The 53,761-nt window shown below is 59.3% G+C and carries 62 protein-coding genes, 5 tRNA genes, 1 other RNA gene, 2 pseudogenes and 1 riboswitch (1 of these 71 cut by a window edge); of the genes and pseudogenes, 38 read left to right on the plus strand and 32 right to left on the minus strand.

From position 1 onward, the window contains the following. A pseudogene (locus U8U01_RS05050) lies at positions 1-100 on the plus strand (IS5/IS1182 family transposase); the annotation flags it as partial. On the opposite strand, the gene U8U01_RS05055 reads toward U8U01_RS05050, so the two are convergent. The 16 genes and pseudogenes from U8U01_RS05055 to U8U01_RS05130 all read right to left on the minus strand — a co-directional run bounded on the left by U8U01_RS05055 (position 97) and on the right by U8U01_RS05130 (position 11,626). Continuing rightward, positions 97-366, minus strand: coding sequence for a helix-turn-helix domain-containing protein (locus U8U01_RS05055; RefSeq protein ID WP_322171232.1), 270 nt, complete (start codon positions 364-366; stop codon positions 97-99). The pseudogene U8U01_RS05050 and the gene U8U01_RS05055 overlap by 4 nt on opposite strands. Continuing rightward, positions 353-685 (minus strand): hypothetical protein, encoded by a 333-nt coding sequence (locus tag U8U01_RS05060; protein ID WP_322171234.1) that lies wholly within the window; start codon positions 683-685, stop codon positions 353-355. Before U8U01_RS05060 ends, U8U01_RS05055 begins: the two co-directional genes overlap by 14 nt. A gap of 465 nt (positions 686-1,150) precedes the next feature. Further along, positions 1,151-1,690 (minus strand): annotated as a pseudogene (locus U8U01_RS05065) (type IV secretory system conjugative DNA transfer family protein); the annotation flags it as partial. A 93-nt stretch (positions 1,691-1,783) separates the two neighbouring features. After that, a complete protein-coding gene (locus tag U8U01_RS05070) occupies positions 1,784-2,113 on the minus strand; it encodes a hypothetical protein (protein WP_322171236.1) in 330 nt (109 codons plus the stop codon). A gap of 49 nt (positions 2,114-2,162) precedes the next feature. Continuing rightward, on the minus strand, positions 2,163-3,323 hold the full coding sequence (locus U8U01_RS05075; RefSeq protein ID WP_322171238.1) for a reverse transcriptase domain-containing protein: 1,161 nt from the start codon (positions 3,321-3,323) through the stop codon (positions 2,163-2,165). 1 nt (position 3,324) lies between these two features. After that, positions 3,325-4,455: a hypothetical protein gene (locus tag U8U01_RS05080; RefSeq protein WP_322171240.1), complete on the minus strand. Its 1,131-nt coding sequence runs from the start codon at positions 4,453-4,455 to the stop codon at positions 3,325-3,327. A 285-nt stretch (positions 4,456-4,740) separates the two neighbouring features. Next, positions 4,741-4,815, minus strand: a tRNA-Gln gene (locus U8U01_RS05085). A gap of 52 nt (positions 4,816-4,867) precedes the next feature. Then, positions 4,868-4,944, minus strand: a tRNA-His gene (locus tag U8U01_RS05090). An 87-nt stretch (positions 4,945-5,031) separates the two neighbouring features. Further along, positions 5,032-5,108: transfer RNA gene (locus U8U01_RS05095), tRNA-Arg, on the minus strand. 53 nt (positions 5,109-5,161) lie between these two features. Further along, positions 5,162-5,235: transfer RNA gene (locus tag U8U01_RS05100), tRNA-Gly, on the minus strand. Positions 5,236-5,365: 130 nt separating this feature from the next. Next, on the minus strand, positions 5,366-6,064 hold the full coding sequence (trhA, locus tag U8U01_RS05105; RefSeq protein ID WP_322171242.1) for a PAQR family membrane homeostasis protein TrhA: 699 nt from the start codon (positions 6,062-6,064) through the stop codon (positions 5,366-5,368). A gap of 197 nt (positions 6,065-6,261) precedes the next feature. Then, entirely contained in the window at positions 6,262-8,031 is a 1,770-nt protein-coding gene (locus U8U01_RS05110; protein ID WP_322171244.1) for an ABC transporter ATP-binding protein, read from the minus strand. Beyond that, positions 8,032-9,804, minus strand: a complete 1,773-nt coding sequence (locus tag U8U01_RS05115; RefSeq protein ID WP_322171247.1) for an ABC transporter ATP-binding protein — start codon at positions 9,802-9,804, stop codon at positions 8,032-8,034. It lies immediately after the preceding gene. A gap of 254 nt (positions 9,805-10,058) precedes the next feature. Next, entirely contained in the window at positions 10,059-10,313 is a 255-nt protein-coding gene (locus tag U8U01_RS05120) for a helix-turn-helix domain-containing protein (protein WP_322171250.1), read from the minus strand. Between the two features lie 9 nt (positions 10,314-10,322). Then, positions 10,323-10,892, minus strand: coding sequence for a DUF2975 domain-containing protein (locus U8U01_RS05125; RefSeq protein ID WP_322171253.1), 570 nt, complete (start codon positions 10,890-10,892; stop codon positions 10,323-10,325). A 68-nt stretch (positions 10,893-10,960) separates the two neighbouring features. Next, positions 10,961-11,626 (minus strand): HAD family hydrolase, encoded by a 666-nt coding sequence (locus tag U8U01_RS05130; RefSeq protein WP_322171256.1) that lies wholly within the window; start codon positions 11,624-11,626, stop codon positions 10,961-10,963. A 470-nt stretch (positions 11,627-12,096) separates the two neighbouring features. Here U8U01_RS05130 and U8U01_RS05135 point away from each other — a divergent pair, with 470 nt between their 5' ends. The 3 genes from U8U01_RS05135 to U8U01_RS05145 are packed head-to-tail and all read left to right on the plus strand — an operon-like array spanning position 12,097 to position 14,186. Beyond that, positions 12,097-13,293 (plus strand): NAD(P)-dependent malic enzyme, encoded by a 1,197-nt coding sequence (locus tag U8U01_RS05135; RefSeq protein ID WP_322171258.1) that lies wholly within the window; start codon positions 12,097-12,099, stop codon positions 13,291-13,293. Then, on the plus strand, positions 13,274-13,585 hold the full coding sequence (locus U8U01_RS05140; protein ID WP_322171261.1) for a nucleoside triphosphate pyrophosphohydrolase: 312 nt from the start codon (positions 13,274-13,276) through the stop codon (positions 13,583-13,585). The genes U8U01_RS05135 and U8U01_RS05140 overlap by 20 nt, the downstream gene beginning before the upstream one ends. A 31-nt stretch (positions 13,586-13,616) precedes the next feature. Further along, complete coding sequence (locus U8U01_RS05145) at positions 13,617-14,186, plus strand: ECF transporter S component (RefSeq protein ID WP_322171264.1); 570 nt, start codon at positions 13,617-13,619, stop codon at positions 14,184-14,186. A 166-nt stretch (positions 14,187-14,352) separates the two neighbouring features. On the opposite strand, the gene thrS is transcribed toward U8U01_RS05145, so the two are convergent. After that, positions 14,353-16,257 (minus strand): threonine--tRNA ligase, encoded by a 1,905-nt coding sequence (gene thrS, locus U8U01_RS05150; RefSeq protein WP_322171267.1) that lies wholly within the window; start codon positions 16,255-16,257, stop codon positions 14,353-14,355. Between the two features lie 1,043 nt (positions 16,258-17,300). Here thrS and U8U01_RS05155 point away from each other — a divergent pair. From U8U01_RS05155 to U8U01_RS05170, 4 genes are all read left to right on the plus strand, one after another. Continuing rightward, positions 17,301-17,570 (plus strand): putative signal transducing protein, encoded by a 270-nt coding sequence (locus U8U01_RS05155; RefSeq protein ID WP_322171270.1) that lies wholly within the window; start codon positions 17,301-17,303, stop codon positions 17,568-17,570. Positions 17,571-17,815: 245 nt separating this feature from the next. Beyond that, the gene (locus U8U01_RS05160; protein ID WP_322171272.1) at positions 17,816-18,085 is read left to right on the plus strand and encodes a type II toxin-antitoxin system RelB/DinJ family antitoxin; all 270 of its coding nucleotides are present in this window, start codon (positions 17,816-17,818) and stop codon (positions 18,083-18,085) included. Then, on the plus strand, positions 18,082-19,584 hold the full coding sequence (locus tag U8U01_RS05165; RefSeq protein WP_322171275.1) for a type II toxin-antitoxin system mRNA interferase toxin, RelE/StbE family: 1,503 nt from the start codon (positions 18,082-18,084) through the stop codon (positions 19,582-19,584). Before U8U01_RS05160 ends, U8U01_RS05165 begins: the two co-directional genes overlap by 4 nt. A 95-nt stretch (positions 19,585-19,679) precedes the next feature. Continuing rightward, the gene (locus U8U01_RS05170; RefSeq protein WP_322171279.1) at positions 19,680-20,372 is read left to right on the plus strand and encodes an ABC transporter ATP-binding protein; all 693 of its coding nucleotides are present in this window, start codon (positions 19,680-19,682) and stop codon (positions 20,370-20,372) included. Positions 20,373-20,787: 415 nt separating this feature from the next. On the opposite strand, the gene cobK is transcribed toward U8U01_RS05170, so the two are convergent. The 9 genes from cobK to U8U01_RS05215 are packed head-to-tail and all read right to left on the minus strand — an operon-like array spanning position 20,788 to position 29,022. Beyond that, positions 20,788-21,555: a precorrin-6A reductase gene (gene cobK / locus U8U01_RS05175; protein WP_322171282.1), complete on the minus strand. Its 768-nt coding sequence runs from the start codon at positions 21,553-21,555 to the stop codon at positions 20,788-20,790. Next, positions 21,548-22,279, minus strand: a complete 732-nt coding sequence (gene cobJ, locus U8U01_RS05180) for a precorrin-3B C(17)-methyltransferase (protein ID WP_322171284.1) — start codon at positions 22,277-22,279, stop codon at positions 21,548-21,550. Before cobJ ends, cobK begins: the two co-directional genes overlap by 8 nt. Next, positions 22,276-23,307, minus strand: coding sequence for a cobalt-precorrin 5A hydrolase (locus tag U8U01_RS05185; RefSeq protein WP_322171287.1), 1,032 nt, complete (start codon positions 23,305-23,307; stop codon positions 22,276-22,278). The genes cobJ and U8U01_RS05185 overlap by 4 nt, the downstream gene beginning before the upstream one ends. Next, a complete protein-coding gene (gene cobM / locus U8U01_RS05190; RefSeq protein WP_322171290.1) occupies positions 23,304-24,059 on the minus strand; it encodes a precorrin-4 C(11)-methyltransferase in 756 nt (251 codons plus the stop codon). The genes U8U01_RS05185 and cobM overlap by 4 nt, the downstream gene beginning before the upstream one ends. Further along, positions 24,056-25,192 carry a cobalt-precorrin-5B (C(1))-methyltransferase CbiD gene (cbiD, locus tag U8U01_RS05195; protein ID WP_322171293.1) on the minus strand — a complete coding sequence of 379 codons (1,137 nt, stop codon included), beginning with the start codon at positions 25,190-25,192 and terminating at the stop codon, positions 24,056-24,058. The genes cobM and cbiD overlap by 4 nt, the downstream gene beginning before the upstream one ends. Before the next feature lie 21 nt (positions 25,193-25,213). Then, the gene (locus tag U8U01_RS05200; RefSeq protein WP_322171296.1) at positions 25,214-26,029 is read right to left on the minus strand and encodes a sirohydrochlorin cobaltochelatase; all 816 of its coding nucleotides are present in this window, start codon (positions 26,027-26,029) and stop codon (positions 25,214-25,216) included. A gap of 19 nt (positions 26,030-26,048) precedes the next feature. Next, positions 26,049-26,846 (minus strand): ABC transporter ATP-binding protein, encoded by a 798-nt coding sequence (locus tag U8U01_RS05205; protein ID WP_322171299.1) that lies wholly within the window; start codon positions 26,844-26,846, stop codon positions 26,049-26,051. Then, positions 26,846-27,865 (minus strand): FecCD family ABC transporter permease, encoded by a 1,020-nt coding sequence (locus tag U8U01_RS05210; protein WP_322171302.1) that lies wholly within the window; start codon positions 27,863-27,865, stop codon positions 26,846-26,848. The genes U8U01_RS05205 and U8U01_RS05210 overlap by 1 nt, the downstream gene beginning before the upstream one ends. Next, the gene (locus U8U01_RS05215; RefSeq protein ID WP_322171305.1) at positions 27,862-29,022 is read right to left on the minus strand and encodes an ABC transporter substrate-binding protein; all 1,161 of its coding nucleotides are present in this window, start codon (positions 29,020-29,022) and stop codon (positions 27,862-27,864) included. The genes U8U01_RS05210 and U8U01_RS05215 overlap by 4 nt, the downstream gene beginning before the upstream one ends. Positions 29,023-29,193: 171 nt before the next feature. Beyond that, a riboswitch (cobalamin riboswitch) is annotated at positions 29,194-29,415 on the minus strand. 326 nt (positions 29,416-29,741) lie between these two features. Here U8U01_RS05215 and ffs point away from each other — a divergent pair. From ffs to smpB, 5 genes are all read left to right on the plus strand, one after another. After that, positions 29,742-29,839: signal recognition particle sRNA small type (ffs, locus tag U8U01_RS05220), an RNA gene on the plus strand. Between the two features lie 173 nt (positions 29,840-30,012). After that, on the plus strand, positions 30,013-31,740 hold the full coding sequence (gene dnaX / locus U8U01_RS05225; protein ID WP_322171308.1) for a DNA polymerase III subunit gamma/tau: 1,728 nt from the start codon (positions 30,013-30,015) through the stop codon (positions 31,738-31,740). Positions 31,741-31,839: 99 nt separating this feature from the next. Continuing rightward, positions 31,840-32,190: a YbaB/EbfC family nucleoid-associated protein gene (locus tag U8U01_RS05230; RefSeq protein WP_322171311.1), complete on the plus strand. Its 351-nt coding sequence runs from the start codon at positions 31,840-31,842 to the stop codon at positions 32,188-32,190. After that, positions 32,190-32,789 (plus strand): recombination mediator RecR, encoded by a 600-nt coding sequence (recR, locus tag U8U01_RS05235; protein WP_322171314.1) that lies wholly within the window; start codon positions 32,190-32,192, stop codon positions 32,787-32,789. The genes U8U01_RS05230 and recR overlap by 1 nt, the downstream gene beginning before the upstream one ends. Positions 32,790-32,864: 75 nt before the next feature. Then, the gene (gene smpB, locus U8U01_RS05240) at positions 32,865-33,332 is read left to right on the plus strand and encodes an SsrA-binding protein SmpB (RefSeq protein WP_322171317.1); all 468 of its coding nucleotides are present in this window, start codon (positions 32,865-32,867) and stop codon (positions 33,330-33,332) included. Positions 33,333-33,602: 270 nt separating this feature from the next. On the opposite strand, the gene U8U01_RS05245 is transcribed toward smpB, so the two are convergent. The 4 genes from U8U01_RS05245 to U8U01_RS05260 all read right to left on the minus strand — a co-directional run bounded on the left by U8U01_RS05245 (position 33,603) and on the right by U8U01_RS05260 (position 35,914). Continuing rightward, positions 33,603-33,872: a helix-turn-helix domain-containing protein gene (locus tag U8U01_RS05245; protein WP_322172293.1), complete on the minus strand. Its 270-nt coding sequence runs from the start codon at positions 33,870-33,872 to the stop codon at positions 33,603-33,605. Between the two features lie 346 nt (positions 33,873-34,218). Beyond that, the gene (locus U8U01_RS05250) at positions 34,219-34,350 is read right to left on the minus strand and encodes a hypothetical protein (RefSeq protein WP_322172295.1); all 132 of its coding nucleotides are present in this window, start codon (positions 34,348-34,350) and stop codon (positions 34,219-34,221) included. Positions 34,351-34,352: 2 nt separating this feature from the next. Beyond that, complete coding sequence (locus tag U8U01_RS05255) at positions 34,353-35,507, minus strand: M56 family metallopeptidase (protein ID WP_322172297.1); 1,155 nt, start codon at positions 35,505-35,507, stop codon at positions 34,353-34,355. Beyond that, positions 35,504-35,914 carry a BlaI/MecI/CopY family transcriptional regulator gene (locus U8U01_RS05260; protein ID WP_322172299.1) on the minus strand — a complete coding sequence of 137 codons (411 nt, stop codon included), beginning with the start codon at positions 35,912-35,914 and terminating at the stop codon, positions 35,504-35,506. The genes U8U01_RS05255 and U8U01_RS05260 overlap by 4 nt, the downstream gene beginning before the upstream one ends. A gap of 305 nt (positions 35,915-36,219) precedes the next feature. Here U8U01_RS05260 and U8U01_RS05265 point away from each other — a divergent pair, with 305 nt between their 5' ends. Together U8U01_RS05265 and U8U01_RS05270 are read left to right on the plus strand one after the other, a co-directional pair. Continuing rightward, positions 36,220-36,486, plus strand: coding sequence for a helix-turn-helix transcriptional regulator (locus U8U01_RS05265; RefSeq protein ID WP_322172301.1), 267 nt, complete (start codon positions 36,220-36,222; stop codon positions 36,484-36,486). Positions 36,487-36,488: 2 nt separating this feature from the next. Further along, positions 36,489-36,776 carry a hypothetical protein gene (locus U8U01_RS05270; RefSeq protein ID WP_322172303.1) on the plus strand — a complete coding sequence of 96 codons (288 nt, stop codon included), beginning with the start codon at positions 36,489-36,491 and terminating at the stop codon, positions 36,774-36,776. 262 nt (positions 36,777-37,038) lie between these two features. On the opposite strand, the gene U8U01_RS05275 is transcribed toward U8U01_RS05270, so the two are convergent. Continuing rightward, positions 37,039-37,115 (minus strand) — tRNA-Val (locus tag U8U01_RS05275). A gap of 148 nt (positions 37,116-37,263) precedes the next feature. On the opposite strand from U8U01_RS05275, the gene U8U01_RS05280 reads away from it, so the two are divergent. The 15 genes from U8U01_RS05280 to U8U01_RS05350 all read left to right on the plus strand — a co-directional run bounded on the left by U8U01_RS05280 (position 37,264) and on the right by U8U01_RS05350 (position 47,349). Continuing rightward, positions 37,264-37,509, plus strand: a complete 246-nt coding sequence (locus U8U01_RS05280) for a helix-turn-helix domain-containing protein (RefSeq protein WP_160580065.1) — start codon at positions 37,264-37,266, stop codon at positions 37,507-37,509. Positions 37,510-37,647: 138 nt separating this feature from the next. After that, positions 37,648-37,971: a hypothetical protein gene (locus U8U01_RS05285; protein WP_322172305.1), complete on the plus strand. Its 324-nt coding sequence runs from the start codon at positions 37,648-37,650 to the stop codon at positions 37,969-37,971. A 187-nt stretch (positions 37,972-38,158) separates the two neighbouring features. Next, positions 38,159-38,692, plus strand: a complete 534-nt coding sequence (locus tag U8U01_RS05290; RefSeq protein ID WP_322172307.1) for a hypothetical protein — start codon at positions 38,159-38,161, stop codon at positions 38,690-38,692. Positions 38,693-38,755: 63 nt separating this feature from the next. Next, complete coding sequence (locus tag U8U01_RS05295; RefSeq protein WP_322172308.1) at positions 38,756-39,172, plus strand: hypothetical protein; 417 nt, start codon at positions 38,756-38,758, stop codon at positions 39,170-39,172. A gap of 119 nt (positions 39,173-39,291) precedes the next feature. Then, on the plus strand, positions 39,292-39,669 hold the full coding sequence (locus tag U8U01_RS05300) for a hypothetical protein (RefSeq protein ID WP_322172310.1): 378 nt from the start codon (positions 39,292-39,294) through the stop codon (positions 39,667-39,669). A gap of 257 nt (positions 39,670-39,926) precedes the next feature. Then, positions 39,927-40,307 carry a phage tail fiber protein gene (locus tag U8U01_RS05305; RefSeq protein WP_161473101.1) on the plus strand — a complete coding sequence of 127 codons (381 nt, stop codon included), beginning with the start codon at positions 39,927-39,929 and terminating at the stop codon, positions 40,305-40,307. A gap of 12 nt (positions 40,308-40,319) precedes the next feature. Next, the gene (locus U8U01_RS05310) at positions 40,320-40,841 is read left to right on the plus strand and encodes a phage distal tail protein (RefSeq protein ID WP_322172312.1); all 522 of its coding nucleotides are present in this window, start codon (positions 40,320-40,322) and stop codon (positions 40,839-40,841) included. A gap of 29 nt (positions 40,842-40,870) precedes the next feature. Continuing rightward, on the plus strand, positions 40,871-42,841 hold the full coding sequence (locus tag U8U01_RS05315; RefSeq protein ID WP_331678409.1) for a phage tail protein: 1,971 nt from the start codon (positions 40,871-40,873) through the stop codon (positions 42,839-42,841). 12 nt (positions 42,842-42,853) lie between these two features. Continuing rightward, a complete protein-coding gene (locus U8U01_RS05320) occupies positions 42,854-43,834 on the plus strand; it encodes a hypothetical protein (protein WP_322172316.1) in 981 nt (326 codons plus the stop codon). Positions 43,835-43,837: 3 nt separating this feature from the next. Further along, entirely contained in the window at positions 43,838-45,070 is a 1,233-nt protein-coding gene (locus U8U01_RS05325; RefSeq protein WP_322172318.1) for a DUF6273 domain-containing protein, read from the plus strand. 65 nt (positions 45,071-45,135) lie between these two features. Then, positions 45,136-45,501: a hypothetical protein gene (locus U8U01_RS05330; protein WP_322172319.1), complete on the plus strand. Its 366-nt coding sequence runs from the start codon at positions 45,136-45,138 to the stop codon at positions 45,499-45,501. Then, a complete protein-coding gene (locus tag U8U01_RS05335) occupies positions 45,498-45,911 on the plus strand; it encodes a carbohydrate-binding protein (RefSeq protein ID WP_322172320.1) in 414 nt (137 codons plus the stop codon). Before U8U01_RS05330 ends, U8U01_RS05335 begins: the two co-directional genes overlap by 4 nt. Next, entirely contained in the window at positions 45,908-46,123 is a 216-nt protein-coding gene (locus U8U01_RS05340) for a hypothetical protein (RefSeq protein WP_322172321.1), read from the plus strand. The genes U8U01_RS05335 and U8U01_RS05340 overlap by 4 nt, the downstream gene beginning before the upstream one ends. A gap of 15 nt (positions 46,124-46,138) precedes the next feature. Then, the gene (locus U8U01_RS05345) at positions 46,139-46,588 is read left to right on the plus strand and encodes a phage holin family protein (RefSeq protein WP_161473112.1); all 450 of its coding nucleotides are present in this window, start codon (positions 46,139-46,141) and stop codon (positions 46,586-46,588) included. Positions 46,589-46,605: 17 nt separating this feature from the next. Beyond that, positions 46,606-47,349: an N-acetylmuramoyl-L-alanine amidase gene (locus tag U8U01_RS05350; RefSeq protein ID WP_295759288.1), complete on the plus strand. Its 744-nt coding sequence runs from the start codon at positions 46,606-46,608 to the stop codon at positions 47,347-47,349. Positions 47,350-47,662: 313 nt separating this feature from the next. Here U8U01_RS05350 and U8U01_RS05355 read toward each other — a convergent pair whose 3' ends face one another. After that, positions 47,663-48,043, minus strand: a complete 381-nt coding sequence (locus U8U01_RS05355; RefSeq protein ID WP_322172324.1) for a hypothetical protein — start codon at positions 48,041-48,043, stop codon at positions 47,663-47,665. 119 nt (positions 48,044-48,162) lie between these two features. Here U8U01_RS05355 and U8U01_RS05360 point away from each other — a divergent pair, with 119 nt between their 5' ends. From U8U01_RS05360 to U8U01_RS05395, 8 genes are all read left to right on the plus strand, one after another. Next, positions 48,163-48,405, plus strand: a complete 243-nt coding sequence (locus U8U01_RS05360) for a helix-turn-helix domain-containing protein (RefSeq protein WP_217959536.1) — start codon at positions 48,163-48,165, stop codon at positions 48,403-48,405. 121 nt (positions 48,406-48,526) lie between these two features. Continuing rightward, on the plus strand, positions 48,527-48,718 hold the full coding sequence (locus U8U01_RS05365) for a RepB family protein (RefSeq protein ID WP_322172327.1): 192 nt from the start codon (positions 48,527-48,529) through the stop codon (positions 48,716-48,718). A gap of 63 nt (positions 48,719-48,781) precedes the next feature. Beyond that, the gene (locus U8U01_RS05370) at positions 48,782-49,873 is read left to right on the plus strand and encodes an IS30 family transposase (protein ID WP_295759297.1); all 1,092 of its coding nucleotides are present in this window, start codon (positions 48,782-48,784) and stop codon (positions 49,871-49,873) included. Between the two features lie 191 nt (positions 49,874-50,064). Next, the gene (locus U8U01_RS05375) at positions 50,065-50,958 is read left to right on the plus strand and encodes a sugar phosphate isomerase/epimerase family protein (RefSeq protein ID WP_322172330.1); all 894 of its coding nucleotides are present in this window, start codon (positions 50,065-50,067) and stop codon (positions 50,956-50,958) included. Then, positions 50,955-51,968: a Gfo/Idh/MocA family protein gene (locus U8U01_RS05380; RefSeq protein ID WP_322172332.1), complete on the plus strand. Its 1,014-nt coding sequence runs from the start codon at positions 50,955-50,957 to the stop codon at positions 51,966-51,968. The genes U8U01_RS05375 and U8U01_RS05380 overlap by 4 nt, the downstream gene beginning before the upstream one ends. Positions 51,969-52,231: 263 nt before the next feature. Further along, positions 52,232-52,633 (plus strand): DUF2089 domain-containing protein, encoded by a 402-nt coding sequence (locus tag U8U01_RS05385; RefSeq protein WP_322172334.1) that lies wholly within the window; start codon positions 52,232-52,234, stop codon positions 52,631-52,633. Positions 52,634-52,635: 2 nt separating this feature from the next. Then, entirely contained in the window at positions 52,636-52,788 is a 153-nt protein-coding gene (locus U8U01_RS05390) for a hypothetical protein (RefSeq protein WP_322172336.1), read from the plus strand. Then, positions 52,781-53,761, plus strand: partial view of a DUF4097 family beta strand repeat-containing protein gene (locus U8U01_RS05395; protein WP_322172338.1) — the 5' end (the start) only. Its footprint extends 1,053 nt past the window's final position; only the first 981 of its 2,034 coding nucleotides appear in the window; its start codon is at positions 52,781-52,783; its stop codon lies beyond the right edge, outside the window. The genes U8U01_RS05390 and U8U01_RS05395 overlap by 8 nt, the downstream gene beginning before the upstream one ends.

A 53,761-nucleotide genomic window follows, 5' to 3' on the forward strand; every position in this document is an offset into this window, starting at 1 on the left:
TTGGAGAGGTATTGCTACTCGTTATGCCAAAACCTCGGATGCTTTTATCGCCGCGGTACACGTCCGTTGTATCGCCATTTGGGCTGCTATCCGCACTTAATTCGTGTAGACACTATCTAGGCGAAAAAGCAAACTGCTTTTGCCGCCCTTGGTTCGGTAGCGCTGCTCCGTTTCCAGCAGTTCTGCTTTCCTCAAATCTTGCAAGGCCCTTCGCACTGTAGACTGGGACAGCTTTAACTCCCTGGCAATAGTAGGAATGGCAGGCCAACACTCACCATCTCTGTTCGCCCGGTCTGCCAGATAGATATAAACTGCCACGGCCCGGTGCTGCAAATCCATCTTGTAGAGAAAATCAAACCGGCCCATCCTGCACTACCTCTGATTCACGGTTGTGGGGAGCAACTTCTTTTAATGGTCTATTTTGCCTGTTGGCGGGGCCTTTATGCTTTGAGGAGCGCTTGCGCTGTTTTTGCGAGGGAGCGTCCTGACTCTGTCCACCAGCGGGCGTATCCTCTGGCGGTGTATCATCCTCCTTCAGCCAATCAGGATGGTACTTCAGCACAATGGCCTGGAGTAGTTCGTTTTTCTCTGCGTAAGCTACCTTACGATTGCCGTTCTCCGGGACAGCGTATTGCTCATCAAACTGGATACCCCAATCGAAATACAGCTTGAGTCTGACCTTCATGGGGTAGAAGCCGGTTTTCATCACGATACGGTGGGCTTTCCCGCGTATCGTGGGGAGGATACGGGCTTACCACGTTCCGCATAATTGATAAAACGGCAACTTAGGCTCCGCCTCTCCGCCGACAGTCTTGTGTCCGTGTATCCCCACTCGAAAAGAGAATATCCGACTGCGCACCATTTTGGTTCAGGCCAGTCAGCAGCTTTGGCCTGTTCAGCGTAACGACGTTTATCAGCGGTTCACATTTGTTAGCCATATTGCCAAGACCAGCTCCCAAACCGTATTGTGCTAACAGCTTCGCCGTCCCCTCACGGTTCCAGCTTCTCCCTTTCGGGTGGGCTACCTTGTCCTATCCGCTCCCTCATAGCACTTGCGCGCCACTTCGGGGATAGTAGGTCTTGCTAACGGAATAGCAAGTTCAATCACCTTCCGGCGTTGCACAATCAATTATGCGACGACGTGTCGCACCTCGAGTTCGCTGTCGAGGAATGAATTGAGACGAGACAGCGCCGTGCCCATCACACTTGCCATGGATTCCTTGGAGGTGTTCAGCGCGGCTCCTGCAAACCACTTTGCCTTGTGATCATTGGGCAGCATTGCCATGAGCTGCTGGAACTGGTTCTGCCCCTTCTGCTGAGAGGGTGCCAGCAACTCTTGGATGATTTTGAACACCGACACGATGTGACGTTTTTGTGGTTCGCAGAATTCTGCCACCAGCAAAATTGTTGCCGTCAGCAGACCTTCAGCGGCATCGTAGAAGTAGGCATTGTCCCCAAAGGACGCGCCGTCCATGCCGGACATGATAATGGTCTTTGCGATGATTTTTGCGTACTTTTCAGCCTTTGCCTTGTATGCCAGCTGGTCGGGGTATTCGAGATAGGCATCCATATATTTGTTTACCAGGTGGAGCAGGTTGTTACCGTGGGAGCGGGTGGGATTGCGCAGGTCGATTACCGAAACATGGTAGCCGTATCTTTCTGCAATGGCGCCATAATTTCGTGCCAGGTTTTGCGATAGGTAATCCTTTGAAATAATCTCCGGATTTTCCCCCGCTTAGCACCGTGCGCGACAGTTTCCCATCACACGGCGCCCCATCAAACATTACCTATATTCGATTTTACAGTTGCCAACCAATGAGCGAAATTTATTCAGCTTGGCAAAATTCAGTTTCACGTCTTTCAACTTGTCCAGGTGTTTTTGTATGGTGTTAGGGTCAGTAGCGTGAATGAGCTTATGTACATCACCGGTTACCAGCGCCAGGTTTGAATAATTATCCAACCCTTTATTGGCCTTTGGAACTTGGTGATGTACCTCCATATCTCCTAACCTTAGTGGCTCTTTAGAAATTGCGCATTTCCCACGCTGGGAAACGTACAGAGAGATACGGTTATCGTTCAATTCCGCGCTCTGCCCTTGGATGGGATTTTCCATTATCTGCTGCAAAATATACGGACTGACCGCTTTTTGCAATTCATGGATTTTAGCCCTTCCGATTTCTGTATAGCTGCTTTATTTCTTGAGAAAAGCATATGGGCGGTGTCGTAGATATTTTACGAACCGGAAACAGCGCGATTCCCGCCACATTGATAACCTTTCCTTTGAAACTACCATAATATTCCTGAAATGCCTGTCCGCGAAAGCCGTTGTCACTTCGGTATCTTTTCGTTCTGCATAATAGCCGTTTTCTGACACCGAAGGCGATTCGGTCAAAGTCAAGATTGACATTTGTAGCAACCTTATAATACTGGTGCAGGCCGAGCACCGTGGCGTTGAACCGCATAGCGCTTTGCTGGTCTGGCTTTTTGCCCAACAAATCAATCGCGCCACGGATTTTTGCCCTGCATTTTTCCTGTGCCTTGTCTGTCATGTGGGATTTTATGACCCATCCTCCGCTCTTTGGGCGGAGCTTTAGCTTGAAACCCAAGAACTCAGAATACTGCTTTTTGAGATTTACGATTTTTGACTTTTCAGGACTGATTTCCAATCCCAGTCGTTCTTTCATCCATAACCGAGTACCCTCAAACAACCGAACCGCCTCGTTTCTCGTTTTACAAAACAGTTTGAAGTCGTCTGCATACCGTACAATGAATACGTGCTTTAAGCTGCTTGTACGGTTCAGGGTACTATAGCGGCTTTCATCACTTTTGTATGGCCTGTGTGTGGGCTGTGTTTCCCACTGGCTTGCGACCCACCAACCGCTGCCCACGTCGATATACTCGTCGCACTCGCCGTCGTCAAGCTGGCCCACCAGGGGGCAGTAGAACGTCAGCTTGACCGGCCCGGCGGCCTGGGTCATCTCACGGATGTCATCGAACAACATTTCTTTTGTCAGGTACTGGTTGTGGACGATATTCTGCTCCAGCTCAGTGAGAATTTCTTCTCTGGCGGTGCTGACAGCAAAGGCCACAGTGTTGGCGTCGGCAAGGGTGTCGTTCTTGCTGAACACTCGCAACAGGCGGCTGCCGATCTCGCTGTCGGAGGACAGCTTGACCTCCACATCCTTATCCTCGTGGAGCAGGATATTCTTGGGAGGCTTGCTGATGCCTGCCTCGCGCATATCGTGGTAGAGCTGATGAATGCCGGTGGGCAGCTCCCGCACAAGTGCTGCCCCGGCTTTATTGGTAATTTTGACTTTTATCATGCTAAATCCCCCTCATTGCAAGGTCCAGGTCATCGTCCAAAATCATTTCCAGCGAACAGCCGCTGTCCATGCACACGAAGCCGCCCTCAACAAACTGCCCCTCACGATCTTCGCTGATCTGGTTACCCAGAGCGTCAAAGTCGATATAGTCTGCCAACTCCGGCGAAGCGCTGTACTCGCTGTGGTGATCCACAAAATGTTGGCCTACATCCTCATCCGTCTCCGCGCCCTTGATGAACACAATATCGTCCAGATGCCGGGCTATTCTCATGACCTCTCCGCTACTGGAAACGTCGGCATACTCCGCGACCGCCGCCAGTTTTTCAAAGCCCTCTGTGGTTCTCGGAAACGCGTCAGCCAGTTCATTTGCCACCCCGAGCCCATGATCCCGCAGCATGGTTTCCAGGTGCTGTATCCAGGTTGGATCGTCCAGCATAAAATCCGTGAAAGTGAATTTACACATATCCGGACTTGACGCTTTCAGCCGCCTGGCCGCTTTGATGATGGCAAGTTCATCTTCCGGCAGGTACAGGTACTCGGTTTTGGGGCCGTACTCCATCTTTGCGACGGCAATAATGTCCCGGCGGGGCTCGCAGTAGGGGAAAGTGGCACCGTGGTAGACTTCCCGGTATGGTGTGCCCTTGCTCATGAAGAGCAGGCCGTAGGTGGTGGGAGTCCCATTCCCGCTGGTCAGCAGGTCACGGCCTGCCTGCTCGAAGTCGAGTTTGTCGATTTCGGAAGCGGGCAGAGCGCCCATCTTATTGAGCAGATATTTCCTGCCCACAGCAGCTAGGTCCGTGACGTTTTGCACCAGCGTGTACCTTTCCATGTTGAAGGACAGGTTGATGAGGGCTTTGAGGTCTGACGGCTGCCCCACCTGCACCGCTGCAAAAAATTGGTCTTGCTCGTATGGGGTGAACCGCTCGAGGTTTTTGGCGAGGAAGTTCAGTTCGTCCAGATCGATCTCCTTCCCATTCAGCATGGCCAGCGTCTCTGGAGATAGCTCGTCGGCGGTGACTTTGAAGGGTGCGGTGCGGAACGCCTTGACAAGCGCCTTTTGAATTTCTGCTTCACGCAGGGGGAGGGTCAGCGTGGTCCGCATGGGGCCGTGCCAGATTTTTAGGGTTATCATAGGTTCAGCTCCTTCCTGAAATAAAAAAAGCCGGTCGCTTGTTTTTGGGAGTTAGCTCCCAGCGACCGGCTATGTATTTCTGTGGCGAGAGGGCCAGCATTTTTTCTTCTGCTGGCCCTCTCGTTTTCTTTATTCTGTTGTTGTGAGAGTTCGGTTCCTGCCGCAAAGCTAAAAAGCCGTTTTACCATCCACGTTTTCGCACTTTCGATATCCAGCCCTTTGAGATGCAAAAAACCGCGCCATGGCGCGGTTTTTTGCCCAAATATCTTTTTGGTTTTCCTAGGATGGCTGGGCTGGCGAGATTCGAACTCACGGGTGACGGAGTCAAAGTCCGTTGCCTTACCGCTTGGCGACAGCCCAATATGACAGGTACGGAGCCTAATCACAAGAATTAAACTCCGTACCTTTTGTGTGGGGTGGAAGATGGGACTCGAACCCACGGTCTCCAGAGCCACAATCTGGCGCTTTAACCAACTAAGCTACATCCACCATACCATAACAGGTTACGTTCTCAACATTTGAAAGGGAAAGCCGACCCTCGCGGGCAAAACAGGCCTGCCCGCAAAGGCGCTCCACTGGCGCGCCAAAAGGGACTCGAACCCCTGGCCTACTGCTTAGAAGGCAGTTGCTCTATCCAACTGAGCTATTGGCGCACATAGGGGGACGGTTTCCGACCGCCTGTGTTTCGGCCTTCCGGCCCCAAAGATGGAGCGGGTGATGGGAATCGAACCCACACGACCAGCTTGGAAGGCTGGGGTTCTACCACTGAACTACACCCGCACAAGGCAACATCCACCACTGTAAAAACCGCCAACAACTACTGGCACTTTTTACACGGCCCGCTTTTTGCCGATGTTTCCCGTTTACCCGACTATTATAGCACAACCCCGCGGGTTCGTCAAGCATAATTTCACTTAACTACCTGATAAATGCAAACCGTGTGCAAAACGCTGCCTGCCAGTACAAACAGGTGGAAAACCGCGTGCATATACGGCAGCTTTTTCCCCAAGCCGTACAGCACCGCGCCTATGGTGTACAGGACGCCCCCCAGCAGCAGGCACCAAAACCCTGTTTCACTGATGTTCTGCCGCAGCGTCCGCATACCCAGCACTACCACCCAGCCCATGCACAGGTAGCAGGCCATGGAAAATACTTTGAACCGCTCCACACTGACCGCGTTGAGGATGACCCCGACCACCGCCGCGGCCCATACCACCCCAAACATGGCCCAGCCCCCGGCGCCACCCATGCCCACCAGGGTGATGGGTGTGTAGGTGCCCGCTATCAGCAGGAAAATCGTGCAATGGTCCAGGGAGCGGAATACCTTTTTGGCGCGGTTCAGCCCCAGGCCGTGGTAAATGGCGGAGATGGTATAGAGCAATCCCATGGTGCTTCCATAAATAGACACCGCACTGACCGTAAGGGGCGTATGGTCGCAAAATACCAACAGCAGCACCAGCGCCCCCACTGCCAAAAGTGCCGAAACCCCGTGGGAAACCGAGGAGAATATCTCCTCCCCCAATGAGTACCGGGGTAGGCCCATCGCCGCGCAGCGGTCACGGCGGGCCTCTGCCTTACACAGGTTTTTGATCTTTACGGTGTTCTCCATGCCATTTACCTCCTTTGGCTCTTGCAATGATTATACATAGTTTTAAAAACCGTCTGTATTTGTATTATACACCGAACTTTTCAAAAAATCAACCCCTATATCAGTTTTTTAAAAAAGCAGCTCCCCCACCCGGCAGGTAAGGGAGCCTTTTCCTTATAGAATATGCACGTTCCGGGCGCGGCCAGGGGCTGCCGCCTTTAGTCCTCCAGTTGGGCGGTATACAGGTGGTAGTACTTACCCTTTTGGGCCAGCAACTCCTTATGGGTGCCCATTTCGGCAATTCCCTTATCCGATATATAGAGGATCCGGTCGCAGTTCTTGATGGTAGAGAGCCGGTGGGCGATAATGAACGAGGTGCGCCCCTTCAGCAGCGCTTGCAGGCCCTGCTGCACAAGCTTTTCCGTTTTGGCATCAATGGAGGAGGTGGCCTCGTCCAGCACCAGGATCTTCGGGTCGCTGAGCAGGGTGCGGGCAAAGGCCACCAACTGCCGCTGGCCCTGGGAGAGCCGGGAGCCCCGCTCGTTTACCTGGGTGTTGTAGCCGTCCTCCATCTGGCTGATGAACTCATGGGCACACACGGTCTTGGCCGCGGCGATAACCTCTTCGTCTGTGGCGTCCAGCCGGCCGTAGCGGATGTTATCCAGAATGCTGCCGGAGAAAATAAAGCTGTCCTGCAACATGATGCCCATCTGGCTGCGCAGGGAGTGCAGCGTTACCTGGGAGATGTCGTGGCCGTCCAGCAGCACCGCGCCGCCGGTCAGGTTATAGAACCGGGACAGCAGGTTTACCACCGTGGTCTTGCCAGCGCCGGTGGGGCCCACCAGGGCTACGGATTCCCCCGGCTCCACGTGCAGGTCAAAGCCTTCCAGCACATTCACGGTGCCGTCATAAGAGAAGGTGACATCCGCAAAGTCCACCCCGCCCCGGATTGGCGGCAACTCCCCGGCGCCGGGGGCGTCATCTACCGTAACGGGCTCATCCAGCATCTCAAAGATACGTTCCAGGTACGCCACCGCGTTGATAAAGGTGTTGTACAGGTTGGAAAGGCTTAACATGGGCTGCCAAAACCGCCAGGCATAAGAGGAAATGGCGATGATGGTGCCGATCTGCATGGCAGGCCCCAAAGTCAGCAGCCCTACCAGGTACATGGCCCCCACCACCCAGGTGGAGATATTGTCCACCGACACCCAGATCAGGTTGGAGGTATACTGGGCTTTCATCCAGGTGCGGTAGCAGTTTTTATTCAGCCTGTCATAGATGCCCGCGTTCTCCTCCTCCCGGGTAAAGGCCTGGGTGATCTTCATGCCGTCCAGGCTCTCATGCAGGTAGGCGTTCAGGTTGGAGCTTTTGTTGGACACATCCTGCCAGGCCCGGCGCTGGGCGGGCTTGACCAGGAAAATGACCACCAGCAGCAGGGGCACCCCGGCCACCACCACCAAAGACAGCCGCCAATCGCAGATAAACATAAACACGGCAATGAGAACCAGGTTGAATATCTCCAGCACAAAGTTTACAATGCCGTTGGACAGGGCGTCTGACACGCTGTTTACGTAGTTGATGACCCTGGTCAGTATCTTCCCGTGGGGCCGGTCGTCATAGAACTGGAAGGGCAGCTTTTGCAGGTGGGCAAACAGGTCCTTGCGGATGTCGTAGATGATCTCCTGCCCCACCTCAATCATGTACTTGCTGCGCACCCTGGCAAACAGGATAGAGGTGATGATGGCGGCCAGCATACACACCGAAAGCACCACCAGTTCTTTCACATCCCGGTTGGGCACCGACACATTGATGCCCCGCTGGATTAGCAGCGGGCCCACCAGCGCCGCTGCCGCTGACACAGCCGAGTACACCAGCGACAGGGCCATTTTCTTTTTGTGCCGGCCAATATAGGTGCCGGCCCGTAGCAGGTGCTTTATATTAAATGGGGTTTCCAGGTTTTCGTCCACATCAAAGCGGTTTCTGGCCATTTAGCCCACCTCCTTTTCCCCGGCCTCGTCCTGGCCGTTTTGCAACAGGAATACTTCCCGGTAATAGCCGGGCTTTTGGGAGAGCTCCTGGTGGGTGCCCACCTCGGTGATCTTCCCATCCTCAATTACCACCACCTTGTCGGCCCGTTTGGTGGTGGATATCCGCTGGGCCACGATGATCTTGGTGCAGGGGAAGTCCAAATTGGCCAACTGCTCCTGGATGTACTTCTCGGTTTCCAAGTCCACGGCGCTGGTGGTATCGTCCAAAATCAGCACGCTGGGCCGCACAGCCAGGGCCCTGGCCAGGGCAATACGCTGCTTTTGCCCGCCGGAAAGCCCGGTACCCCGTTCGCCGATCACCGTATCAAAGCCATCTGGCAGTTTTTCGGCAAACTCCACATCCGCCATTTTGGCATAGCGGCGCATTTCCTCTTCGGGCATAGCGCTGTTGCCGTAGGCGATGTTCCCGTCTACCGTATCGGAGAACAGGAATACATCCTGGGTGGCAATGCCAATCGCCGACCGCAAGGCTTTCAAATCATACCGCCGCACCGGTATGCCGTCCAGTTCCACCACCCCTGCGGTAGGGTCGGAGAAACGGGGGATCAGGCTGACCAAAGAGGTCTTGCCCGCGCCGGTGGGGCCCATAATGGCCACGGTTTCCCCCGGCTCAATGGTCAAGTCAATGCCCTCTAGCACCTGGCTGCCGTGCAGCCTGAGCCCGGCCTCTTTAAACTCCACCTTGCCCCTTACCCGGCCCTTGGGCAGCACCGCGTCCGGGCGGGATACAATGGTGGACTTGGCGTAGTACAGCTCGATGATCTTGCTGGCGCTGGCAAAGAACCTTTGCAGGTCGTTCAGGTGCATACCCAGGGTGCGCATGGGGTCGCTGAGGGTCCAGGTCAGCCCGTTGAACAGGGTAAAGGCCCCGATGCTGATGCGCCCGTTGATCAGGAACACGCCCCCCACCAGCAGCACCGCAATGGACAGGGACTGGGAGAGGGTGTCTATGTAGGGGCTGAACTTCAGCCACAGCAGAGAGGCTGTTTTGTTGGCCTCTTTGTAGTCCCGGTTTTTCTCGTCAAACTGGGCGATCTCATAGTCCTCCCGTGCAAAGGCCTTTACCACCCGGTTGCCGGAAATATTCTCCTGGGCCGCGGTATTCAGCCGGGAGAGCTTTTCCCGCAGTTCTACATAAAGAGGGTGCACCCGTTTGGAGAACAGGTAGGTCAGCAGGAAGATCAGCGGCGTAACGGCCAGCATACACAGGGCAAACAGCCAGTCTGTTACAAAAAAGGTGACGGTGGTGGTCAGGAACAGCACCGTGCAGCTAATCAACTGCCGGATGACCCAGCACACCGCGTGGCGGATCATGTCCATGTCGCCGGTCAGGCGGGTCATCAGGTCGCCGGTGCGGTACCGGCCGTAAAACGCCTGGTCCTGCTCCTGCATATTCTTATACAGGTCCCGGCGCAACTGGTAAACCAGCTTTTGCGAGCAGGTTTCGTAGGTCATTACGGACAGGTAGCCGAACCCTGTGCGCGCCAGGGTAAAGCCCACCAGCAGGGCTACCAGCCCCCCCAGCCGGCGCACAGCCCCTGGGCTAACGGCGCCGCTCTCTTTTAGGGGTGTAAAGACGGTGTCCATGATGTTGGCGGTGATCATAGAGTTGCCCAGGGCCATTACGGCCAGCAGGGCAGTGGAGAACAGGGCGAACACATAGCGCTTGTGGTTCCCGGCCATGCGCGTCCAGACCCATCTGAGCTGGAACATAAGCGTTTCCTCCTGCAGCATAGCGCTGCAATTATGATTTTTCCCCACCCTGCGTCCAGGACGGGTTTCCAAAGTTCTTTCTATTATAGCGGACGGGCAGAAAAATGAAAGGGGTTTTGTTCAAAAAATCATTTTTCAGCGCTATGACGGGATTTTGTCCACCCACACGGGCTGTTCTGTGCGTTTGGTGAATACGGGCCTATTACCAGCTTGCAAAAAGGGCCGGGCATATGCTGCCCGGCCCCTCTGCCGCCCTATGGCTGCAAGCCCTCCCGGACTTGCCCCTGGCCCTCATCCTCTCCATCCTCCTCATACGCCAGAATATCCCCCGGCTGGCAGCCAAGCGCCTTGCACAGGGCCGCCAAAGTAGAGAAACGGATGGCGTTTACCCGGTTGTTCTTGATCTTCGACAGGTTCACGTTGGTGATGCCTACCTCTGCCGCCAACTGGTTCAGGGAGATCTTCCGCTCCACCATCACCCGGTCCAACCGCAATATAATGTGTCCCATATGCCCTCCTTATACCAGCCCGTCTACGTCCTCCTGCATCCGCACCCCCAGCGCAAATACCTGGGACAGGCACAGCACCACAATGCCCGTTGTCAGCCCGCCAAGGCCGGCGCTGGTTTCCACCAGTTCCGGGCCTATAACCAGCGCCGCAATAAACCCTGCCGTCATCTGCACCACGGTAGTGGCGATGAAAAGGGCGCCGATCTCCCACATCATCCGCACATTGCCCTTCTGGAAGGGCGTTTCCCCCTGGGCGGTGCGCAGCATCCGGTTGGCGTTGCGGAACACCCGTGCCATCAGCCCCAGCAGCACGGCAGCGGTGAGGAAAAAAATCACCACCGCCGGCCGGATGACCTCTCCGCCCGGCCCGGCAATTACAATGGAGAACCCCTGCACCGCCAGCGTTTCCCCGGCCTCTACCCCGAACACCCATTGGCCGGGCAAGTGGGGATCCAGTACAAAAAGGGCCAGCCCTACCAGCATACCCACTGCCCCCACGATGTACGCTACCTCCCCCAGCTTTGTCAGCACCGTTGCGATACGGTACAGGACCTGCGCGCGTTTCTCTTCTTTCGTCATCCTTGAGCACCTCCGTTTTTCTTGGTGCTCCTATTATACCCGTGATTATATCGTTTGTCAATAGATTTTTAATGTTTATCGATAATTCCCTTCAGTTCCGCCGCATCCGCCGCCAGGTATTTGGCCCCGTTTTCCACCAACTCCGCCCGGTCCCGGAACCCCCACAGTACCCCGCAGGTGTCCATGCCGGCGTTGCGGCCGGTCTGCATATCCACCCCGCTGTCGCCGATGTAAAGGACCCTTTCCGGGGGTGTTGCCAACTCCTGGGCCGTTTCCAGCACCGCGGTGGGATCCGGCTTTTTCGGCACACCGGGCCGCTGCCCATGCACGGCCTGTAGCAGCCCGCCGTACAGGCTCTCCGCCACGGCCCTTGCCATATTGTCCGGCTTGTTGGAAACCACCCCCAGCCGCAGGCCCTGCCCTTGCAGGCCGGCCAACAGTTGCGGTAGACCGGGGTAGGATGTTACCCATTTCAGGGGTTCGCTTTCATAGCGCCGGTCATATGCCGCCCGGAACCGTGCCGTTTCCTGGGGGGAAAATGCCGCCCCCACCTCCCGCAGCATCCGGGCCATCAGTACATCGGCGCCATTGCCTACCAGCCGCTTGTAGCGCTCGGTAGGGATTTCCGGCAGGCCGAAGGCCTTTAAGGTGCTGTTGCCAAAATACGCGATAGAGCCAAGGGTATCGGCCAAAGTGCCGTCCAGGTCAAAAATGCAGGCTTGATAAAGTCCCATTTCACACGCCGCCTTACTGGTGGATTTTCGCCAGGGCAGCCAAAACAGCCCCGCCCCGCTATTATAACAGTATCCGGCAGGGCCGTCCAGCCTTTTTTGCCCGGGCCGGGCTTTTCCGCAATAGCGTATCAAAACCCCGCCCCGGCGCAAATATGTTTGTCACTTGCCACAGTTGATTTTACCACCCATCCGTGGTATACTTTTTGATGGACCTGCAAGACTTTACAACATAAAAGCCTGCCCGCCCAAAAGGGGGATATGTCCAAAGCGGAGAGTTTATGACGAAATTTTGGCCTTCGGTGGCGGAGAGTCGGCTACGCCAACTCTTGGGCTCTGCCCCTAAGAAACCCGCCACCTTTGAAAAGCTGGACGAAACTTTTACTATTTGTCCGCCGGAGCCTCGTTTTTAAACTTTTCGCTTTGGACACTCCCCAAAAGGCTAGCAGTTGCCAAGCGAAAGAGGGAAAACCGTGGACTATAACCAGAAAGCCCTGGAATTGCACGAAAAATGGCAAGGCAAACTCCGTATAGAAACCCCTTGCCCCCTGGAAAACCGGGATGACCTTTCCGTTGCCTACACCCCCGGCGTGGCCGCGCCCTGCCTGGCCATCGCCCAAGACCCAGACCTCTCTTACACCTACACCCGCCGGGGCAACCTGGTAGCGGTGGTTACAGACGGCTCTGCCGTGCTGGGCCTGGGCAATATCGGCCCCGAAGCCGGTATGCCGGTGATGGAGGGCAAATGCGCCCTGTTTAAGGCCTTTGCCGGGGTAGACGCCTTCCCCATCTGCATCCGTTCCCAGGAGGTAGATGAGATTGTCCGGGCGGTGGAACTGATCGCCGGCTCCTTTGGGGGCATCAACCTGGAGGACATCGCCGCCCCCCGCTGCTTTGAGGTGGAAAAAAAGCTAAAAGAGTGTTTGGACATCCCCGTGTTCCACGACGACCAGCACGGTACCGCCGTGGTGACGGTAGCCGCCATGCTTAACGCCCTTAAGCTGGTGGGCAAAAAACTGGAAGAGGTTTCTGCCGTGGTCAATGGCGCAGGGGCGGCGGGCTCGGCCTGCACCCGGCTGCTGATGGCCCTGGGCCTGCGCAATGTGGTGGTTTGCGACCGGCAGGGGGCCCTGGTACCGGGCCTGGCGGGCATGACCCCCGCCCAGGCAGAATTGGCCGCAGCCACCAACCCCCAGTGCAAACGCGGCACCCTGGCCGATGTAATCGCGGGTGCGGACGTGTTCATGGGCTTTTCCGCCCCGGGCTGCGTCACCCCGGAGATGATCCGCTCTATGGCCAAGGACGCCATTGTGTTTGCCTGCGCCAACCCCACCCCGGAGATCTTCCCCCACGAGGCCCTGGAGGCCGGGGCGCGTATAGCCGGTTCCGGCCGGTCGGATTGCGCCAACCAGATCAACAACGTACTGGCCTTCCCTGGCATATTCCGGGGGGCGCTGGACGTGCGGGCTAAGGAGATCAACGATGAAATGAAAGTGGCCGCGGCCAGGGCCCTGGCCGGGCTGATTCCCGACAGCGAGCTGCGGGAGGATTACATTATCCCCAGCGCCTTCAACAAGGACGTTGCCCCCGCCATTGCGGCGGCAGTGGCGCAAGCCGCAAAAACTACCGGTGTTGCCAGGAGCTGTGCCAATGGCCGTTGCATTTCATAAGCTGGTACGGGACCGTATCCCTGCCATAATCGAAAACCAGGGGGAGCGCCCCCTCACCCGCAGGCTGGGCGACGCCGAATACCGCGCCTGCTTGGAACGCAAGCTGGCCGAGGAAACCGCCGAGTATCTGGAAAGCCATGAACTGGACGAGCTGGCCGATATTTTAGAGGTGGTCTACGCCCTGTGCAAGGCCGGCGGCCACAGCCTTAGCGGCCTGGCCGCCGCTTATGAGAAAAAGCACGCAGCCCGGGGCGGGTTTGATGAACGGATATTCCTCATCTCGAAAGAGTGATAGAAATATTAGGACGAAAGGATGACTTAACATGACCAAAAGCAAGAAAAACCTGTATGGCGTGGTATTTGCCGGGGTATTCGCGGCCCTGGTGTTTGTGTCCAACTATCTCAGCGTGCCCATCCCCGTAGCCATCGGCGATGTGAGCCGTATCCACCTGGGCAATATTTTCTGCCTGTTTTCCGGGTTTATGCTGGGGCCCATTGGGGGCGGGCTGGCGGCGGGCATCGGCTCGGCGCTGTATGACCTGACCAACCCGGCCTATATCATGTCCGCGCCCTTTACCTTTTTGTTTAAGTTCTTGCTGGCCGCGGTGTGTGGGTGGATCGCCAACGCCCACGGCGCCCACGGCGAAAAGCACGGGCAGAACATCCTGGCGGCCGTATGCGGCAGCCTGGTGTATATGGTGCTGTACCTGGGCAAAAGCTTTGTGCAGGGCCTGCTGCTAGGCAGCGCTATGGAGGCCGTGCTGGTGTCTGTAGGCACCAAGCTGGTCACTTCCAGCATCAATGCCGCTATCGCGGTGGTGATCTCCGTGCCCCTGTACACGGTCATCCAACTGGCGCTGAAAAAGTTGCGGCTCTCCCTGAAAATGGGCTGATCCCAGCCCGTACAAAGAAAGCCCGCCAACCCCTCCTGCCGGGGTGGCGGGTTTTTTTATTGTCCACAGGCAGCAGCCACTACCTGTGCTTTTTGTAAAAACGGGGGCTTGTACCCTGCCGGCCACAGCCGGTTTTATTGGTTTTCAACTTGGGCGGCCGCCCCTTTTACTTAATTTCCTTGCTCTTGACCTCTTCCAGCGCTTTCCCGATAAACTCCTCGGCGCTCATCAGGCCCAAGTCGCCCTCTTTACGGTGGCGCACGGAAATGCCGGCGGATTCGATCTCCTTATCCCCTACCACCAACATATAGGGGGTCTGCTGCACCTGTGCCTCCCGGATCTTGTAGCCAATCTTCTCGCTGCGCAGGTCGCATTCCACCCGCAGGCCGGCCTCCTCCAGTTTTGCCGTCAGGGCATTGGCATAGGCGTGGTGGCGCTCGGAAATGGGCAGCACCACCGCCTGCACCGGGCTCAGCCACAGGGGGAACTTGCCGGCCAGGTGCTCGGTGATCACCCCGATAAACCGCTCGATGGAGCCCAGCACCACCCGGTGGATCATCACCGGCCGGTGCTTTTGGCCGTCCTCGCCGGTGTACTCCAGTTCAAAGCGTTCGGGTAGCTGGCTGTCCAACTGGATGGTACCGCACTGCCAGGTACGGCCCAGGCTGTCGGCAAGGTGGAAGTCCAGCTTGGGGCCGTAGAAAGCCCCGTCGCCCTCGTTCACCACGAACTCCTTGCCCATGGCGGTAATGGCCTGTTTCAGGATGTCCTGGTTGCGCTCCCACTCCTCTACCTCGCCGATATGGTCCTCCGGCATGGTGGAGAGCTCGATGGTGTAGGAAAGGCCGAAGGTGGAGTAGAACTCGTCGAACAGCCCCACCGTTTCCTGGATCACGTCCAGCATCTGGTCCCTGGTCATGAAGATGTGGGCGTCATCCTGGGTAAAGCAGCGCACCCGGAACAGCCCGTGCAAGGTGCCGGAGAGCTCGTGCCGGTGCACCAAGCCCAACTCCCCTACCCGCATGGGCAGTTCCCGGTAAGAGTGGGGCTCGCTGGCGTATACCAGCATACCGCCGGGGCAGTTCATGGGCTTTATGCCAAAGTTGGTTTCGTCTATCTCGGTGGTGTACATATTGTCCTTGTAGTGGTCCCAGTGGCCGCTACGCTCCCATAGCTGGCGGTTCAACATAATGGGGGTGCTGATCTCCACATAGCCGTAGCGCTTGTGGGCCTCCCGCCAATAGTCGATGAGCAGGTTCTTCAGCACCATGCCCTTTGGCAGGAAGAACGGGAACCCCGGCCCCTCGTCCCGCAGCATAAAGAGGCCCAACTCCCGGCCCAGCTTGCGGTGGTCCCGCTTTTTGGCCTCCTCCAGCCGTTGCAGGTACTCTTCCAGTTGGCCCTGTTTCGGGAAGGCGATGCCGTAAATGCGGGTCAGCATCTTCTTGCTGGCATCCCCCCGCCAGTACGCCCCGGTAATGGACGTCAGCTTAACGGCCTTTACCGGCCCGGTGGCCATCAGGTGGGGCCCGGCGCACAGGTCACAAAAATCCGCCTGCTCATAAAAGCTGATCTTCTCCCCGTTGCCGCTGTGCTCCTCAATCAGCTCCTGTTTGTACCCCTGGCCGGCCATTTTCTCCATAGCTGCCGGGGGATCCAGCTCAAAGCGCTCCAGCGCGATATTCTCTTTGGCAATCTTCTTCATCTCCTCCTCGATCTTCGGCAGGTCTTCCGGGGAGATGGGGGCGGGCAGTTCAAAATCGTAGTAAAAACCGTTGTCAATGGCCGGGCCAATGGCGAATTTGGCGCCTGGGTACAGCCGCTGCACCGCCTGGGCCAGCATATGGGAAGCTGTATGCCAGTAAGCCTTCTTCCCTTCCGGGTCGTCAAAGGTGAGGATTTCCAGCCCGCAGTTTTCGGTAATAGGGGTGCGCAGGTCGCATACCTGGCCGTTGATTTTGGCGGCGCAGGCGGCCTTATACAGCCCCATACCAATAGATTTGGCCACTTCGGCGGGCGTTATGCCGCTCTCGAACTCTTTGGGCTGGCCTTTTAGGTCAATGGTGATCATAAGATTTCTCCTTTCTGCCGGGGCTGCCCTGCCGGAAAAACCAGGAAAAAAGCGCCGCCCCAGCTTAAGGGGCCGTTGGCGTACAGCACAACGGCTCCTCTCTGGGGCGACGCAGCCTTTTGGGGTAAATTTAAGGCGCACCGCGGTTCCACCCGGATTCAAGGCCTAGGAGGGCCTCCTCATGGCTGGCCGCTAACGGGGCCGTCCGGCTGTCCTTTCGGCAGCAGCTCTAAGGTGGTATCTACAGCCTGGGCCGCCGCCTGCGCTTGCACCCTAGGCGCTGGCTCTCTGTGGGGACCCTGTTGGCTAAGACGTCCTTTTCATCGCTTTTTGGCTCTATAACATGGAATTATAGCAAAGAAACGCCCAAAAGTCAAGCTTTTCCGGCTGTGGGGGCGTGGGGCGCAGGGGCGGTTTATTTGCAAAACGGCTGCGTGGGTTGGGCTGGCCGCTGGGTGCTTGCCCGGCGGGGCTTTGCCGGTTGGCCGGGCCCCTGGCGGGGGTTTGGGCGAAAAAAGGGAATTTTACCGGGGGTTATCCGGGGGGTATGGGAGGGTTATTGGGGGGATAAGGGGGCGGTATGAAGGGGATATCCGAGGGGTATTGGGCAGGTATTTTTTGCGGTTTTGCGGCGGGGCGGGCCTGGCGGAGGCAGTTTTTTCTTTTGGAGAAAATTGTGAGGGGGGCGGGGAAAAGAGGTGGGGGATGATGGGGGGCTACGTTGGAGGGAGCGAGGGGTGAGAAGGAAATGGGCGTGGGGTAGATGGGAGGCGGGAGGGCTGTGTTGGCGTGGGGAGCAGGAACGGGGTGGGGCGAAGGGCGAGGGCTGCATTGGCGGGAGGAGGAATGGTTGGGACGGCGGGGACGGTGCTGGAGGGGGACGGAGTGGGCAGGAACGGGGGCGGAGGGGGTACGGGGAGGGCGGGATTTGGGGGGAGATTGTGTTTGACATCGTACGTACGGTGTGCTATACTTAATAGTAGAAGAATAGTGCCAGCGCGGGGCAGAAAAAGCCCCGCCCCTTATACGGAAAGGAGCCCCCTATGCAATCTTTTGAAAACCCGGCAGGACAGGGCGGCGAGCCCCAGGCCGGTTACGAATTTCTTACAGAAAAAGAAACCATGTGGGCGGAAATGCTCATGCAGCTATTGCAGGGCAGCGATATCCCCTGCACTGCCCTGCCCGTGTACGGCGCGGGGCTGGTCATGCGTACTGGGATGCGGGAGAGGCTGCGGGTCTTTGTGCCCGCCGGGCAGAAAGCCCAGGCCGAGGAGATCCTCCAAAGCTTTTCCCCTGACGGCGAAAATCCCTGATAACCGGCCGGTATGGCCCCTAGAGTCTGTTTGAAAAATCGGAAACAAGCCCTGGCTGGCGGTGGGGAAATGTGCAACTGGGGTACCCGCCCTTCATGGGAGGCGGCCATGGAAGTTTCGTCCACCTTTTCAAAGGTGGTGGGGATTCCTAAGGGGCGACGCCCCTTAGGCTGCCAGAGGCCCAACAGAGGCCCAGAGGGATTTGACAAAAGCGCGGGGGGCGCTATGGAGAAAGGAGCATCTTTATGAAACAGGCACTGATGAGCATACGGATGGACGCGGACCTGAAAAAGGAGTTTGACGGGTTTTGCGCCCAGGTGGGGCTGAACAGCTCGGTGGCGGTAAATATGTTTGTGCGCACCGTGCTGCGTGAAAAGCGGATCCCCTTTGAGATTACCAACCAGCCCAGCGCCACTACCCGCGCGGCTATCCGGGACACCGAACGGGAACTGGAAACCGGCGGGATGAAAAGCTATACCAATGCCGAGGCCCTGCTGAAGGACGTTCTGAAATGAACCGCTGCCGGATCGTGCCCTCCCGCCGGTTTAAACGGGATTTGCGGCGGGTGCAGCGCAAGGGCCGCCGTATGGACGAGGTGGCCGGGGCCATTGACATACTGGCCACCGGGGGGTTTTTGGGCAGCCGCTACAGGGACCGCCCTTTGGGCGGGCGCTACGCGGGGTACCGGGAATGCCGGGTGGCCCCCGGCTGCCTGATGGTCTACCGGCAGGGAGGGGACAGGCTGGTCCTGTACCGGCTGCGGACGCCGGTGCTGGAGGGCGGGTACGCCATGTTCCTGCTGACAGAGGTCTGCTACCGGCTGTTCCGCAACCCCAGCCGCACGGCCCTTTTGCTGGGCGTTGCGGCGCTGCTGATGGGCAGCATAGCCTTTTACCTGGGGAACATACAGGCCAACCGGGCCGCGCTGGACAGCCTGGTGCAAAACGTGCCAGTCACCGTGCAGGTGGTCAACCGCAACGGCAGCAGTTCGGAGGGGTTGCGCATCAGCATGGCCCATTATACGGCCCTGGCCGGGGCGCCGGTACACCAGGTGCAGTGCACCACCACCTTTGCCGGGGCTTACAGCCAGGGGGCCCGCTTTTTGGCAAGGGAGGGGCGGTTTTTGGGGGGCGACGCCCTTTTGAAGGGGGGCAACTGCCTGGAGGCCCTGGCCATAGAAGAGGGGGACGTGCAGTTTTTGCGGGGCTGGGGGCCGGGGATGTTCGGCGGCAGGGAGGCTGTGTGCCTGGCCAACGCCTCTTTTGCCCAGAAGGCGGGCATCCGGCTGGGGGACGAGATCTCGTTGCCGCTGTTTACCATGCAGTACGGCACAAACGGCACCCGCTATCCCCCGCTGGGGGAACAGGTGCTGAAGGTGGTGGGCATTTACCAACCCCGTGCCGTTGCGGCCAGCCAGGCGGCGGAGTTATACGGGCCTATCGGCTGGATGCAGGACCTGGCCCAGCAGGCGGACGAGGTGTTCAGCTTGGAGTCGCTATGCGCCCGGCTGGACGACCCTATGGAACTGAACCGGTTTAAGGCATCTTTGGGGGAAATGGGCTTTTGGGAGATCTCCGAAACGGCCCAGGACCGGATAACCGGGGACGCCATTGCCATGGACGACGAGGCTTTCATCAAGACGGCGGGGGAACTGTTGCAGAACCTGACGGTGTTTAACGGGTTTTTGCCGCCTTTCTTCGCGCTGGTGGTGGGGATGGTTACACTGGTGACTTTTTTGGTGCTGCGGGGCAGCCGGCGGGAGATGGCCATTGCCAGCTCGCTGGGGCGGCAAAAGCTGCTGAACGGGGCCTCCCACTTTTTGGGGGCTTTTCTGGCGGAGCTGGCGGGCTGCGGCGTGGCACTGGCGCTGGCCGGCCTGGCGGCGGGGGCCCCATTGGCCCTGGCCTGGGGCGCGGCCGGGGTATATATGGCCTGCGCCTGCGTGGGCACGGCCCTGGCGCTGGTTTTCCTGCTGCGGTTTGACACCCTTGCTTTGCTGACAAAGGTGGACTGACCCCGGCAGGCCGGGAAGAGGGCAAAGGGCACAAAAACGGACACAACGCCGCCGGACTTGGCCGCCGGGGCGGATTTATAAAGGAGGCTGCCTATATGAGCAATATGCTGACTGCCACGGACGTACAGTACATCTACCAGAGCAAATACCAGAAGGTGCACGCCCTGCGGGGCGTAAGCTGCCAGTTTGAAAGCGGGAAGTTCTACGCCATTGTGGGGCATTCGGGCAGCGGCAAGACCACGCTGCTGTCTATGCTGGCCGGGCTGGGCACCCCTACCGGGGGGGAGGTGCGCGCCGGGGAAGAGGGGCGCACCATTAAGGAGATCGGCAGCGAACGGCACCGCCGGGAGGACGTGACGGTGATCTACCAGTCCTTCAACCTGTTCCCCACCCTTTCCATTACGGAAAATGTGATGTACCCCATGCGCATTAACGGCTATAACGCCAAGGAGGCCAAGCAGCGGGCCAGGGAACTGCTGGACGCGGTGGGCCTGGCGGATGTGGACGGCCGCAAGCTGCCGGCCATGCTCTCCGGCGGGCAGCAGCAGCGGGTGGCCATTGCCAGGGCGCTGGCCTCCCAGGCCAGGGTGATTTTGGCGGACGAACCCACCGGCAACCTGGACTCGGAGAACGGGAAGGTGGTCATCGACCTGCTGAAAAAGCTGGTGAAAGAGCAGGGGTATTGCGTGATTGTGGTGACCCATGACCTGGGCATTGCCGCCCAGGCGGATGTGGTCTACCGGATGAAAGACGGGCTGATGGACCTGGACACCCGGCCGGCCTCTTAGGCCGTACCCACATAAGCGGCGTAGCGGGTTTTGTCTGATGCAAGGCGGAAATACACAGAAACAGCTTGCTGCCCTTGTAGTGGCGTAGCGCAAACATTTTCGGCGGAGGAGAGGGCCATAATCCGCCCACAAGGCCGGTGGAGGGCGTTTTTGTGCACACGCCCTGGCCGGCGGTGGGGAAATGTGCAGCCGGGGCACCCGCCATGATGGGAGGGGGGCCACAGAAGTTTTGTGACAGCCGCCCTACCTTGGCTGCGCTAAGTAGCCGCCCTCGCCCTTTGCAAAGGCGGCGGGGCCTTTAGGGGGCGGCGGGAATCAAAGCCCAAGCGTTGGCGTAGCCAACTTTCTACCGCCGGTGTGGCAGGCGGTACGGGGCGGACAGAAAAACGGCCGGGCAAAGGCGCCCGGCCGTTTTTTATGTGTGGCGTGGGGCCCCGGCCGCCAGCAAATCCATGGTTTCCCCAAGGGAAAGGCCCTGTTCGGGGGGGCGGGCCAGCACCACCAATTCGGCCCCGGCCTGCCGGGCTGCCTGGGCCTTTTCCCCAAAGCCGCCGGCGGGGCCGCTCTCCTTAGTGACCAGAAAGGCGGCGCCCCCCAAATGCCGCAGGTTTTCCTCCACAGAAAAGGGGCCTTTGGCCGCCAGGATACGGGCGGGGCTGAACCCCAGCGCCCGGCAGCGCTCTACCGCCCCAGGGGCGGGCAGCACCCGCACCGTGCACCGCCGGGCAAAGCCCGGTATGCGGCAAAAGGCCTCCAGGTCTTTGCTGCCGGTGGTGAGGAGGATATCCCCCACTGTGGCGGACAGGTAGCCGGTGAGGGCGGGCAAGTCCGGGAAATACCGGCCGGGGGGGCGGGGGGCATCCTGGCGCAGCACCCGCACATAGGCCCTGCCCGCAGCCCGGCAGGCCGCCTGGATGTTCCCGGTGGCCGCCTGGGCAAAGGGGTGGGTGGCATCGACCACCAGGCGGATGGGGTGGGCCGCCAGCAGGGCCCCTATCCCCTGGGCGTCCAGCCGGCCGGTAAGGGGGATGAGGTGGGGGGACACCGGCAGCAGCCCGGCCCCGTAGCCGGTGGCCACGCTGACAAAGGCCCCTATGCCCTGTTCGGCACAGAACGCTGCCAGCAGCCGCCCTTCGGTGGTGCCGGCAAAGAGCAGCAGGCCGGGAGAGTTGGGCTTACACATCCCGGTAGCCCCGGGGCGTGACCATTTTGCCGCCGATCTCCTGGGTTGCCTCGCTGCCCACAAACACGGTGGTGAACATATCCACCTGCTCCCCGGCCAGTTGCGCCAGGGGGAGCACCCGGATTTCCTGGCCCTCCCGGCCGATGTTCCGGACCCAGCCGCAGACGGTTTCCGGGCTTTTGTACCTGAGCAGGATCTCACAGGCCCGGCGCAGATGCCCGGCCCGCTGCCGGGAGGAGGGGTTGTAGATGGCCAGGGTGAAGTCCCCCTGGGCGGCACAGGCCAGCCGCTTTTCGATCTTCTCCCAGGGGGTGAGCAGGTCGGACAGGCTGATGACGGCAAAATCGCCGGTAAGGGGGGCCCCCAGCAAGGCCCCGCCGCTTAGGGCCGCCGTGACCCCCGGCACCACCTGGATCTCCACCCCGGGGTATGCCTGGCCCAACTGGAGGGCCAGCCCCGCCATGGCGTACACGGCGCTATCGCCGCTGCACACCAGGGCGACGGTTTTGCCGGCGGCGGCTTCCGCCAGGGCCAGGCGCACCCGCTGGGTTTCCTGGCGCATACCGGTGGAGTGGAACGCCTTGTGGGGGAAGATATCCCGGAGCAGCCCTACATAGGCGGTGTAGCCCACCACCAGGCCGCTTGCCTCGATGGCGTTGCGGGCGGCAAGGGTCATGCCCGTTTCGTGGCCGGGGCCAAAGCCTACAATGTATAACAGGTTCATAGGTCACCTCTCTCAAAATCCAGCGCGACTTCCAGCTCTGCCAGGGCAAGGGTCATGCCGTTTTCCGCCTGGCGGGGCAAAAGCAGCCGCCCGCCCTGCATCATGGCGGCGCGCTCGCAGACATTGTCCGCGCCGGTGGTTTGCAGTACAAAGTCCGAATGGGCGAAGGGCCCGGACAGGGACATCAACTGCCGGGGGGTATAGGCCAGCAGGGGCAGCCGGGCCCATTGGCAAAAGGCCAGCAGGGCGGGTTCCTCCTGTTTACGGTCAATCGTGCACAGGGCCCGCAGCCGGTACAGGGGCAGGCCGGCGGCCTTGAGCCGGGACAGGATGAAGGCCCGCAGCCCGCCGGGGGGCACCCCCTTTTTGCAGCCCACCCCCAGCAGCAGGTTTTGGGGGACCAGCCGGAGGGTTTGGGGGAAGGGGCGCCGGGTTTCGTCTACAGAAACGGACAGGCCCAGGGGGGCCTGGGGGGCGAACACCCCGGCGGGCATATGGGCGGCGGGGTAATCGCTGGCAAAGCCCAGGGGGGCCCCCTCCAGTACCGCAGCGGCGGCGGCTTTGGCCAGGCCCATATCCAGGATATGCAGGTGGTTGGCCCGTGCAAAGCTGTCCGGGGAGAAGGCCCCGCCGGCGTCGGTGGCGGTGGTGATGACCGGGGTGGCCCCCAGGACCTGGGCAATGTGCCGGGCAAGGCTATTGGCCCCGCCCAGATGCCCGGACACCAGGGGCACCGCGAACCGGCCCCCGGTATCTACCGCTACAACGGCAGGGTCTGTGGCCTTATGCCGGAGGTGGGGGGCCACCGCCCGCACGGCAATGCCACAGGCTGCCAGGAACACCAGAGCCCGGTACCGGGGGAACAGCTCCCCGGTAAGGGCAGAAAGGCTGGTGAAGGGCTGCTCGCCCGGCCCGGCGTACCGGTGGAAGGCGTACCGGGTACAGGCGCAGCCGGGCAACGCTGCCGCCAGCCGGGCTGCCAGCGCCCCGCCGGCCCGGTTGACGGAGATCAGGGCGGTGGGCGTCATGGGCGGGCCTCCCGGAAACCGGTGGCAAAGCTGCCGTCGTACAGGCGGGAAAGCTGGTAGTCCTCCCCCAGGAAATGCCCCACGCAGATCAGGGCGGTTTTGCTGATGCCGTTCTCCCGGCCGGTCTGGGCCAGGGTGCCCACCGTGCAGCGGCAGACTTTTTCATCGGCCCAACTGGCCCGGTAGACCAGGGCCGCCGGGGTATCGGGGGGGAGCCCCCCGGCCTGGAGGGCGGCGGCGACCTCCTCCAGCAGGCCGGCGCTGAGGAAGATGACCAGCGTGGCCCCGTGGGCGGCCAGGGCCGATAGGCTCTCCCCCGGCGGCACCGGCGTGCGGCCGGCCATACGGGTGATGATCACCGTTTGGCTGACCCCGGGGAGGGTGTACTCGGCCTTTAGGGCCGCGGCGGCCCCGCACAGGGCGCTGACCCCCGGACACACCCGGTACCCGATACCCAGCGCCTCCAGGCGGTCCATCTGCTCCCGGATGGCCCCGTAGATGCTGGGGTCGCCGGAGTGCAGGCGCACGGCCCGCTGCCCGGCCCGGTGGGCGGCGGCCAATGCCTCTACCACCTCGTCCAGGGTCATTTTGGCGCTGTCCAGCCGCTTGCAGCCGGGGCCGGTGTAGTCCAGCAGGGCCGGGTTGACCAGCGAGCCCGCGTACACCACCAGATCGGCCGCCTCCAGCAGGGCCTTGCCCCGCACAGTGATCAGGTCCGGGGCCCCACAGCCCGCGCCTACAAAATCGATCATACAGACACCCCTTTCAGTTTTTCCAGCAGGGCCCCGGCCCGGCCGGTTTGGCCCAGCACCCCGAACCGTTGGGAGAACAGCAGGGCCCCGGCCGCCAGCCCGCCTTTGAGCCGGGCGTCCAGATAGAACTGGACCCGGTCCAGCAGCACGGCCATGGCGGCCTCCAGCAAGCCGGCCTCCCGGAGGATTTCCAGCCCGCTGTCCACGGTGACGCAGCCGGGCAGGCGGCGGAGCACCTCTACCCCGGCTCCGGCCAGCAGGGCGCAGGTGACCAACACCTCCATGCGCCCGTCCGCCTGGGCGGAGTGGGTGTTCATAATGCCTGCCCCCAGCTTGACCAGCTTGCCGATATGCCCCACCACCAGCGCCCCGGAAAAGCCCAACTCCAGGGCGATATCCAGGGCATCGCCGATATAATTGCTACAGGGCACGCAGATTTCCTCGAAACCGGGCAGGGTTTGGCGAAGGAAACTTTCGCCGTAATTGCCCAGTGTGAGCAGGAGGGTATCTTGCCCGGCGGCCCGGCGCATACCCGCCTGGGCCCGTACCGTGCCCAGCAGGGCGGCGGTGCTCATGGGCTCTACCACCCCGGTGGTACCCAAAATGGACAGCCCGCCCACAATGCCCATACGGGGGTTAAAGGTCTTTTTGGCCAGCTCTTCCCCGCCGGGGATGGACAGGGTGACGCGGACGCCCCCCCGGTAGCCCTGGGCGGCGCAGGCCTCCCCCACCGCGGCGGCGATCATCTGCCGGGGCACGGTGTTGATGGCCGGGGCGCCGGGAGGCTGGTCCAGCCCCGGCTGGGTGACGGTGCCGACGCCCTCCCCGGCAGCGATCTCCAAGCCCTGGGGGATGCGCTCTGCCCGGACGTACACCCGGACGCCGTTGGTCACGTCCGGGTCGTCGCCGCTGTCCTTTTGGATGGCGCAGCCGGCAAAGCCCGGCCCCTGGGTGGGCTCCAGCACATCCAGCGCCAGGGGTAGGCCCTTGGGGGTGAGCAACTCGACCCGCCTTGGGGGCGGGGCCCCCAGGAGCATCAGCACGGCGGCCTTGGCCCCGGCCGCCGCACAGGAGCCGGTGGTGTAACCGCAACGCAGCTTCTCCCGGCCGTGGTGGATGTAGTAGCCCTGCATACGCCCCCTCCTTTGCGGGTTTTACGGTGTGGCTTCCAGCGCCGCCTGGGCGTGGGCCACGTAGATCTGCCGGATGGGTTCCATCTGGCCCAGGCCCCGGAGGGCACAGGTGGCCGGATAGCCCGCCCCGGCAAGCACGGACTGCCAGGAACCGGGCTGGCTGCCGGCTATATCCTTTCGGGCGTGGCTGCCGGCGGCTACCATCAGCGGCACCAGCACCACCGAGCGCCAGCCCCCGGCCCTGAGCCGGTCCAGCACCTGGGCCTGGGTGGGGGCAGCCTCTACCGTGCCGACCAGGCAGTGGGCCGCCCCGGCCTCTTGGAAGGCCTGTTGCAGGTCTGTGTAGGCCCGGTTGGCCTGATGGCCGGTGCCGTGGCCCACGAACACCACTGCCTCCCCGCCGGAAGAGGGGGCGGGCGGCCCCAGCAGCGCGGCGGCCACTGCCCTGCAATCCCCTGGGCCGGCCAGCAGGGGGGCGCCCAGCACCAGCCGGCGGAAACCCTGCCGCCGGGCCTCCAGCAAAGCGGCCAGCCGGTTGTACTCGTACCCGCCTATGATGTAGGTGGGCTGCACCAGCACCTCTTCGACGCCCTCGCCGGCCAGCCGGTCCAGGGCCTCTTCGGCGCTGTCCACGGACAGGCCCTGCCGGCGCAGGAGCATCCCGCGGATGGTGGGGGAGGTAAAGGCCCGGTACAGGCCCCAGCCCGGATGGGCCTCTGCCAGCGCCCGTTCGACGCCGCCGATGGCCTCCTCCCGGCCCACCGGGCAGCAGGTACCGAAACTGACGGCCAGAATGGCCCTTTTGGAGCCCCCGGCCCCTGTATGTGCGTTGTGCATGGCTATACCTCTTTCTTCCTTATCCATCCTGTTGGCTACCGGCGGAGCCGCTATCAGGGCCGAAGTATTTTTCGTAGAGGCCCGCCGGCAGGCCGAAGAGCCCCCGGACGGTGGCCGGGGTGAGCACCTGCCGGGCCGGGCCCATGGCGTACACCCGGTTTTCCCGGATGCACACGGCGCTGTCCGCCACCTTGCCGGCCAGGTCCGGTTCGTGCATAGTGACCACCACGGCCAGGCGCTGGCTGTCTGCCAGGCTGCGCATCAGTTCCAGGAACGTTACCTTGTGGTAGACGTCCAGAAAAGCGGTGGGCTCGTCCAGCAGCAGCACCCGTGGCTGCTGGCAGATGGCCCGTGCCAGCAGCACCCGCTGGCGCTGGCCGTCGCTGACCGCGGTGAAACCGGCCCCGGCAAAGGGTTCCATCTCTACCAGGGCCATAGCCTGGCTTACAGCGGCCTGGTCCTTGGCGGAAAGGGCGCCGAAGTACCCGGTATAGGGGTAGCGGCCGGTTTCCACCACCTCCCGGCAGGTCATGCGGTCCGGGCGCACGGGCTGGGTGAGGAGCACGGCCAGCTCCTGGGCCAGCTTGCGGGCAGGCAGCAGGCGGCTCTCCCGGCCGTCCAGGCAGACGGCGCCCCCCATCTGCCGCAGATGCCCGGCCAGGGTTTTGAGGATGGTGGATTTGCCCGACCCGTTGGGGCCGATAAGGGCCATGATCTCCCCGGCACGCACCTGGAAACTGATATCCCGGATCAGGGGTTCCCCGTAGCCCACAGCCAGCCCCTGGGCGGCCAGCGGGTAATTTTGTGGACGGCCCATTACAGCTCCCCCCTTTTCCGGCTGAGCATCATGCCGATGACCACCGGCGCGCCGAAGATGGCTGTGACGGTGCTGATGGAGAGCTCGGTGGGGGCAAAGGCGGTGCGGGCCAGTACATCGCACAGCAGGCAGAAGGCCGCCCCGCACAGGAAACTGGCAGGCACCAGCACCAGGGGCCGGGAGGTGCCGGTTAGCACCCGGACCATGTGGGGGGCGGCAATGCCCACAAAGGACACCGGCCCCGCAAAGGCCGCCACACAGGCCGAAAGCAGCCCGGACAGCACCACCAGCGCCACCCGCAGCAGCCGTACATGGACCCCCATGCTTTGGGCGTAGCTTTCCCCCAGCCGGTAGGCGGAGAGGGGCTTGGACAGCAGCACCGCCCCCAGCAGGCCCACCGCCACGGCAACGGCCATGGCGGCTACGTTATCCATGGTGGTACCGGAAAAGCTGCCCATGGACCAACTGCGTAGGTTGACGATGTCCGCGTCGTCTGCGAAGGTGATGAGGAAGTCTGTGACAGCGGTGCAGATGTAGCCGGTCATCACCCCGCACACCACCAGCATGGACATACGCCGGATGCGCCGGGAAAAGGCCAGTACCAGCCCCAGGGACAGCATGGCCCCTATAAACGCCCCGGCGACCATGGCACCGGAGCCCACCGCCCGGCCGCCCCCGGCCAGGCCCACCATCACCAGGGTGACGGCCAGCCTGGCCCCGGAGGACACCCCCAGCACAAAGGGCCCGGCAATGGGGTTGTGGAAGAAGGTTTGCAGCAGGTAGCCGGACAGGGACAGGGCGCCCCCCAGCAGGCAGGCCGCAAGGGTGCGGGGGACGCGGATCTTCCACAGGATGTTAAGGGCCGTGGGGCTGCCCTGGCCCAAAAGGCCCCGCAGGGTTTCCCCCGGCGTAAGGCCCGCGCTGCCGGCAAACAGGTTGAGCCCCAAAGCGGCGGCCACCAGCAGGGCCAGCAGGGTAAAGGTAAGCAGGTTGCGCCGGTGCTGTTTTAATTGTGTCAATTTGCCCCCTCGCTTTCCAGGCGGTACAGGAAGGCCGGGGCCTCCCCCTGGCCGCTGAGGATGCTGTGGAAGTCCGCGACGGCCGTGCCCATTTGCAGGGTGGACTGGAAGAGCTCTTTTTTGGCGCACCAGACCTCCCCGGCCTGCACGGCTTTAAAATCTGCCAACAGGGGGTTGAGGGACAGGAGGTGCTGGACGGAGGACAGGTCGCCGCTCATATCGCCGTTATAGATGATACAGTCCGCGTCTTTGGCCGCGGTGTAGAATTCCTCCATCTCCATGGTCACGGTGGCGGAGTCCTCCTCGCCACCCACATGGGCCAGGGCGTTCTCCCCCCCGGCCATCTCGATCATCTTGCAGATATAGTCGCCGGGCTTGCGGGTGACGGCCCGGCCGTCGTCCGTCAGGTAGAAATAGGCCACGGAGCGCCCGGTGGCCGGCAGGCCCTCGGTTTGGGTGAACAGGGCCTGCTGCTCCTGGAACAGGGCCGCGGCTTCCTCCTCCCGGCCCAGCAGCGCCCCGTAGAACTTGACCCACTCGCTGCGGCCCAACGGGTGGGGCTCGTAGCTGGAGCGGTCTACCACCACCAGGACGCCCAACTCCTCCAGTTTTTCCTTTACTTCCGGGGCGTGGTTGATCATGGTGGACTGCACGGACAGGCCGCAGCCCTCGGACACCAGCAGCTCGTAGTCCGGCTCCCGGTACTTGCCGGCGTAGAGGATATCCCCTTGCTCCATGCCCGCCCGGGCGCTGGGGATGGTCCAGTCCTCTGTTTTGGTGCCGGAGAAACGGACGGCCCCAGCGCCATCCAGGGCATCAAAAAAGCACATGGCTGCGGTGGCCGTCAGGTAGACGCCCTCTACCGGCTGGCGGATGACCCCCACTCCGGCCTCCAGGCCCTGGGGGGGCTCTTTGCCCTTTGGCACCACCAGGTAGCGGCCGCCCTCTTGGACTTGCAGCAGGGTGTAGCCGCCCTCGTAGGTATCGGCGGTAAACTGCTGGCTGTAAAGCAGTTGGGTGCGGCCGGTATGGGCCAGGCCGCAGAAAGACGGTTCCCCTTCCCCTTGGGAAACCGGGGCGCTTGCCTGCCCGCAGGCAGGCAGCAGAAGGGTATACAGGCAGCACAGCAGCAGGGCAAGGGCACGGTATTTTTTCATAGGTTTCCATCCTCCCGGTTTTCCGGCGCAGCAAGGGGCAAAGAAAAATGCGCCTACTCTGGTTTGAGTAAAAGCGCAACGCAAATAGACGTATACCCACCATGCTTTTGCATGGGGTGGGCATCCGCTTGAACGCACTGCCAGTTACTCGTGGCATGGGGCGGCTGGCCACCCCTGTACCGGCCCCGGGCAGGTCTCCTGGCTTAAAGATCGGCACGCAAAGGGGCCTTCCCATAGGGGCCTTTCAGCTCCCCTACAGTGGCATAATCCCCTTGCGCTCCCTTCATACAGTGACGAGTTCGTACAGGATTCTCACCTGTTTCCCTTTTCACCGGGCCCGGCCCCGCCTAAAGGGACGGCGGGGCGCCCGGCACCTGGGGCCTATTCTGTTTACCCTAAACTCTAGCATACCGGCCGGCTTTTGTCAAGTGGAAGGGCTTTGCTGCCGGAGGCTTAGGGGGGTGCCTCCGGCGGCCCAAGGGGCCTTGCCCCTTGGGAATCCCCACCACCTTTGAAAAGAGCGGCCGTCACGAGCCGGCCGAACCGGCAGGTGAGACGACGAAACTTTTACGATTCGTTTGCCGGAGTTTCACTTTTAAACTCTTCATTTTGGACACTCCCCCGGCGTAATCTTCCCCTTGCATTTTTTTGTGCGGTGTGGTATAATGTTTGTACTTGCTCCGGGCGCTTGTGGCCCGGCCGCGGGAGAATATGTGGGCGGGCAGGTCTGCGCGGCGGGACGCCGTGAACCATGTCAGGCGGGGAACCGAGCAGCATTAAGCGGATGTTCCCGGGCGATGCAGTTCGCCTGCCCGCTCACATATTCTCCCGTTTCCTATCCCCCATGCCGGGCCGCGCTTTGCCGGCCCGGTTTTTTCATCCCCGTTGCCTTTTGCCCGCCGTCCCCGTCCTTGCGCCGGGGAGCCGGGGCGGCCCCTTGCCGGTACGGGCAAGCTTTAAGCATCTATATACAGGAGGTGCGCTACCGCTATGTACAAGGTATTGTATCGCAAATACCGGCCCCAGTTTTTTGCCGATGTAGTCGGCCAGCCTCAGGTGACTGTCACCCTGCAAAACGAACTGGCCAGGGGCCGGGTGGCCCACGCCTATCTGTTTGCCGGGTGCCGGGGTACCGGCAAGACCACCTGCGCCCGGATCCTGGCCAGGGCCATTAACTGCCTGCACCCGGTGGAGGGGGGGCCCTGCGGCCAGTGCGAGATCTGCCGGGGGCTGGAGGACGGCTCGCTGCTGGATGTGGAGGAGATCGACGCGGCCAGCAATAGCGGTGTGGAAAGCGTGCGCGGTATCATTGAGGGGGCCAATTTTACCCCTGTGAAGGCCCGGTACCGGGTGTATATCATTGACGAGGTGCACGCCCTAACCCCCAACGCCTTTACCGCCCTGCTGAAAACCCTGGAGGAGCCGCCCCCCCATGTGGTGTTTATTTTGGCCACCACTGAGGCCCACCGGCTGCTGCCTACGGTGCTTTCCCGCTGCCAGCGCTTTGACTTCCACCGCATTGACCCAGCCCTGATCGCCGACCGGCTGGTTTGGGTGGCGGCCCAGGAAGAGGCACGGCTGGATCGGGACGCGGCCATGCTGATTGCCCGCATTGCCGACGGCGCTTTGCGGGATGCCCTCTCTTTGCTGGACCAGTGCCTGGGCCGCAGCCATCAGGTGACGGCGGAGGTGGTACAGGCCAGCGCCGGGCTGGCGGACCAGGCCTACCTGGCGGAGCTGGCCGGGGCCGTGGCCGGGCGGGACGCTGCCGGGGCCTTGGCCTGCGTGGACAGGCTGCATCAGGAGTCGAAAGACCTGAACCGGCTTTGCGCCGAACTGGCCGGGTATTTTAGGGGGATGATGCTTTTTAAGCTGATGCGGGACCCCGGCCAACTGGTACAGGAGCAGGGCCCGGACCGGCAGGCCATGGAGGCGCAGGCGGCGGGGCTCTCTTTGCCGGATTTGCTGCACGGGCTGGCCTGTTTGGAGGATGTGATGGGCAAAATGCGCTTTGGCGACGCCCGCACCCAACTGGAGATGGCGCTGGTGCGCCTGTGCTCGCCCCAACTGGACAGCACCCCCGACGGGCTGCTGCGCCGGCTGGAGGCGCTGGAAAAGGCGGTGGCCAGCGGCATACCCGCCCCGGCACCCGCCTTGCAGCCGCCCCCCCAGCCTGCCCAACCGGCCGCCCTGGCCCCACAGGCCCCGGCCGGGGAGGATATGCAGGCGCTGCTGGCCCAACTGGACGACAGCCCGCCCCCTGCCCAGCAGCCCAGGCCACAGCCTCAGCCGCAGCCCAAGCCCCCGGCGCCGCCGAAACCTGCCCCCGCCCCGCGGGAGGGGCCGGCCAGGGGCGTTACCCCCAAAAGCCTGGAGGAACTTTCGGCCCAGGCGGTCCCCTGGGAGCCCTGGGGGCAGGTACTGGATCTGCTGCGCCAGGGGGAAAAGAGCCTGGCCGAGTATTTTAAGAACAGCACGGCCTATACCAGCGGGAACTATATGCTCATCGACGCGCCGGAATTTGCCTTTGAACTGCTGCGTCGGAGCCCCCGGTTGAAAGAGGATATCCGGCGGCTGATTGTGCAGATTACCGGCCGGAACTACCGGCTGGGGCCCTATAAGCGGGCCAAACCGGCGGAACAGGATCCCATTGCCCGGCTGGTGGAGCAGGCAAGGGCCGCCGGGGTGCCGGTGGAGGAAGAGGACGGGGATTCCTGACAGGCGGTTCGGCCGGGTAAAAGGGGGGCTCTACTTGACAAATACGGGTTTTTCCGTTATAACTATAGTTGATTATCACCCACGAAAGGAAGATTGCCCATGAAAGCCAGACTACCCCAGGGGTTTAACTCCCCTGGCGCCGCTAACCTGCAACAACTGGCCCGGCAGGCCCAGAAAATGCAGGAGCAGATGGAGAGCATTACCGCCGAACTGGAGGAGAAGGAGTACGCCGCCACCGCCGGGGGCGACGCCGTGAAGGCTGTTGTCACCGGGAAGATGGAGGTGAAGGCTATAGAGATCAAGCCGGAAGTGATTGACCCGGAGGACGCCGAGATGCTGGGCGACCTGGTTACGGCCGCGGTGAACGAAGCCCTACGGGCTGCCGCCAAGGAAAAGGACGAGCGCCTGTCTGCGGTTTCCGGCGGGATGGGCCTGCCGGGGGTACTGTAATGGCCGACCATCACGTTGGCCTGCTGGACGCGCTGGTAGACAAGCTGAACAGCCTGCCGGGCATAGGCCCCCGCACGGCCCAGCGGCTGGCGTACCATGTGCTGCGTATGTCTGACAAGCAACTGGAAAGCCTGCTGCGTACCCTGTGGGACGCCCACAGCGGCCTGCGGGAGTGCTCGGTTTGCTGCGGCCTGACCGACCGGGAGGTGTGCCCCCTGTGCGCCAACACCGGCCGGGATCACGGGGTGATTTGCGTGGTGGAGGAGCCTAAGGATATCGCCGTAATGGAGCGCGGCGGGGAGTTTAAAGGGGTGTACCATGTGCTGCATGGGCGTATCTCCCCTATGAACGGCATTGGGCCGGAGGAGTTGCGCATTAAGGAACTGGTGCGCCGTGTTACCCCGGAAACCCGTGAGGTTATTATGGCCACCAACGCTACGCTGGAGAGCGAAACCACCGCTATGTATATTGCCAAGCTGCTAAAGCCCTTTGGGGTGCTGGTGACCCGGCTGGGGGTGGGCCTGCCCTCTGGCGGGGAACTGGAATATGCCGACGAGTATACCCTTAAGATGGCCCTGGAGGGGCGCACCAAGCTTTAGCCAAACGCCCCGGCCCCCGGCTAAAACCGGCGGGGGCACCTATCTACCATACCTTTTAGAGGAGGAGGCGATTTTGTGGCCGCAAAGCCCGGTACAAAAACCATTGCCCAAAACAAGAAGGCTTACCATGACTACTTTGTGGAGGAAAGCATGGAGGCCGGCATCGAGCTGGTAGGCACGGAGGTGAAGTCCCTGCGGCAGGGGCGGGCCAATTTGAAGGACGCCTGGTGCTCGGTGGTAGAGGGCGAAATGCTGCTGAACGGCTGCCATATCAGCCCCTATGACTTTGGCAACCGGTTTAACACCGACCCTATGCGGGTGCGCCGGCTGCTGCTGCACAAACGGGAGATTATGCGGCTGTACGGGCTGGTAAAACAGCAGGGGTACTCGCTGATACCCCTTTCGCTGTACTTTAAGGGGAGCAGGGTAAAAGTGCAGTTGGGGCTGTGCAAAGGTAAAAAACTGTACGATAAACGCGCCGATATGGCCGAACGGGCCGCCAAACGCGCCATTGAGCGGGCGGTAAAAGAACGGAACAGATAGGAAAAGGAGAGATACGGCAAGCGCCGTATCTCTCCTTTTTTGGGGTTATGGGATACTAGGTGGTTTAGGTTATAGGCTATAAGGCTATTGGATGACCGTTGGCTGGTCAGGGCGTGTTCCCATAAGCGTTCGCACGCGCCTTTTGGGCAAATTTTTGCTATCTTTTGCGTTGAAAATTCTTGAAGTACGCGCGTACGTCTGCGAATTTTCGCCTTGAATCTGACAAAAATCTACGCCAAAATTCGCATACGCAGCTTATGTGAACGCGCCCTAGGCAAACGAGCCTTTCTCCAGATCGTCCAGCACAATGTCGTAGAAGTCGCGCACGACACGGATCATCGTGTCGTTGGGCAGGTAGGCCAGAAATAGCATGAGCGTTACCGCCGAACAGCAGTTTTTGCCGCTTACCAGGTAGCTGAGGGAACGGGGCGACATGAAAAGGAGGTGGGCCATTTCCTCTATCGTCAGATCCATTTCACCCTGGGTGACGTTGACGATATTGCGGAAATACACCTTCATTTCTGCATGGAACATCCTCATGGGAAACCACCTATAAAATCATTTATAAAAAATCTACTAATGAAAGTATAAGAAAATCTACCATTGAAAGAGGCGCCCCTCTGCGACTACCTCATTGCCCTGACCCGGCTGGGCGTTTTTTGTTGGGCTCCGCCCAAACCCTGTTGGGCTCCGCCCAAACCCTGTTGGGCTCCGCCCAAACCTGCCAGGGCTTTGCCCTGGACCCACCGCCCTTTGAAAAGGGCGGCCCTAAACTTTATTGTTTCTTAACTGCGCGGACTATTCTTCACTGTGTCGTGTTTCGAAAAGCCGAAATGTCTTGCTTTGTCTTACTATATATAATTTCGAAATTGATTAATTTGCAAGTTTAGTTGATGTCAATCCAGTATGGATCGACCCAGTATCCTTGTGTCGCGTTCCAACGACGATATTGATGCCGTCCTTCATATATGCGCCGCACAAGAATAATTTCATCAGCGTAAGGCACAATCCCGTTCACAACTATTCCTCCTCTTTGAGTTCAGTTCCACATGACACAAATATGTCAACAGTTGCTTTCTGGATATCTAATTCCTCTCCAGTTGCCAACACTAGAGAATAACTACCGTTTTTATGCTTAACGATAAACTCTTCGTTTATATCAATTCTTTGTACCGAACTGTTTTCAAATATATCTCTTACTGGTGGTTCATAATATGGCTGCAAGATAAACAAATAAGAGCCAACAAATACTAAAACTGATATCCCAACCAACAATAGTGGGTAAAAGGCCGGCCTGCGGGCCGCGGGGGCCGAAAGCACTTGGAAACGTTCGACCAGTTCTTGGTCTGCCCCATCTGCACACAGACGGGCGATGGGCCTGAAGAAACGCTTTTTGGCTTTCTTGCTGCTGCGCACACACTTGAGGAGCGTTTCCAGATACTTGATCTTCTCCGGCTTGGAAAAGCCGTCGGTCGCCTTTATGTCCGCTTTGATCTCTAAAATGCGTTCAATGTCCCCTCTGAGCACATACACCATCGGGTTCCACCAGAATACGCAGCAGAAAAGGCAGATCAGTATTTTGATCAGGATATCGTGCCCCAAAAAGTGCGCGTACTCGTGCTTGAGTACATAGTACAGCTCCTCGTCCGACAGGGCGGCGGAAGGAAGATAGATCCTTTTCTCGAAAACGCCTGCGCCCATGGGGACTGTGATGCCCGGACAGGCACATACCGTAACGGACATCGGGCGGCTTTCCTCTTTCACCAGTGCCAGCATCTCTTCGGCCGCATGGTTGCGGTTGCCCCGGTAAGCCTTTAGCCTGTGCAGTGTCGACAGGTTCAGGCCCAGGAATATCGCCAGTGTAATGACCGCGCCGCTTATCCATACAAGGTAGAACACTTGCAGTATGCTGAGCGGCAAACCCGGTAACAGTTCGTTCTTCTGGCGGACTGCCGTGTACACGGCGCTTAGTACGCGCTCGCCCCTGATGGGGATGGTGAGCGGCGTTTCTATGCTGACGAGCATACGGCAAATGCATAAGCCGCATAGCACCAGCACCGCCGGTATGCCGAAGTCCCGCAGGAAGAAATCCCTTTTACGCAGGAGATGGACGGCCAGGATAAACACTACACTGAACAACGCCGACATGAAAACGGAAAACACGCTGACGGTCATTCCTTATCATCGTCCCTTGCACGGTATTCTTCAATGATCGCTTCCAGTTTCTGGATCAACTCTTCTTTCTCTTCCTCGCTGCTGCCCGGTATGATGGCCACGGCCGCGGCCCGGAAAACACCGTCTACATTGACGCCGGCCTTTTGCGCAAGTTGCACATAGTACTCTTCCTGCGTCAGTGTGCAGTGGAAACGGCGGGCATACTGGTTGGCACGGCGTACAAAGCCGCAGTACTCAATCGCGCCTTTCTTTTCCAGTGATTTCAGCATTACCCGGAGATAATGCTCGCCCCATGCCTGGCTGCCATCAAGGGCCTCCAGCATCTCCAAGGCGCTGAGGGGCCTGTCCTGTTCCCAAAGGAACTGCATCAGCTTCTCTTCGCTCTTGGATAAGGAAAAACATGGCATCGGTTATCTACCTCCCTTCTCTGTTTGCTAAATTCGCCCACCCGATAATAGACTATTCTTCGTCTTATATGGGAGTGTCCGTGTTTGTATTATACGTCAAGCTGTCTGGCTTGTCAACATATTTTTGCAAAAAAAGCAAAATAATTCCCAATTTTTTGTGGTTACCCCTTCACAAAACTATGTTATAAAGCATAACATACCGCTGGGCAAAGCCCTGGCGCGCAGAAGCTGAAGTGTGCCTCATGGCGAAAGAAGGTGTTGCTTGGTAAGATTTTCCCAAATTACATATTTGGGAGGTTTTACCTATGCGCAAATACCAAGACCTGTTGAAACCCTACTTGCAGGAGATTCTGGACACCCACAGGCACCAGTGCGATCTTACGCAAGAGAAAATGGCCGACCTGCTTCATATGTCCGTGCGCTCTTACTGCGACCTGGAGCACGGCCGCTCCGGCTTTTCCGCCGTGTCGCTGATCCTCTTTCTGGCCCAGCTACCGGAGGACAAGCTGTTGGAAACCGTAAAGGATTTCCGGCGGCTGGTTGAGAAGTTGGAGAGCGAGGAGGCGGCGTAATTATGAAAACCGACCAGCTTTATACCGAGTATCTCCGCTGGCTGGGCAGCGGCACCCCGGTGCCCAGGGAGGCGATTTTTGCGAAACCCCTGGCCAACCGGGATATTTACGAGGACAGCGCCACGGTTATCAACCGCCTTTACTTTGCTGTCCCCCACTTTGCCGGGGGCCGCCTGCGGCTGTTCGTGTTTTTTGAGGTGAACCGTTTCTTGAAAGGCCCGGACGGGGACCTTAGCCTGTCCTATTCTGAGTTTTACATCCCCAAAGACTGTGGGCTGCCCTTCTCTTGAGGGCGGGCTGCCGCCCTTATCCAGCCGGAGCGCTGATTTTTTGACAACGGGCAGGCGAGGCCTCATGTTGGGCAGATAGGCGGGCCCTGTACTGGCTACCGCCGGGCACATAAAAGCCCCCCAGGAACCGTGTGGTTTCTGGGGGGCTTGCCTTACTGTACTTAAAAGATGCCGCCTGCCCGTGGGCAAAAAAATTCGCGCACCCATGTGGATGCGCGAATTGTGTGTGCAAAAGAGTTGGCTATGCCAACTCTCACGCTGCTGGTGGGCGCTAACGGACTTGAACCGCTGACCCCCTGCACGTCAAGCAGGTGCTCTAGCCAGCTGAGCTAAGCGCCCTTGCAGTTTTATATTATACATGATTAGGGAGCAAATTGCAAGTGTTTTTTCGCTTTTTTTGTGGCGCGGTATATCATTAAGTGCGAAAGAGCTAATTAGCTCGGACGCACTATTTTTTTATCCAAAAACAGCGAGAGGAGGCGGAAAAATGGCGGGAATTTGTTTGACGCTCGGCAAGCGGCGGGAAATCGAGCGGCTTTATAACGACGATATGAGGCCGAGCGAAATCGCGGCGGCGGTCGGGGTAACGACCGCGACCATTTACCGGGAGCTCAAGCGGGGCGAGACGGGCGAGCTCGACAAGCATTTCCGCCCGGCGTACTCGGCGGAGGCGGCGGAGCGGGCGGTACGGCTCTCTATCAGGAACAGGGGCCGGAGAAAGGCAGAAAAATAAATCCGAGAGGGGATTACTTATACCATGAAAGAAAACGACATTTTGAAAAATCTCCGCGAGACGTACCTCCTCGCGGCGGCGGATTTAGAGCTATTCCCGGAGGGCTCCGAGGAATACCGCCGGGCAGAGGTCGAGGCTATGAACACGTCGAGGACGGTTTTCGAGCTTTACGGGGCGACAGCCGCCGAGGATTTGCGGGCGGCGGGATTGCAGGAGCGGAGCCGGGTAGCCGAGCGTATGCGCCGGGGACACGCGGCGACGAATTTCGAGAAAATCACAGCGAGCCCGGAGGCCCTCGCCGCTTTCCTCTCCTCCCTACCCGTGCTCTCGGGGCCGTGGGACGAGGCTTTTCACCATCGGTATTGCGACGCTTGCTCGGCGGAGGAGTGCGGCGAGTGCGAAAACAAGGCCCTAAACAATCCGCTATGGTGGTTAAGCCTCGCGGCGGAGGTGGACGAATGAGCGGCGCGGCGGTGCGGACGGCCTACCGTCTAAATGTGAGCAAGACGAAACTTTACAGGCTTGCAAAACAGTATTACCCGGAAATCGGGCCTATGAAAGCGGCGACGTTTATCAAATACCCGCGCTCTCGGGACTATGCCCTCGATTTCAAGGCCGGAGAACACTATCACCATTTATTTTTGTCGGTATGCGGTGGACAAGGAGGGCGCTCTATGGCTATCGGAAGGCCGACCTCACCGTTACCAACGCCTCCGGCGAGCTCTACGGCGACGACGCGCTCGCCGAAAAGGTCGATATGTTCGCCTCCGGCTCCGTCGCCCTCGAGACGGACGACAAGACAAACGAGGTTCACGCCGCCTTGCATGGCGCAACCGTGAACGAGGAGACGAAAGAGGTCACGGACTCCGACGGGGACGTAGCGCCGCGCGGGGGCCTTGTGTATTACAAGGTCATTATCAGGCAGGGGGTACGCTATTTCAAGGGCGTTTTTCACCCTCTTGTAAACGCTATCCTCGGCAACGACAGCGCCGCGACAAAGGGCTCCTCTATCACGTTCGGCACGAGCTCGACCGCGTTCAACGTGTTTCGGTGCAACTCCGGCGCGTGGCGCGTGACAAAGGAGTTTACCGACGAGGCGGATTGTATCTTGTGGTGCGATACTAAGCTCGGCAAGCCCGCCGCCCCGGTCGTTACGCCGGGGCCGGAACAGGGTACGGAATAACAGGGACAAAGACGGGAGGCGGGAGAAAAACCGCCTCCCGCTTTGGTGATTGGAGGCGACAGCATGAAAGCGGCAAAAATCACGGTCGGCGAGGACTCGTATTTCCTCGTGCTGGACGGAGAGGCTATGTTTCAAATCCGGGACGATTTTGGGGGGACAAAGCTACTTCTCGAGGCCGTCGAGCCGGATACGCGGGAGGCGTTCGAGGCCACTTGCGCCGCCGCCGCGCTTTTAGCGGAGCGGGGCGAGCTTATCCGTCGGCGGCTGGGCTATGAGCCGGGGAAAATCCCAGAGCGGGACGATTTCCTCCTCCTCGTGAGGCCGTTCGAGGTCGTAGACCTCAAAAACGCGGTTATCCGGGCTATCACGCTCGGGTATGGGCGGGAGGTCGAGACGGAGGACGGCGGCGAGTACGACGAGGGCCTCGAGGAGCTCAATCAAAAAAAAACACCATACGGCGGGCGGAATACTACCGCGTAGCCGTCCTATGTGGGCTATCCGTAACGGAGGCGCTTTTTATGCCTCCGGGCGAGGTTTTCGACCTATGGGAGCTTTACCTTAAAGCCCACGGTAAGAAAGGAAACAAGGAGGGCGAATAAATGAATGTCGAGGGCGCGGTCGTCGGCCTCGATAAGAACAAGGGGAAAGCGGTCAAAGCCTACGGCAATATGACGGCGGAAATGCTCAACGAGGTAGAGGGCGGAATGAAGAAAGTAAACGCCTCTCTCGCCGACTCCATCGGGGAGATAGAGACGGGATTTTCCGCGAAAGCCACGATAGAGCAAGTAGCCGCCTCCGTCCCGTCTTTGACAGACGAGCGGAGCCGGGCGGCGGTCTCCGGCGGCGGGGATACGACGGTAACGAATAATTTCCATATCGCCGAGCTCGTCGTCCGCGAGGAGGCAGACGTAAAGAAAATATCGAGGGAGCTCTACAATATGCAGAAAGCGAAGTCTCGCGGGAAAGGAGTGGTATAGCGTGGCGCTGGGCTTTACGTTCAATAACACCCATAGCGGGGCTATGGGTGTCGTCTTTCGGAGCGTCGATAGGACGCTCCTCCCGGCGAAACGGGTCACACAGTACACCATTCTGTATCACTACCGCATACGGAAAAGGTCAACGTAAACGGCTCTCAAGAGACGGATTGCCTTATCTATATCACGGCGCGGGGCCGTATTACCGACCTCACCGTAACGCGGATAAAGGTTGATTAAAGAAACGGAGGTTTTCAAAAATGGCAGCTCTATCTAACGTACACGCCGCGTCTATCCTCAATACCTCGTTGCGGAGCGGGACGTATTACCTCGCCCTTTTCCTCACCGACCCAACCGCCAGCGGCACAGGCACGGAGGCAAGCGGCGGGGGCTACGCTCGAAAGGTTATCTCTTTCGACGCGCCGAGCCTCGTCGCCGGAAAGCAACAGGTCAAGAATACCGACGCGGTAGATTACGGCGTTATCACGGCGGATATTGGGACGGTCTCCTATTGGGGGATTTTCGACTCGCAGACGGGCGGCAATCTCCTATGGTTCGGCTCGTTCGCCCGTGGTAAGAACGTCCTCAACGGCGACGCTATCACCGTCAACGCGGGCGCTATCGTCTGCAATATCTCGTAAGGGGGCGGGCCTATGTTTAACCGCACACCGTACAACCGTGCGCCGTATAACCGAAAGGCCCGTTTTGTGTTCGAGTGGACGGCGACGGCGAACGTCGAGAGCGGGAGCGGCGGCGCGGTTCTCATTATCCGCTACTTGTCCGGCGAGGCGGAGGCCGGGACGGGCTCCTCGGGCGAAGTCGTCCGGGTGCTACTCCCATCCGGCACGGCGGAGGCGGTAACGGAGGCCGTCGGCGATTATATCCGTACCCGGTTTTTTGCGGCGGTCGCCGAGGCCGTCACGACCGCCAGCGGGACGGGGGTATCGACCTACGGGCAAGAGGTTTTGACGGTCGCGGGCGTGAATATGGTCGCCGGGGACGAGCTCATTATCGACACGGAGCACATGACGGTAACGCTTAACGGCGTGAACATCGTAGACCGTGTAAGCGACGCGAGCGTTTTCTTTAAGCTCATGAGCGGGGTAAACGACCTTATCGTCGAGGGCGGCACAACGGCGGATATAAAAATCCTCTGGAAAGATAGGTGGTTATAATGGCGGTTCCTCAAATATTCGACCGCAATATGAAACGGCTCGCCTATCTCGATAACGCTATGAGCGTCGGCTATACCCTCGAGGCTAACTCCCTATGGACGGCTACCTTTACCATGCCAGCGGACGACAAGAAAAATCAGTATTGCGAGCCTCTAAACTACGTCGAGATTTTCGACGGGGACGAGCGTATCGACCTCTTTCGTATCATCGGGGAGGATTTAGAGCGGGGCGACGGCGCGACGCGGTTCTATAATTGCGAGCACGTCCTCGCGACCCTCTTAAACGACGTGCTTTTCCAGTATCATCAATGCGGCGGCACGGGGATACGGACGGCGGCGGTATTAAACTATATCCTCGCCCGGCAGACGGTCAAAAATTGGGTTTTGGGCTCGTGCGGGTTTGCCCGGCAGTTTGAATATAATTGGGAAAACTCGACCCTCCTCTCCGCCCTCTTTGCAGTCCCCGAGTGTTTCGATAGCGACTATCTATGGGAGTGGGATACCACGGGCTACCCGTGGACGCTCTCCCTCATAGCGCCGTCGGAAAAGCTCAAGAGCGAGATACGGTACGCTAAAAACATGACGAACATAAAAAAGACGCTGGACGCGACCGGGCTCGCAAATCGGATATACGCGCTCGGCTATGGCGAGGGGGTTAATCAACTCACCATAGCCGGGGTAAACGGAGGGCTCCCATACGTCGAGGACGCTTTGAGTATCGAGAAATACGGGCTTTGCTCGACTATCCTTGTCGATACCCGGTATGAGGTCGCGGAAAATCTCAAGGCATACGCAAAGCAGATTCTACGGGAGAGCGCCGAGCCCTACGTCTCCTATGAGATAGGCGCTATCGACCTCCACCGTCTCACGAAAGACGCTTTCTCGCGGTTTAGGCCGGGGGAAATCGTCCGCGTTATCGACGACGAGGACAAGATTAACCTCCGTACCCGTATCGTAAGCGTGACAAAGGACGACGCACAGGGAGACCCCGGAACGGTAACGGTCACGCTCGCGAACAAGTCGCAGGATATAGCCGGGAGTATCTCCGACTTGCAGAGCCGCGCCCTTATCGGGGAGACCTACGCGCAAGGCTCCACAAATCAGCAGATTTACAATTTTGCCGACAATGCGGACACGTCTCACCCGGCGACCCTCAAGCTCTATATCTCCGAGTCGGTCGTCCGTATAAACAAAATGCTCCTCAATATCCAGTTTGAGCCGTTCCGGGCGTTCGAGAAAGCTATCGGAGGCGGGGGCGGACAAACGACCTCCGGCGGCGGCGGGCAAACGACCTCAAGCGGCGGGGGCTCTACCACGTCCAGCGGCGGCGGCTCTACTACCTCGGCGGGCGGCGGAGCGACTACCTCGGCGGGCGGCGGGCAGACTACGAGCTCCGGCGGAGGACAGACGAGCTCCTCCGTAGCTCTTGTAAGCTCTAACACCGTTCACGACTCATACGACGACGGCGGGCCGGGCGGAGCAAATCATAATCACGCGCTTGTAAGGGGCGACAAGCTCGCGCTGACGGACGGCTCGGGGAAAATCACGGGGTATCGTACTTTCGTCCCGTCAGGCAAGCACACACACCCGGCCCACGCACACACCATACAGGCCCACACCCACAGAATAGACGCGCATACCCACAACGTAAGCGCCCACACGCACAGAGTAGACGCTCACACTCACCGGGTAGACGCTCACACCCACACGATAAAAGACCATACCCACACCGTAAAAGACCACACCCACGCGATACAATTCGGTATCTACGAGGGCTCTCGGGCCTCGAGAGCGGTTATCAAGGTAGACGGGAGAACGATACCGACCCCGGCGAGCTACGACAATATCGACATTGTAGCCTATCTCTCAAAGGACGGCGGCGGGAAAATCCAACGTAACGCATGGCATACGGTCGAGATACTCCCGGACACTATGAGCCGTATCGTCGGCGCGGTATTCTCTCAAACTTTTTGCAATTCTCGCGGCGGCGGGGATTATTAAGGGGGTTACACAATGGCAGAGTTAAAGACAATGTACCCGGCACAGCCGAACACGCCGGAGACCACGCTCGCCGGAGCTCTCACGACCTCCGACACGAGCGTAACCGTCCTCGACGGCTCTATCTTGCCGGACGCGCCTAACATTTTGACGATTGGCGCGGATACCACCACGGCGGAAACCGTCCTCATGACGGCAAAGGCCGGGAACGTCCTCACCATCGAGCGGGGGTACGACGGCACGACCCCGCGCTCGTGGACAAAGGGCGATATTATCGGGCGCTATTTCACGGCGGCAGACCAAACGGCGGTACAGGAAAATATTAAGGCGCTGGACACGGGCAAGCCGGATATAGTCCCCTCCCCGGTCTCCGGGAATTTCGTCGCGTTCGACGGCACGACCGGGGCGCAAAAAGACAGCGGGAAAAAGCCGGAAGATTTCGCCCCGGCCTCCCATTCTCATACCGGGTACATCGAAAAGCCCGCCTCCCCGGTCTCGGGGAATTTCCCCGCGTTTGACGGAACGACCGGGGCCGTAAAGGACAGCGGGAAAAAGCCGGAGGATTTCGCCCCGGCCTCCCATTCTCATACCGGGTACATCGAAAAGCCCGCCTCCCCGGTCTCGGGGAATTTCGTCGCGTTCGACGGCACGACCGGGGCCGTAAAGGACAGCGGAAAGAAAGCGGCGGATTTCGCCGCCGCCTCCCATTCTCATACCGGGTACGCGGAGGTAAAGATTTTCCAAAACGTCACGGTCGCGGCCTCGGCGTGGGCGAATAGATCCACCTATGCGGGCTACCCGTTCGCCGCCGTTATCTCGTGCGCCGGGGTAACGGCTAATCACGTCCCGGAGGTCACTTTCGGCGTGACGGAGGCCACGGGCGGCAATTTCGCCCCGGTCGCCCTCTCCGGGGCTGGAACGGTCACAATTTACGCGGCAGAAAAGCCGGGCGGCGCTATCACGCTCCCGGTTATCAAATGTGAAAAGGCGGTGTAAGGCATGATAGGAAGAACAAACGCGACCGGGGGCGCGGCGGGGACGAGCCTCTCCCTCGTCGTCACGGTCAAGGCGGGCGCGGCGGTCACGGCGACAAAGGGGAGCCGGACGGTCACGGGGACGGCCTCCTCCTCCGGCTCGTGTACCCTCAAGCTCCCGGAGGCCGGGACGTGGACGGTAAAGGCGACGCTCTCCGGGCAGACCTCCGACACGAAAACGATTAGCGTAGTCGATAGCTACGCGGTCTCCCTGACGTTCTACTCGGCGACTATCAACGTAACCGCGCCATCCGGCGCGACCGTCACGCTCAAAAAGGGCGGCTCCACCTTGCAGACAAAGACAAGCACGGGGACAGTATCCTTTACCGTGACGGAAACGGGGACATACACGGTCGAGGCCACGCAGAACGGGCAGAGCACGAGCGGGACGGTCAACGTCGTATCGAGCACGACCTCGTACTCGCTGACGCTCTCTTTCGTAAGCTCCACGCTCAATAGTAACTCGTGGGCCACAATTCGGAGCGTCTCCGATAAGGGACAGGGGGCTAACTATTGGAGCGTCGGCGACCGAAAGGCCGTCACCCTTAACGGGACGGTCGGCTCGCTCTCCCTCTCCAACTTCACGACATACGCCTTTATCCTCGGGTTTAATCACAACGCCGGGTATGAGGGCTCTAACCGTATCCACTTCCAGCTTGCAAAGACCGCCGTATCCGGCGGGACGGACGTAGCTCTTTGCGATAGCTCCTACAACTCAACGGGCTCCTCGGCGGCTTTCCGCATGAACACCAGCAACACGAACGCGGGGGGCTGGGCTGGGTCGTACATGAAAAAGACAATTTGCCCGGCGTTCGAGAGCGTCGTCCCCTCTGACCTCCGTTCCAACCTCAAGACCGTTACAAAGTACACGGATAACACCGGGAACGCCTCGACCGCGCAAGCAAACGTAACCGCCACGACAGAGAAATTTTTCCCGCTTGCGGAGTACGAGGTTTTCGGGACTATCACCTATGCAAATACATACGAGGCAAACAAACAAGCGCAATACGACTATTATAAGGCAGGAAACAGCAAGATAAAGTATCGGCACGACGCGACGACAACCGCCGTTAAGTGGTGGCTCCGCTCCCCGCATCGGGGCATCTCCGCTGACTTTGTGCGTGTGGGCGCAGGCGGCACGGTCAACTCTGCGAACGCGAACGGTTCGCTCGCTTTTGCGCCGGGCTTTTGCGTATAATTCGGGCCTCGGAAATTGCGCCCTCAATGGGCGCAATTCCACGGAGAGCCGAGAGGAGGCAGTAAATGAGCGTACCGAAATCCCGGCGGGGCGAAAGCCCCGCCGATTACCTCGACCTTGCGCGGGAGATTTACGTTTTCACATACGACCGGGTAAAGATACTCCCGAAATCGCACACGTTCGCGGGCAATGGCTCGTATGTTCCTTGCGACCCGGCGGAGGCCGGGGGCGTGTGCGTCAAGCTCCCCTATGAGCATACCGACGAGGACGGGAACACGGTAAAGACCGCCGAGGACATTGTTTTCAAGCTCCCCGGCGGGGAGCTCCTCGGCATGGAACAGGAGGCCACGCTCGAGGAGACGAGCGGGACGCTCCTCGTCGAACAGGCCGAGGAGGTTATTAACATTCTGACGGGAGGTAGTAGCGAATGATTTCCGTAGAGAAAGCGAAAAAGCTCCGGGCCGTGATAGAGCGGAGCGTCTCCGCCGCCGGGCTGGACGACGAGACCGCGCTCGAGGCCGTCGAGCTTTTCCCGGCGTGGGAGCCGGGCCGAGACTACGCCGCCGGGACACGGGTACGGCATAAAGGGGGCCTCTACGAGTGCGAGACCGCTCACACGTCGGCGGCGGAGTGGAGCCCGCCCGCCGCCGCGTCGCTTTGGAGCCCGGTAAAGGTGAACGGCGAGACGGGCCTCGACGAGTGGACGAGGCCGACCGGGGCGCACAACGCATACAAAAAGGGCGATAAGGTCGTTTACAAGGGCTCCGTCTATCGTAGCACGATGGACGGTAATACATGGTCGCCGGAGGAATACCCGGCGGCATGGGAGCGGGTAGAATGAGCCGGGCGGTCTACACGGTCTCGAAAGGGGGTGTAGAGATTGCCCGGTTAGAGGCGTTGATATGGGTACGCCTCACCGCTCCCGGCCTTTATCTCGTGTGCGGCGAGGACGAGGGCGAGGGCGTTCTCGTGGGAGGGGAGATTTACCACGTTCGCGGGTGCGCCCTTTTGCCGGGGAAAGAGACCGTCGTACTCGACTACATAGAAGAATAACGGAGGTAAAACAGCATGAAAGAAACAACCTTAAAGGCCGCTATCGCGGTCGCTATGGCGGCGGCTACCGCCTATCTCCGGGAGCTTGCTATCCCGGTTTTTGTCCTCGCCGGAGTTATGGTTATCGACTACCTCTCCGGCATGGTGAGCGCGTGGGTCAAGTGCGAGCTCTCCTCCCGCGTGGGGGTGCTGGGCATTGTGAAAAAGGTCGCCTATCTTCTCGCCGTCGCCGTGGCTATTGTCGCGGATTGGGTCGTACAGGTAGCGGGGGCGGAAATCGGGATTGATTTCGGAGGCTTTTTCTTTTTTGGCTTACTCGTGACTATCTGGCTCGTACTCAATGAGTGTATCTCTATTCTCGAGAACATTTCGGAGATTGGCGTACCTCTCCCCGCTTTTCTGCTGAAACTCATTGAAAAATTGAAAAAGACCGTAGAGAACACAGGCGAGAACGAAACACAGTAAAAACGGAGGCGCAAAAAATGAGCAATAGTAATTTGGTAAGCTATACGAGGATTTCTCCGAACAAGAACAGCCCGCGAAATCACGCTATCGACCGTATCTCTATCCATTGTGTTGTGGGACAGTGTACGGCGGAGCGTATTGGGGAGATTTTCGCCCCGGAGAGCCGGGAGGCAAGCTCTAACTATGGTATCGGGCTCGACGGGCGTATCGGTATGTACGTCGAGGAAAAAGACCGCTCGTGGTGTACCTCGAGCGGGGCGAACGACCACAGGGCGGTTACTATCGAGGTCGCCAGCGATACCGCACACCCCTACGCCGTGAAAGCCGCCGCATTTTCCGCACTCCTCGACCTCTGTGCCGACATTTGCAAGAGGAACGGGAAAAAGCGGCTCTTATGGTTTGGAGACAAGGAAAAGACACTCGCCTACACGCCGAAAGCTGACGAAATGGTTTTGACCGTTCATCGGTGGTTTGCAAACAAGGCTTGTCCCGGCGAATATCTGTATAGCCGTCACGGGGAAATCGCGGCGGAGGTAACGAAACGGCTCGCGGCGGAGGACAAGCCCGCCGGGACGGGAGACAATCCCTCCGCATGGGCCAAGGCCGCAACGGAGTATTGCAAGCGCAAGGGAATTTTTGCCGGGGACGGCGCGGGTAATTTCGATTGGCAAAAGCCGATTACCCGCGAACAGGTCGCCGCCGTGCTCTATCGGACGCTCGAGAGGGCCGGGCTCCTCGAGGCTCTCCCGGACAAGAAATAAGAAAAGCGGGCGGGGGTTTGATACCCTCGCCCGCTTTTCTCTTTAATGTAAACTCTTAATGAAAGTATATAGTCTTTTTGCGCCGATAGCACCGTATTTGAAAATGAGATAGTAAATCTTATAAAGGCCGTACAAAATAAAATACAGAGCCCACCCACAAGCTACCACGGAATATAAACAGAGGTAGAAACAGCCGACAAGTAACAACACAAAAAGGAAATACCAACAATTACTTTTTGTAAGCCGCAAGCCGATACCGAGCCGGAAACCGCCCATAGCCTTTAGACGCTTTGAAAAGCTGATAAACATAGTATCAACCCCGCTTTTTCGCTTTCAGATACGGGGCGAGTCCCCATACCGCAAGCCCGGCGGCGATAGCAACGCCGACGATAAACTCTATCGTACTCTCTTGCGCCAGCAGGGGGAACGAGCCTATTAAAACAACGGCTCCGGCGGCAATTTTAGCAATCATAGCCGGGACGGATTGGCGCATACCCGTCCTTGCCTCGCGCTCGTTCGCTTGCTCCTCGCGCTCGGCGGCTTTGCGAGCTTTCTCGGCCTCCGCTTGCTTACTTTTTTGTTTATCGACGCATTTCTTACAAATGTACCTATGGGACTCGGGCAAATAAGAGCCGCCCTCGTTAGCGTCAAAACGCCGCCCGCATTTCAAACAAGTAACCTCGTGCTTTGCCATAATGAGACCTCCTATTTTTACAAATCGTAGGAAAGAAATACGGTTAGTAAATCTTTATTACAAGAATACATGAAATTCATGTTACAGTCAAGAGGCCACAACACAGGGAGGGCAATTTTTTGAAGATTTACGACTATAACGGTCTAAAGAACGTCGCCGGGGAGCGTATCCACCAGCGGCGCACGACGCTACGAATATCACAAGCCGACCTCTCCGCCCGTATGCAGGTGCGAGGGGTAACTATCGAGCGGGAGGCTATCTCAAAGATAGAGACCGGGGACAGGTTTATAACCGACTACGAGCTAATGACGTTCGCCGAGGTTTTAGGCGTGTCTATGGATTGGCTCACAGGCAAAGAATAAGAACGGCCCGACGGAGAGCTCCCGCCGGGCTAATTTTTTCGCATAAATTCGAGTAAAACTATTGACATACTCTCGAGAGTATGATATTTTATTAGCAAGAATTTACGGAGGAGGCGAAAGAATGGCGGAGGGGAAAAGAAAAAGCGAGACCTCCTCGGCGGTAAAGAGGCGGTACAATCAAAAAACCTACGGGGCGGTTACTGCATATGTCCCGAAAGACCTCGCGGCGGCTTTCAAGGATAAATGCGCCGTCAAGGGAATTTCGCAAGCGCAGATTATCAAAAAGGCAATAGAGGATTTTTTGAGCGAGTAAACGAGGGCAAGGGGGACGGGAGGCCGTCCCCCTTTTTTCGATTTTTAGGGGGAGGGCCGGACAATGGCACGGAGAAAGGACGCGGCAAAAAAGGCGGATAAAAAGCAGAAAGAGAAAAAGTACGAGCACTTGACGTATAAAAAGAGACTCCGCCTCGAGGTCATGCTCCGCCAGAAGATACACAAGCAGACCATAGCCGACGAGCTCCGGGTACATATCTCCACCATATACCGGGAAATCAAGCGCGGGGAGTATGAACACCTTAACAGCGATTACACGACAGAGATACGGTATAGCGCCGACAAAGCCGAGGCGAAATATCAAGAGGGGCTCGCCGCAAAGGGAGCGCCCCTTAAAATCGGGAATAATTTCGCCGTCGCCGAGTTCATAGAGGAGAAGATTTTACACGAGGACTATTCCCCGGTCGCCGTGTGCGCCCTTTTGCGGGAGGAGGAGTATCTCGAGAAATACCATATCACATTTTGCCGGGCCACGATTTACAAGTACATAGACGACGGGAATATCTTCCCCCATATCACAAATAAAGACCTCCCGGAGAAAGGCCAGCGCAAGCGGGAGTATAAAAAGGTGCGCGAGAAAAGGGCTCCTCGGGGCCGGAGTATTGAGGAGCGCCCGCCAGAGGTCGAGACCCGCGAGGAGGTCGGACATTGGGAGGGCGATACCGTCGTCGGAAAGAAAGGCTCAAGGGCGAGGCTCCTCGTATTCTCCGAGCGGGCTACCCGGAACGAGATAATTATAAAAATCCCGGACGGCACTACAAAGAGCGTCGTCCGGGCGCTGGACAGACTCGAGAGGCGTTTCGGCGCGGACTTCCCGAGGATATTCAAGTCGATTACTTTCGACAACGGCTCCGAGTTTGCGGATTGCGAGGGCCTCGAGCGGAGCCGCCGGAGGAAAGGGAAAAAGAGAACGACCGTTTATTACTGTCACCCGTACACAGCTTGCGAGCGGGGGACGAACGAGAATATAAACCGCATGATACGCCGGAAGTTCCCGAAAGGTACAAATTTTGATAAAGTGAGGCCCTCCGAGGTCAAAGCCGCCGAGACGTGGCTCAACAATTACCCGCGAGGGATTTTAGGCTTTCGGAGCGCCGCGAGCGTGTTCTCCGAGGCCGTCGGACTCGCCGCGTAAAATATTTTATAGTTTTTTCGCATAAATTACTTGACATTTGCCCTTTTTTTGTTTTTTTACGTTATTTACCGGCAGGCCCTGCCCCACGCTTTGCTTGTTCCCCCTTTCCGGCCTTTTTTGCCCGCCCGCCTTGACTTTTCCGCCCCCTGCGCCTATAATATTCCCAGATTTCCCCTAAAGGAGTGTTCATTATGGCCCGCCTGTACCTTTCCGGCTTTGCCGACGAGATCTCCCCCAGCTTTTCCGTCCAACTCCAGGCCCTTCAGGACCTTCATGTTTCCCATATTGAACTGCGTGGCATAGACCAGACCAATGTTTCCGACCTTTCCCCCCAGCAGTTGCGGGAGGTAAAGGCGGCGCTCTCTGCCGCCGGTATCGGGGTATCTTCCATCGGCTCCCCCATTGGGAAGATCGCCATTACCGACAGCTTTGCCCCCCATATGGAAAAACTGAAACGCACCCTGGAGATTCAAAAGGAACTGGGCGCGCCTTATCTGCGTATGTTCAGTTTCTATCTCCCGCAGGACCGGCCTGCCGCTGATTTCCGGGGGCAGGTGTTGGAACGGCTGGCCTCTATAGCCGGTGAGGCCGCCCGCTGGGACGCTATGCTTCTGCATGAAAACGAGAAGGGCATTTACGGGGATACTGCCCCCCGCTGCCTGGACTTGCTGGAACATCTGGCCAGCCCCCATCTGCGGGCGGTGTTTGACTTTGCCAATTTTGTGGAGGTGGGCCAGGATACCCTTGCCGCCTACCAGATGCTGCGCCCCTTTATCGAGTATATCCATATAAAGGATTGTGCCGTACAGGAGGGCCCGGCGGGCCGCACCACGAAAATCGTGCCGGCCGGCCAGGGCGAGGGGCATATCCCGGAGATTTTAATCAGCCTGGTTACCGGCGGCTGGCAAGGTTTCCTGTCCCTTGAGCCCCATTTGGTGGACTTTGCCGGGCTGGCGGCGCTGGAGCAGGATCCTGCCAAGCGGGACAGCGCCTTGGACGGCAGAACCGCCTGGGAACTGGCCCTGGACACCCTGCGCGCGGTGATTGGGCAGGTTTCCGCGCAAACCGGGGAGGTGCTGTTATGATGGGCCAGGAAAAGCTGCGGTGCGCCATTGTGGGTTGCGGCGGCATCGCCCAGGTACACGCCCATGCCCTGTCCCGGCAGCCCACAGCCCAACTGCTGGCTTTTGCCGATATAAAGCCCGAAAGGGCCCAGGCTCTGGCTGCCCAATACGGCGGCACAGCTTATGCCAGCCTGGAAGAGCTGCTGGCCGGGGAAACCATTGACGTACTCCATATTTGCACGCCCCATTATCTCCACCTGCCCATGGCCCAGGCTGCGGCAGAACGGGGCATCCACGTGTTTACGGAAAAACCGCCGGTCATTTCCCATCAGCAGTGGCAGGAATTCCAGTTGCTGGAGGAGAAGGTGCGGGTGGGGGTGTGTTTTCAAAACCGCTACAACCCCAGTGTGCAATACGCCCGGACCCTGCTGGACGATGGGGATGCCGGACGGATTTTAGGCGCCAGGGGGGTTGTTACCTGGCGGCGGGAGGCCCCCTATTACACCGAGAGCGGTTGGCGGGGCGATTTGGCCACAGAGGGTGGCGGCGCGCTGATCAACCAGGCTATCCACACGCTGGATCTGATGGTCCGCTTTTTGGGGCCGGGTAAGGCGCTGGGGGCCAGCCTCAGCAACCACCACTTGCAGGGGGTCATCCAGGTTGAGGATACGTTGGAGGCTGCTATAGACTTTTCGGGCGCCCGCGGCTTGTTTTTTGCCAGCACCGCTTATTGTACCGACGCCCCTGTGCTGCTGGATATTGCCTGCGAGCACTTGTCCCTGCGGATTGAAGGGGAGGCTGTAACGGCGCGCTGGGCAGATGGCCGCACCACCCACCGGGATTTCTCCCTGGAAAGCCAGGAGGGGCCCGGCAAAAGCTACTGGGGCAGTAGCCACGGGCGGTGTATTGCGGACTTCTACGACTGCCTGCGCACCGGGCAGCCCTTTCGGAACGATACTGCCGGGGTAGCCGATACCATTGGCTTGATGCTGGCCCTTTATGACGCGGCCCGGCAGGGGAGGCAGGGGTAAATGGGCCTTGCCCGCCTGTGTTTTCCGCCTTTTCTTACTTTGAAACTGAGCGTTTTTGCGCTCAGTTTTCTTTTTTGGCATTATTTCCTATGGTTTCGCAAATAAACGAATATATGTTGTTTTAATAAGCCCCTGTGTTTTTTGCATTTTTCAATATTTTTAATTTATTAATTAAAAAAGTTAATTTCCCTATTGACAAGTTTAAGTTTTGGCGATATAATACAGCCATAGCAAGCACGGATTATCAGAAAGAGGTGACAAGCATGGCCCAAAAGAATTATCACGCGCCCGCCCAGTGCCCTGTTTGCGGAGAGAATATGCAGGTAACACGCCTGCAATGCAGCCACTGCGGCGCCGAACTCAGCGGAAACTTTTCCCCCTGCCGGTTTTGCACACTGGAGGATAAGCACTTACAGTTTGTGGAAGTATTCCTCCGCTGCCGGGGCTCTATCAAAGAAGTCGAAAAAGCCCTGGGCGTCAGCTACCCTACGGTAAAGAATATGCTGGATGCCGCCCTGGCTGCCCTGCATCTGGACGAAAAAACCGAGCAGCTCCAGGCCCGCGCCGAAGAGGAACGGGCGGGCATCCTCGCCCGGCTCTCAGCAGGGGAAATGGATGTTAACGCTGCCATTGCGGCCTTGCAGCAAGTGAAAGGTGGGAAATAGGGATGTGTGACTTTGATAATGTGCCTAAAATGGTCAACTACCTGGATATGACCAGGGAAAATGCCCTGCGGCTGGCCACCGTGGAGCGCTGGGAAAGAATGGCCAACCATTTCTGCAAAAAACATAACCGGGAAGGCGGGGATCGGCATGAATGAGAAAAACGGCATGAATGACAGCAAGCGTATGATCCTGGAACTGTTGGAGCAGGGCAAGGTTTCACAGGAGGAGGCCAACCGCCTGCTGGCAGCTTTGGAGGACGAGGAACCCGTTGGGGTGGAGGAGGCGGTAACGCCCCTGGTGACCATCAATGACAGCGGCAGCACCACCCATGTATACGCTGACGGCACTTTGGAGGCAACAGAAGGCCATGGCGCTCCCCATGCGGCGGACCATACAGGCGGTATCAAGCTGGTCCTTACGGACGAGGGCGTGGAAAACCTGCATACGGATATGGTAGGCGAACCGGCGCTGCCAACGCCCCCTACCCCACCCACGCCGCCTACGCCGCCTACGCCGCCCACCCCTCCTACACCGCCCACGCCGCCCACCCCTGGCGACCCGGCCGATCTTGACCGTTATCAGCAGGCCATGGATGCGGTGCAGGCCCGTTACCGGGAAAATATGGAGGCGTATCACCGGCAGATGGAGCAGCAGAGCGCCGATTATCAGCAGGATATGGCTGAGTACCAGCGAAGAATTGACCAATACCACCAAAAAGTGGCAGAGGCCCATGCCCAGGACGCTGCGCGCGCCGCCCACCATACCGCCCGGCACAGTTTCTGGCCCCTGACCGAGGAGGAATACGGCGAGATTTACGGCAACGCCTATGCGGCGGTATATGACCCCGCTTATGAAAAGCTTTACACCAAGTTCGGGCCCGGCGCCGAGGGTTTTCAAGAGGAAGTACAAAAGATCGCCCGCCAGGCCCAGGAGGCCGCCCAGGCTGCCGTAGAGGAGGCTTGCGCCAAGAAAGGGCAGTCCCAGGACACCTCGCCATACCAGTCCGGGCAGCATTCCGGCGGCTGGGGCGCCTGGCTGAACAATCTGGGCCGGGAAATAAACCAGGCCATGAACGGCATTGGCACGGAGATCGGCATTGACCTCAGCGAGGCCATGGCCGATGTGGCT

It is taken from the genome of Acutalibacter caecimuris (assembly GCF_034335085.1).
GTDB classification, from domain to species: Bacteria; Bacillota; Clostridia; order Oscillospirales; family Acutalibacteraceae; genus Acutalibacter; species Acutalibacter caecimuris.

Bases quoted from the DNA above. Each gene is read 5' to 3' on its own strand.
- U8U01_RS05055 (WP_322171232.1), bottom strand. From the start codon at position 366: ATGGGCCGGTTTGATTTTCTCTACAAGATGGATTTGCAGCACCGGGCC.
- U8U01_RS05060 (WP_322171234.1), bottom strand. From the start codon at position 685: ATGAAGGTCAGACTCAAGCTGTATTTCGATTGGGGTATCCAGTTTGAT.
- U8U01_RS05070 (WP_322171236.1), bottom strand. From the start codon at position 2,113: ATGGAAAATCCCATCCAAGGGCAGAGCGCGGAATTGAACGATAACCGT.
- U8U01_RS05075 (WP_322171238.1), bottom strand. From the start codon at position 3,323: ATGATAAAAGTCAAAATTACCAATAAAGCCGGGGCAGCACTTGTGCGG.
- U8U01_RS05080 (WP_322171240.1), bottom strand. From the start codon at position 4,455: ATGATAACCCTAAAAATCTGGCACGGCCCCATGCGGACCACGCTGACC.
- trhA (WP_322171242.1), bottom strand. From the start codon at position 6,064: ATGGAGAACACCGTAAAGATCAAAAACCTGTGTAAGGCAGAGGCCCGC.
- U8U01_RS05110 (WP_322171244.1), bottom strand. From the start codon at position 8,031: ATGGCCAGAAACCGCTTTGATGTGGACGAAAACCTGGAAACCCCATTT.
- U8U01_RS05115 (WP_322171247.1), bottom strand. From the start codon at position 9,804: ATGTTCCAGCTCAGATGGGTCTGGACGCGCATGGCCGGGAACCACAAG.
- U8U01_RS05120 (WP_322171250.1), bottom strand. From the start codon at position 10,313: ATGGGACACATTATATTGCGGTTGGACCGGGTGATGGTGGAGCGGAAG.
- U8U01_RS05125 (WP_322171253.1), bottom strand. From the start codon at position 10,892: ATGACGAAAGAAGAGAAACGCGCGCAGGTCCTGTACCGTATCGCAACG.
- U8U01_RS05130 (WP_322171256.1), bottom strand. From the start codon at position 11,626: ATGGGACTTTATCAAGCCTGCATTTTTGACCTGGACGGCACTTTGGCC.
- U8U01_RS05140 (WP_322171261.1), top strand. From the start codon at position 13,274: ATGGCCGTTGCATTTCATAAGCTGGTACGGGACCGTATCCCTGCCATA.
- U8U01_RS05145 (WP_322171264.1), top strand. From the start codon at position 13,617: ATGACCAAAAGCAAGAAAAACCTGTATGGCGTGGTATTTGCCGGGGTA.
- thrS (WP_322171267.1), bottom strand. From the start codon at position 16,257: ATGATCACCATTGACCTAAAAGGCCAGCCCAAAGAGTTCGAGAGCGGC.
- U8U01_RS05155 (WP_322171270.1), top strand. From the start codon at position 17,301: ATGCAATCTTTTGAAAACCCGGCAGGACAGGGCGGCGAGCCCCAGGCC.
- U8U01_RS05160 (WP_322171272.1), top strand. From the start codon at position 17,816: ATGAAACAGGCACTGATGAGCATACGGATGGACGCGGACCTGAAAAAG.
- U8U01_RS05165 (WP_322171275.1), top strand. From the start codon at position 18,082: ATGAACCGCTGCCGGATCGTGCCCTCCCGCCGGTTTAAACGGGATTTG.
- U8U01_RS05170 (WP_322171279.1), top strand. From the start codon at position 19,680: ATGAGCAATATGCTGACTGCCACGGACGTACAGTACATCTACCAGAGC.
- cobK (WP_322171282.1), bottom strand. From the start codon at position 21,555: ATGTGTAAGCCCAACTCTCCCGGCCTGCTGCTCTTTGCCGGCACCACC.
- cobJ (WP_322171284.1), bottom strand. From the start codon at position 22,279: ATGAACCTGTTATACATTGTAGGCTTTGGCCCCGGCCACGAAACGGGC.
- U8U01_RS05185 (WP_322171287.1), bottom strand. From the start codon at position 23,307: ATGACGCCCACCGCCCTGATCTCCGTCAACCGGGCCGGCGGGGCGCTG.
- cobM (WP_322171290.1), bottom strand. From the start codon at position 24,059: ATGATCGATTTTGTAGGCGCGGGCTGTGGGGCCCCGGACCTGATCACT.
- cbiD (WP_322171293.1), bottom strand. From the start codon at position 25,192: ATGCAGGGCTACTACATCCACCACGGCCGGGAGAAGCTGCGTTGCGGT.
- U8U01_RS05200 (WP_322171296.1), bottom strand. From the start codon at position 26,029: ATGCACAACGCACATACAGGGGCCGGGGGCTCCAAAAGGGCCATTCTG.
- U8U01_RS05205 (WP_322171299.1), bottom strand. From the start codon at position 26,846: ATGGGCCGTCCACAAAATTACCCGCTGGCCGCCCAGGGGCTGGCTGTG.
- U8U01_RS05215 (WP_322171305.1), bottom strand. From the start codon at position 29,022: ATGAAAAAATACCGTGCCCTTGCCCTGCTGCTGTGCTGCCTGTATACC.
- dnaX (WP_322171308.1), top strand. From the start codon at position 30,013: ATGTACAAGGTATTGTATCGCAAATACCGGCCCCAGTTTTTTGCCGAT.
- U8U01_RS05230 (WP_322171311.1), top strand. From the start codon at position 31,840: ATGAAAGCCAGACTACCCCAGGGGTTTAACTCCCCTGGCGCCGCTAAC.
- recR (WP_322171314.1), top strand. From the start codon at position 32,190: ATGGCCGACCATCACGTTGGCCTGCTGGACGCGCTGGTAGACAAGCTG.
- U8U01_RS05245 (WP_322172293.1), bottom strand. From the start codon at position 33,872: ATGAGGATGTTCCATGCAGAAATGAAGGTGTATTTCCGCAATATCGTC.
- U8U01_RS05255 (WP_322172297.1), bottom strand. From the start codon at position 35,507: ATGACCGTCAGCGTGTTTTCCGTTTTCATGTCGGCGTTGTTCAGTGTA.
- U8U01_RS05260 (WP_322172299.1), bottom strand. From the start codon at position 35,914: ATGCCATGTTTTTCCTTATCCAAGAGCGAAGAGAAGCTGATGCAGTTC.
- U8U01_RS05265 (WP_322172301.1), top strand. From the start codon at position 36,220: ATGCGCAAATACCAAGACCTGTTGAAACCCTACTTGCAGGAGATTCTG.
- U8U01_RS05270 (WP_322172303.1), top strand. From the start codon at position 36,489: ATGAAAACCGACCAGCTTTATACCGAGTATCTCCGCTGGCTGGGCAGC.
- U8U01_RS05280 (WP_160580065.1), top strand. From the start codon at position 37,264: ATGGCGGGAATTTGTTTGACGCTCGGCAAGCGGCGGGAAATCGAGCGG.
- U8U01_RS05285 (WP_322172305.1), top strand. From the start codon at position 37,648: ATGAACACGTCGAGGACGGTTTTCGAGCTTTACGGGGCGACAGCCGCC.
- U8U01_RS05290 (WP_322172307.1), top strand. From the start codon at position 38,159: ATGCGGTGGACAAGGAGGGCGCTCTATGGCTATCGGAAGGCCGACCTC.
- U8U01_RS05295 (WP_322172308.1), top strand. From the start codon at position 38,756: ATGAAAGCGGCAAAAATCACGGTCGGCGAGGACTCGTATTTCCTCGTG.
- U8U01_RS05300 (WP_322172310.1), top strand. From the start codon at position 39,292: ATGAATGTCGAGGGCGCGGTCGTCGGCCTCGATAAGAACAAGGGGAAA.
- U8U01_RS05305 (WP_161473101.1), top strand. From the start codon at position 39,927: ATGGCAGCTCTATCTAACGTACACGCCGCGTCTATCCTCAATACCTCG.
- U8U01_RS05310 (WP_322172312.1), top strand. From the start codon at position 40,320: ATGTTTAACCGCACACCGTACAACCGTGCGCCGTATAACCGAAAGGCC.
- U8U01_RS05315 (WP_331678409.1), top strand. From the start codon at position 40,871: ATGAAACGGCTCGCCTATCTCGATAACGCTATGAGCGTCGGCTATACC.
- U8U01_RS05320 (WP_322172316.1), top strand. From the start codon at position 42,854: ATGGCAGAGTTAAAGACAATGTACCCGGCACAGCCGAACACGCCGGAG.
- U8U01_RS05325 (WP_322172318.1), top strand. From the start codon at position 43,838: ATGATAGGAAGAACAAACGCGACCGGGGGCGCGGCGGGGACGAGCCTC.
- U8U01_RS05330 (WP_322172319.1), top strand. From the start codon at position 45,136: ATGAGCGTACCGAAATCCCGGCGGGGCGAAAGCCCCGCCGATTACCTC.
- U8U01_RS05335 (WP_322172320.1), top strand. From the start codon at position 45,498: ATGATTTCCGTAGAGAAAGCGAAAAAGCTCCGGGCCGTGATAGAGCGG.
- U8U01_RS05340 (WP_322172321.1), top strand. From the start codon at position 45,908: ATGAGCCGGGCGGTCTACACGGTCTCGAAAGGGGGTGTAGAGATTGCC.
- U8U01_RS05345 (WP_161473112.1), top strand. From the start codon at position 46,139: ATGAAAGAAACAACCTTAAAGGCCGCTATCGCGGTCGCTATGGCGGCG.
- U8U01_RS05350 (WP_295759288.1), top strand. From the start codon at position 46,606: ATGAGCAATAGTAATTTGGTAAGCTATACGAGGATTTCTCCGAACAAG.
- U8U01_RS05355 (WP_322172324.1), bottom strand. From the start codon at position 48,043: ATGGCAAAGCACGAGGTTACTTGTTTGAAATGCGGGCGGCGTTTTGAC.
- U8U01_RS05365 (WP_322172327.1), top strand. From the start codon at position 48,527: ATGGCGGAGGGGAAAAGAAAAAGCGAGACCTCCTCGGCGGTAAAGAGG.
- U8U01_RS05370 (WP_295759297.1), top strand. From the start codon at position 48,782: ATGGCACGGAGAAAGGACGCGGCAAAAAAGGCGGATAAAAAGCAGAAA.
- U8U01_RS05375 (WP_322172330.1), top strand. From the start codon at position 50,065: ATGGCCCGCCTGTACCTTTCCGGCTTTGCCGACGAGATCTCCCCCAGC.
- U8U01_RS05380 (WP_322172332.1), top strand. From the start codon at position 50,955: ATGATGGGCCAGGAAAAGCTGCGGTGCGCCATTGTGGGTTGCGGCGGC.
- U8U01_RS05385 (WP_322172334.1), top strand. From the start codon at position 52,232: ATGGCCCAAAAGAATTATCACGCGCCCGCCCAGTGCCCTGTTTGCGGA.
- U8U01_RS05390 (WP_322172336.1), top strand. From the start codon at position 52,636: ATGTGTGACTTTGATAATGTGCCTAAAATGGTCAACTACCTGGATATG.